Here is a 54,805-nt window from a genome sequence, read left to right on the forward strand (position 1 = left end):
CCCAGGCCCAGGCCGCGTTGCAAGCCGAACAACAACGCGCCGCCGACGAGCAGCAGGCGCTGACCGCCTTGCGCGCCAGGCTGGAAGCCGAGCAGGGCGCGCAGGAAGCCGCGCGCGAGCGCACGACCGCCGAACAGCAGCAGGCCGCCGCATTGCAGGAACAGCAGGCCGCCGAACAGCGGCTGGCGGCAGCTGCGGAGGCCGAAGCGCAAGCCGCACGCCAGATGGCCGCGCAAGTGGCGCTGGAAGCCGACCAGAAAGCAGTAGCTGCCCGCGCGCTGGAAGCGCAGGCGCACCTGGCCGTGGAACTGGGCGTGGCGCACGCCGAGCGCGCCCGGGTGGAACAGGAAAAAGCGGCCGCCGCCCAGGCCTTGCTGGCAGCGGAGCAGGACTTCGTGGCGGCGGAGCGCGCATCGCTGGCGCTGATCAACCAGAAACTTACGCAGCAGCGTCTCACCACGGCAGCGGAAGCGAAGGCCGCGCAAGCGATTGCTGGCCGCCTGGAAGCGGAGCAGGGCGTGGCTGAAGCTGCGCGCCAGCGTGCCGATGCCGAGGAGAATCAACTCGCTGTCGTGCGCGAGCGCGAGCAGCAGGAACTGGCCGCGCTGGCGGCCGTGGCGGAAAAGCTCGCGGCGCAGCAGGCCTTGCTGCAAGCGGCCAAGGCCCACGCCGAGATGCAGCGCAAGGTAGCCGACACCACGGCCGCCATGACGGCAGCCAAACAGCAGATGGTGGAACTGGAAACGCGGCGCTATGGCGCCGCGCAGAAGGTGCTGGCCAAATTGACCGTGACCGAAGGTGGGGTAGTGGAAACGCTGGATGCTGCCCGCGCCCGGAAAGAGGCGCGGATGGTGCAGCCGGTGTGGCGGTCGCGGTAAACGTTGCCGCTCAGCTGGCGTTCTATGGATCCCCGCGTTCGCGGGGAGGACGGATTTCAGGTCAGTGAACGCAAGGATGTCCGTGAGCCGGCAAACGTGATGCCGTCATCCCCGCGCAGGCGGGGATCCATGGACCGGTCGAGCAGAGCAACCGCTTACTGCTGTACCGTCACCTTGGTCACAAAATACTCACTCTCGCCAAAACACTGGGTCGGCACGCCGCGATGCTGCGCGTAACCGAGCACCACGCGCTTGCCGATCGCCGCCGACAGCTCCTTGGCCACCGCCTCTTCACGCGTGCTGAAGAAGAACTTCTCGGGGATCGCACCCGGCATCGACGTCAGCAGAATTTCACCTTCCCAAGTCTTGCAGAACCACCCCACGCGCGAGAACTTTTGCAGGTAGCCGGCCCGTTCGCCGTCCGAGTAGGACACGTTGAGCATGGTCCAGGTATAGGCGGCAAAAGCCAGCATGGCGACAACCACCAGGCCGATAAAGTACAGCAACACGCGTTTAGATTTCATGGATGGGCAGTCAAGTTATGCAAGATCGGGAATCTTATCACGCAGCGTGCCGCCGTTTATAACGGATTGAGGACCACAGCGAGATCAGGATGAACGCCACGCCCGACAAACCGGTAAACCACTCGGGAATATGGTATTTCACGCTGGTGAGCATGATCAGCGCCAGGATGCCGATCGCGTAGTGGGCGCCGTGCTCCAGGTACACGTATTCGTCCAACGTGCCCTTGTGCACCAAAAACACGGTCAGCGAACGCACGAACATGGCGCCGATGGCCAGGCCCAGCATGATGATGACCACGTCCTTGGTGATGGCAAAGGCGCCGATTACGCCGTCGAAACTGAACGAGGCGTCCAGTACTTCCAGGTACAAAAAACCGCCGATACTGCCGCGCGCAACGGTAGCAACCACGGCGCCTGCGCCACTCTTGCTGCCAACACCGGACTCGGTGGTGTCACCATCCTCGACATCTGCCGGTGGATCCTGCTCAAGCAGGTCGGACAGCCACGACACCGCCAGGTACACCACCACGCCGACCACGCCGGCAGTCAGCACGCTCAGCTTGTCTTTCTCGGGCACCATCGTCATGCAGCCGAACACGGCCGACAGGGTGAGCAGCACGGCCAGGCCGCCACTGCCGATCGAACCGAGTTTTTCCTCGATCCAGCCCAGCCAGTGATGTTCCTTGTCCTCGTCGAACAGGAAGTTGAGGAACACCAGCAGCAGGAAGGCGCCGCCGAAAGCGGCAACTTGCGCGTGGGCCTCGGTCAGGTGGCGCGAGTATTCGTCGGGCGTGGTGGTGGCCATGGTCCAGACATCGAACAGGCCCAGGCCGGTGGCGACCGAGACGATCAGCAGCGGAAACACCAGCCGCATGCCGAACACGGCCACCAGGATGCCGACCGTGAGGAACAGCTTGCGCCAGAACTCGTTCCAGTGGCGCAGGACGGACGCGTTGACCACCGCGTTATCGAACGACAGCGAGACTTCCATCACGCCCAGCACGGCGCAAATCCACAGCGCCGAGAGCATGCCGGCGCTGCCGCCGTGATTGAAACCCCACCAGCCGGCCAGGCCCATGAGGATGAAGGTGACTGCAAAGGAAACACCAAAGTGCCGCATATTGTTCTTCTTGGAAGTTTAAGGATGAAGCAATTTTAGCCCAGTTGTAGATGGTTAGGCATCATCGCTGGGCCGCCGTGCGCGGTTCTGCGATAATTGCGCCACAAAATTTGCGCCACAAAAAACTCAAGGATTATCGGATGGACATCGCATATCTCGTCACACCACTTATTACATGGATCACCGTTGGCCCGATCAAGTTCCTGATCAACAGCGCCAAGGCGCGAAAATGGGCGTTCAACCTGGTCGGTAACGGCGGTTTCCCCAGCAACCATAGCGCGGTGGTCTCCAGCATGGCCACCCTGATCGCGCTGCGCGAGGGCATCGGCCACCCGGCTTTCGGCGTGGCGGTCACGCTGTGTTTCATCGTCATCATCGACGCCAACAGCCTGCGCCAGCACGTGGGCAAGCAGGCGGCGGCCATCAACCGGCTCGCCGGCAAGGATGACGGCCACCAGTGGCTGCGCGAGCGCATGGGCCACACCTTGGTGGAAATTGCCGGCGGCCTGTGCACCGGCATCGCCATCGCCCACTTCATCAACCACTTCTTCGGCCGCTGATTCGCAGTTGCGCCACCGATAGCCGGTTTCCTCCGGCTATCTCCCCGAACTACCGTTCATCCCCCGATTTCGCAATTCAGCCACAGATTCTGCCGTTTGTCGCAGGCGCATTGACCACTTTCGGTCACTCGTGGATACTCTGCGCGCTGTAGTCTGGCTAAAATTCTAATTAAATCTAATTACTGCTTGTCCATCATCCGGAGATTCACTATGTTGCGCAAAACCCTGCTCGCTATCGCCGTCGCTACAGCCTTGGCGGGGTGTAACAAATCAGACGAGGAGGCCAAGAAAAAGGAAGCGGCCGCCAAGGCCGCCAATATTACTTTGCAAGTTGCAAGCGAAGACACGCTGGTGGTGCAATCGACCGGACTGGCGTCCGGCCCGGTCATCACCGGTTCGATCCAGCCCGAGCGCCGCGCCGACCTGCGCGCCGAAGTGAGCGCCATCGTGCTGCAAGTGCTCAAGGAAAATGGCGAACCGGTCAAAAAAGGTGACGTGATCCTGCGCCTCGATGAAACCTCGATCCGCGACAACGTCAATTCGGCCGAGGAGGCTGCGCGCGCGTCGCAGCAATCGCTGGACCAGACCCAGCGCATGCTCGAGCGCCAGACCACCTTGCGCTCGTCGGGCATGGTGTCGTCGCAGGCGCTCGAAGACATGGAGCTGCGCCGCAACACCGCCCAGAGCGAGCTGGCTGCCGCCAAGTCGCGCCTGGTGACCGCGCGCCAGCAACTGGGCCGCACCGTGGTGCGCGCGCCGTTCGACGGCATCGTCAGCGAACGCAAGGTCTCCAGCGGCGACACCGCCCAGGTGGGCAAGGAACTGGTCAAGGTGATCGATCCGGCCAGCATGCGCTTCGAAGGCACGGTGTCGGCCGACAAGATCGGCGTGGTCAAGGTGGGCCAGCCGGTGCTGTTCCGCGTCAACGGCTACCCGGGCCAGAATTTTGCCGGCACCGTCAAGCGCGTCGATCCGGCCGCCAATGCGGTCACCCGCCAAGTGGAGGTGCTGGTGTCGTTTGCCGGGCCATCGCAGCCGCGCGTGGCCGGCCTGTACGCGGAAGGGCGGGTCGAATCGCAAACTAGTGCCGCGCTGACGGTGCCGCAGTCGTCGCTGGTGCAGGCTGGCGACATCAATTATGTGTGGCGCGTAAAAAACGGCGTGATGAGCAAGGCGATGCTGGGCATCGGCACCCGCGACGAGCGCACCGGCAACTGGCAGGTGCTGTCGGGCCTGGCTGCCGGCGACACCATCATGCGCGTGCCCGGCTCGAACTTCAAGGATGGCCTGAAGGTGGCGTTCATTGCCCCGAAAGTGGTCAAACCGGCCCAGGCCGTCGCTTCGGCGCCAGCTGCCACCGTGGCAGACAAGAAGGAATAAACAGCCATGTTCTTATCGAATTTCAGTGTCAAGAAGCCGGTCGCCACGATCGTGCTGATCGTGGCCATGATGTGCCTGGGCCTGATGGCCCTGAGCAAATTGCGGGTCAACCAGAACCCGGACGTGGAAATCCCGTTCATCATCGTCAGCATTCCGTACCCGGGCGCCTCGCCCGAGACGGTCGAGCGCGAGATCATCAACCGCCTGGAAAAATCGTTCCAGTCGATTACCGGCGTGACCGAAACCAACTCGACCGCGTCGGAAGGCACGGCGCGCATCCAGGTCAAGTTTGGTTTCAGCAAGAACCTGATCGAGGCGTCGGACGAGATCCGCAACGCCATCGCCTCGGTGCGCTACAAGCTGCCGATCGAGATGCGCGAACCGATCCTGCAACGGATCGACACGTCGGCCCAGCCGGTGATGCAGCTGGCGCTGTCATCGACCGCGCAAACCCATTCGGCCATTTCGCGCCTGGCCGAAGACAAGCTGGCCGACCGCTTCCGCGGCATCGACGGCGTGTCGTCGGTAAATATCGACGGTTCGCTCAAGCGCGAGCTCTCCGTGCTGCTCAAGGCTGAAAAGCTGCGCGAATACAATGTGTCGGTCGGCGACGTGGTCAACGCGCTGCGCAACCAGAACACCAATGCGCCGGTCGGCAAGGTGCGCGGCGAGCTCGACGAAAAGAGCATCCGCCTGGTGGGGCGCATCGAGCGTCCCGAAGACTTCCAGCAGGTGGTGATCAAGCGTAATGGCGACGACCTGGTGCGCCTGTCGCAGGTGGCCACCATCGAAGACGGCTTTGCCGAAATGAGCTCGCTCAGCGTGCGCTCGGGCAAACCCAACGTCGGCATCTCGATTTCGCGTTCGCGCGATGCGTCCACCGTCTCGGTGGCGCACGCGGTGCGCAAGCTCACCGCCGAAATCAACAAGGAACTGCCCACGGGCACCGCACTGGAAATTACCCAGGACGGCGGCGAAGACGCCGAATCGAGCCTGAACAACGTGATCGAGGCGCTGGTGTTCGGCGCCGGACTGACCATTTTCGTGGTGTACGCGTTCCTCAATTCGTGGCGCTCCACCCTGATCACGGCGCTGTCGCTGCCCACCTCGGTGCTGGCCGCGTTTATCGGCGTGTGGCTGTGCGGTTTCACGCTCAACTTCATGACCTTGCTGGGACTGTCGCTGGCGATCGGCGTGCTGATCGATGACGCCATCGTGGTGCGTGAAAACATCGTGCGCCACATGCAGATGGGCGCGGACCGTCGCACGGCTGCGCTCAAGGGCACGGCGGAAATCGGCATGGCGGTCGCTGCCACCACGTTCTCGATCATGGCCGTGTTCATCCCGGTTGCCTTCATGCCCGGCATTACCGGCGAGTGGTTTCGGCCGTTCGCGCTGACGGTGACCTGCTCGGTGGCCGTATCGCTGCTGATCTCGTTTACGCTCGACCCGATGCTGTCGGCCTTCTGGGGCGACCCGCCGGACCACCATACCAAGCCGCGCACCGGCATCAGCCGCGTGCTGGAACGCTTCAATATCTGGTTCGACCACCAGGCCGACCGTTATGGACGCGTGATCGCCTGGGCGCTGCGCCACCGTACCGCCATGGGCCTGATCGCCGTGGCCTCGTTTGTCGGCGCCCTGGCCCTGCAGCACTTCAAGGGTGGTTCGAGCTTCCTGCCGGCCTCCGACTTCGGCACCATCGCGGTCGATGTGCGCACGCCGTCGTCGTCCAGCCTCGAGTATGCACGCCTGAAACTGCAGAACGCTGCCGACATCGCCTTCACCATCAAGGAAGTCAAGCAGACCAATGCTTACGTGAATGTGGCTGGCGGCAAGATTTACGTGGACCTGGGCAAGAAGCATGAACGCAACCGTTCCTCGGCCGAGGTGGCCAAGGAGCTGCGCGCCAAGCTGGCCGGCCTGGTCGGCGCCGAATACACGGTGCAGGACGACCTGGCCAACGGCGGCGGCAAGCCGGTGCAGATCCAGTTCACCGGCGCCGATTCGCGCAAGCTGATGGAAATTACCACCGATTACATGGAGCGCCTGCGCAAGGTGCCGGGCGCAGTGGACGTCACGCTGTCCGAGCAGGATCCGAAGGACGAGCTGCAAATCGTGCTCAACCGTGGCCTGGCCAACTCGATGGGCATCGCCGCCGGCGACGCCGCGCAAGCGCTGCGGGTAGCCTTTGCCGGCATCGAAGTGGGCGACTGGGTGGATCCGACCGGTGAATCGCGCGACGTGGCGGTACGCCTGGCGCCGGAAGACCGCGCCAGCGCGGAAAACATCGAGCGCCTGCCGATTTCCGTGGTGGGTACCAACCAGATGGTGCCGCTCGACCAGATCGCCGCCGTCACCATGGGCAAGGGCCCGTCGACCATCAAGCACAAGGACGGCAAGCGCGTGATCACCGTCACCGCCAACGCCCAGGGCCGCTCGGACGGCGAAGTGACCAATGCCGCCAAGGCGCTGGCCGAGTCGATCGACTTCCCGCCCGGCTACGGCCTGTCGCTGGGTGGCGCCGGCAAGGACATGCAGGAAGTGTTCGGCGCCATGGGCATTGCGCTGCTGTCCGGCGTGGGCCTGATGTATTTGATCCTGGTGATGCAGTTCGGTTCCTTCATGGCGCCGATCGGCGTGATGTTGTCGCTGCCGCTGTCCTTGATCGGCGTGGTGCTGGGCCTCCTGATTACCGGCGGCACCCTCAACCTGATGAGCCTGATCGGCGTGATCATGCTGATGGGACTGGTGGCCAAGAACGCCATCCTGCTGCTGGAAGCGGCCCGCACCCGCGAGGAAGAAGGCCACAGCCGTGAAGAAGCGCTGATGTACGCCGGCCGCATGCGCCTGCGGCCGATCCTGATGACCACGTTCGCGCTGATTGCGGGCATGTTGCCGGTGGCGCTGGCGCTGGGCGAGGGCGGCGAGTTCTACCGTCCGATGGCGGTGGCCATCATCGGCGGCACCATCACTTCGACCGTGCTGACCTTGCTGATGGTGCCGACCTTCTACGACAGCATCGAGATCAAGCGGGAAAACCTGGCCAGCAAGTTCCAACGCCGCATGGCGTACTGGGGCGCGCGGGCCGGCAACTTCGGCCTGCCACTGGCGGTGATCATCACTGCCATCGAGATCTTGCTGTTCCTGATCCTGGTGCGCTTCGTCTACCGCATCGTGATGCTGGCGGTGCGCTTCTTGATCGATGGCACCCGCAAGGGACCGCCCGCTGACCACGTCGATCTCGACAAGAAAGTGGCGTAAATCCAGGCCGGCATCGGATAAGTGCTTGTTTCAAAAGGGACCGATGGTCCCTTTTGTTTATCTTCAGTGCAGAGCAAGCGCTCGGTTTCAAGCGGAAAATTAGGGGCTTTCCTCTAGTAACTTGACTTTCGTGCGCAGACTTCCATCAGGTAAGCTGCTGGCCTTCCAGCACCTTGTCGCCCAGTCCGGTTGACACGGCGCCGGAACATGACAACCCTACAAAAAAGAGACGACACCATGCAACGTAAGATTCTTCCCCTGGTCATTGCCGCCGCCGTCGGCGCGCTTTCGTTCAACGCCCACGCTTCTGGCTATCGCTTCGGTTCGCAGAGCGTGTCGGCGCAAGGCACGGCCGACGCCAGCGGCGCCGAAGCCAACGACCCGTCGACCATCTTCTACAATCCGGCCGGCCTGTCGCGCCTGGAAGGCACGCAAATCAGCGCCGGCGCCACCTTCGTGGTGCCGCATTCGACCTACAACGACACCGGCTCGACCCGCTTCGGGGGCAGCCCGACCGGCGGCGGCAACCCGTCCGATTACGTGCCGTCGGTAAAAACCGCGCCGTCGATCTACGCCAGCACGAAAATCAACGACCAGTGGACCGCCGGTATCGGCCTGTTCGTGCCGTACGGCTCCAAGCTCGACTACGGCGATACCTGGGCCGGCCGCTACGCGCTGACCGACGTAATGCTCAAGTCGGTCACCCTGAACCCGTCGCTGTCGTTCAAGGTCAACGAACGCCATGCATTCGGCTTCGGCATCTCGGCCGAATTCATGAAGGCCGAACTGGGCCAGGGCGTCGACGTGCGCGGCACCATCGGCCAACTGCAATCGCCTGCCAACGCGGCGCAGCGCCAGGCACTGCTGGCAGGCATCGTTGCCGCCGGCGGCAACCCGGCCTTGCTGGCCAACGCCGGTGACGGCCATGGCTCGAACAGCGTCAAGGACTGGGGCTACGGCTTCAACCTCGGCTACATGTTCACGGTCGATGAAAGCACCCGCTTCGGCCTGTCGTACCGTTCGTCGATTGCCCACAAGATGAAGGGCAGCACGGTGTGGGACTTCTCGAACTCGACCACCGATCCGGTCGTCAACGCCGCGCTCAAGACCGCGTCGCACCGTGTCAATTCGGCCGCGCTGGTCAAGCTGCGCACGCCGGAAACCATTTCCGGCAATATCTTCCACCAGTTCGATTCGAAATGGGCCGGCATGGCTGATATCACCTGGTCGCGCCACAATCGCCTGGGCGACCTGCTGATCGAATTCCCGGGCACGCCGGAAGGCGCCGAAGTGATCCGCCAGCAATGGAAGAACACCATGCGCCTGTCGCTCGGTACCAGCTACGCTTACAGCGACAGCCTGACCCTGCGCGCCGGTATCGCCCACGACGAATCGCCGGTGGTCAGCGCCGAGCTGCGCCACCCGGCACTGCCGGACAGCGACCGCATCCAGTACTCGTTCGGTGCCAAGTGGAAGCTGAACGACCGTTCGTCGATCGACATGGCGTACAGCTACCTCGACTTCAAGGATGCGCCGCTGAACTACACCAACCTGTGCAACACCTTGTCGCGTACTTGCACCGGCAACGGCGAAACCACCCGTGGCGTAGCGCAGACCCACATCTCGTTGCTGGGCCTGTCGTACAACTACAAGTTCTAAGCCGTTCCCGACGGTGTAGCACCAGAGGGCCCTGCGGGGCCCTTTTGGCGTTATTGGCCGCTGGTGGGAGGTGTGCCAGAAGTGCCTGAGCCCGTGGTACCGCTGCCGCTGCCGCCGCTGCTGGTACCCGCTGCTCCGGACCCGGACCCGGATCCGCTGCTGGTACCGCCGCCGGCCGCGCCGCTACCGGTGCCGGAAGTGCCCGAGCCCGAACCGGCATTGCCCGAGCCGCTGGTATCGGCGCCGCTGGTGCCCGAGCCGCTACTGCTGCCGCTACCCGGCGTGGTGCCGGAACTGCCTGTGCCTGTGCCGCCAGTGCCGGTGCCGCCACTGCCCGAGCCGGTGGCGCCAGGCGTGGTGCTGCCGGGGGAGGAGGGGGTGGGAGTGGCCGATTCGGGCGAAGCCGAGGGGCTGGCTGGCTGGTCGGCCGGGCGGCGATCGCAGCCGGCGAGGAAGGCTGCGCCCAGTGCCACGCCGAGCGCAATTTTGCCCAAGGTATGCAGGGAAGTCATGATTTTTTCCTTTCAAAAAAAGCAAGAGGAAAATTTAGACCAGCGCCACGCGGGCGCGTTCCCTGTTTTTTCGATCAGGCGCGCTTGCTGTTGTCCTTGTCACTGCTGTCGCTGTCGATCGACAGGTCGGCATCGCTGTTGAAGACGGCCATATCGGTCTCGCCCATCACCCGGCTGGTCAGCGTGCCGGCCGTGATCGAGCCGCTGACGTTGAGCGCGGTGCGGCCCATGTCGATCAGCGGCTCGATCGAGATCAGCAGGCCCGCCAGCGCCACTGGCAAGTTCATCGACGACAGCACGATCAGCGCCGCAAAGGTGGCACCGCCACCGACGCCGGCCACGCCCACCGAACCGATGGTGATAATGGCCAGCAGCGGCGCGATGAAGTTGAACGTGAACGGATCGATACCGACAGTCGGCGCGATCATGATCGCCAGCATGGCCGGGTAGATGCCGGCGCAGCCGTTCTGGCCAATGGTGGCGCCGATCGAGGCGGCAAAGTTGGCGATACCCTCGGACGTGCCCAGGCGCTGAGTCTGGGTGGCCACGCTCATCGGAATCGAACCGGCGCTGCTGCGCGAAGTAAACGCAAAGGTCAGCACCGGCAGGATTTTCTTCACGAAGCGCAGCGGGTTCAGGCCGGCGCCGGTGACGATCAGCAAATGCACCATGAACATTAGCAGCAAGGCACTGTACGAGGCCAGCACGAAGTCGATCAGGTGCAGGATGTCGGTCGGGCTCGAGGTGGATACCATGCCCGCCATCAGCGCGAACACGCCGTACGGCGTCAGGCGCAGCACCAGCGTGACGATGCGCATCACGATCGCGTGGGCAACCTTGACGAAATGGTCGAACGAGCTGAACAGCTCGGGCTTCTTGTCATGGATGCCGGTCGCCGCCACGCCGATGAAGACGGCAAAGATCACCACCGCGATGGTGGAGGTCTTGCGCGCGCCGGTCAGGTCCAGAAACGGGTTGGCCGGAAGGAACGACAGCAGCATATTGGGCAGCGAAATCGCCTGCGCCGTGCCGACTTTGCCTTCCAGGTACACGCCGCGCGCGACGTCGGCGGCCGAGGCGGTCAGGCCCACGGCAGTCAGGCTGAACGCCTTGGCCATCAGGATGCCGATCACGGCCGCCACCAGCGTGGTGAGCATCAGCGTGCCGATGGTCAGCGCGCTGATCTTGCCCAGCGAATCGATGCCCTTGAGCTTGAGGATGGCCGAGACGATCGACACCATAATGAGCGGCATGATGATCATCTGCAGCAGCTTGATGTAGCCGGAGCCGACGATGTCGAGGTACTCGTTGGTGGTGGCCAGTTCCGGTGCGGTCACACCGTAGATGGCCTGCAGCACCGCGCCCAGCGCCACGCCGAGCCCCATGCCGGTGAATACGCGCACCGAAAAGGACGCGTTGCGACGTTGCAGAATGTAGAGCACGCCCAGCAGCACGGCAGCCGCCACCAGGTTCAGTATCACGTTGATCGCCATATTGTTCTTCTTTCACTGCAATTAAATAAAGCCCGCCCATACGCTGCAGGTCCAGCCATTTTATAGGGGTTGATCATGCTGCGCGAGACGGAAAGGTTTCAAGGAACGAATAATTGCTTATATGCTCAGCATATTCCTTTATAAAGGTTTCGTGGTCAAATCGCCACGACACATAAAACTCCTTTTATTTTATTGCATTGAAGTAATCGCTTGCCAGTTAGAATCATCTTTCATCGGTATTTCGGAGAGTGAGCATGGCAATCAAACATATGAAGGTTGGAACCAAGCTGGGCTTGGGTTTCGGCCTGGTGCTGGTGTTGTTGTTGGCGATTTCGGCACTGGGCGTGTTCAACATGAGCACGATCCATGCCAAGCTCGACCGTGTGGTCAATGAAAACGCCGTCAAGAGCGACCTCGTGGGGCAGATGTCGGAGTCGGTGCACATCGTGGCGCGCGTATCGCGCACGGTCGTGCTGCTCGAGAACGATGCCGCCATCGTCAATGAAATGAACAAGGTCACCGCCGCCCGCAACGCCTACAACGAGGCGCGCGACAAATTGGCGGCCATGCCGGCCACGGCCGCCGGGATGGCCATCCGTGAACGCATCGCCGGCCTGCAAAACCAGGCGCGCGAGCTGAACAACAAGGTGTTCGAGCTGGCCCGCAGTCACCAGGACGTGGCCGCCACCGACTTGCTGATGAAGCAGGCCGGTCCGGTGACCCAGAAGTGGCAGGACGCCATGGATGAATACGCCGCCCTGCAACGCGCCACCAACCAGGCCGATGCGCAAGCTGCAGGCATCGCGCACGCGCGGGCGCGCACCATGATGCTGGCGCTGAGCGCGCTGGCGATCGCCATCGGCGTGGTGGCCGCAGTGATGATCGCCCGCAACCTGCTGCGCCAGCTCGGCGGCGAGCCCGGTTATGCGGCCGATATCGCCGGCCGCATTGCCGCCGGCGACCTGACGGTGGTGGTCGATACGCGCCGCGACGACAACCACAGCATGCTGCACGCGATGAAGATGATGCGCGATGCGCTGTCGGCCATCGTCACCGAAGTGCGCACTGGTACCCAGACCATCGCCACTGCATCGACCCAGATCGCCGCAGGCAACCAGGACCTGTCGTCGCGCACCGAGCAGCAGGCCAGCGCGCTCGAGGAAACCGCCTCGTCGATGGAAGAGCTCACCAGCGCGGTGCGCCAGAATACCGACAACGCCCGCCAGGCCAATGCGCTGGCCGACACCGCCACCACGGTGGCGCGCCAGGGCGGCTCGGTGGTGGCGCAGGTGGTCGATACCATGGGCGCCATCAACGAGTCCTCGCGCAAGATCGTCGACATCATTGCCGTCATCGACGGCATCGCGTTCCAGACCAATATCCTGGCGCTCAATGCAGCCGTGGAAGCGGCGCGCGCCGGCGAGCAGGGCCGAGGCTTCGCGGTGGTTGCCACCGAAGTGCGCAACCTGGCGCAGCGCTCGGCCTCCGCCGCGCGCGAGATCAAGGAGCTGATCGGCAATTCGGTCGAGAAGGTGGAAGTGGGCAGCCAGCTGGTGGCACAGGCGGGCCAGACCATGGAGGACGTGGTGGCCAGCGTGCAGCGCGTCAACGACATCATGGTGGAAATTTCCAGCGCCGGCAGCGAGCAGAGCGCCGGCATCGAGCAGATCAACAAGGCCATCACCGAGATGGATACCGTGACCCAGCAAAATGCCGCCCTGGTGGAAGAAGCTGCCGCAGCGGCGGAAGCCTTGCAGGAGCAGGCGGCCAACCTGGAGCGGATCGTCAGCGTGTTCCGCGTCGATGGCTTGCCGACTGCGCCGGTGGCGGCGAAATTGGCGGCGCCGCGCAAGGCGGTGGCGCGCCTGGCTGCGCAGTGACATTGGATTCCCGCCTGCGCGGGAATGCCGGATTTACCTTGCCTGGCCCGTGAATCGTTCTCCCGGTGCCGTTAAACTGCCTGCGCCATCATCTCGAACTGGGTGCGGCCGTCGCCGGTGGCGGCCAGCCGGTACTGAAAACCATGGCGGCCCATCACCTCGCGCACGAATAGCAGGCCGATGCCCTGGCCACCTTTCTTGGTGGTGAAGAACGGCGTAAACAGCTGCTCGGCCGGCACGCCGCCGAGCAGGTTGCCGGTATCGAACACCGACAGCCGCACCGCGCCGTCGTCGCACACCAGCACGAATTCGATGCACTGCGCGATCGATGGCCGGGCGCCGCGGGCCTGCTCCACCGCTTCCATCGCATTCTTGACCACGTTGAGCAGCGCCTGCTCCAGCAGTTGCCGGTCCAGCGGCAACAATGGCGCGTCGTCGCAGCGGCCCCAGCCGATCTGGATGCCGCGGCTGCGGCACGGTTCGCGGTACAGGTACAGGATGTCGTCCATGATGTCGCGCAGCGCGCACGGCCGCAGCTCGGGCGCCGGCATTTTCACCACGCGGGTAAATCGTTCGATGAATTCGCCCAGGCGCACGTTGCGCTGCTTGACGGCAGCGATCGCGGTGCCGAAGTCTTCGCCGTCGCGGTCGGCCAGCTGGCCGCGATAATAGAGCAGCGAATCGAGCACCGAGCCGGTGGCCGCCACCGTGTTGTTGACCTCGTGCGCCAGTACGCGGATCAGCTTGTCGTAGGTGGATTTTTCCGAGCTTTCCAGTTCCTCGGTCAGTTCCTCGACCAGCAAAAAATGGCGCGGAAAGCCGCGATCGTGGAATTGCCCGCGCTGGCAGCGGTAGCGGCGGCCATCGAGGGCGCTGATCATGCGGCTCTCGCCCAGCGGCACCGCGTCGAGCTGGTCCATCAGCGCGCCGCCGTTGTCCAGCAGCGCCTGGGCGCTGGCGTTGAGCAGGCTGATGTTGCCGTCGAAATCGAACACGATTACCGCGCTCGGGGTGGCCTCCAGCAGCCGGTCGAGGAAACCCTGCTGCTCGCCCAGTTGCAGGCGCTCGCGGTACAGCCGCTCGAGCATGCTGTTGAACAGCGCCACCAGTTCGCCCAGCTCGCCGTCGCTGCTGCCTTGCAGCCGCGCCGCGTAGTGCTGGTCCTGCAGCAGGTCGTGGAAGTGACGCGTGTAGCCAAGCGGTTCGAGCGCGCGGCGGATCAGGCGCAAGCCCAGGAACAGGCTCACCAGCAGCGCCGCCTCCAGCAGCAGCATGGTCTGCGGCGTCTCGCGCAGCAGCACCACCACGGCCACGATGACCAGCACGTGCATCGCCACCAGGTACGCGTACAGCTTGTGGCGCAACGTCATGCGCACCTCATGACTGATTTTCGAACTCTGCCGTGCCCAGGCCATGCCGCTCCAGGCGCCGGTACAGTGCGGTTCGACTGAGCCCCAGCGCCTTGGCCACGCGCGAGATATTGCCCTGGTGCTGGTCGAGTGCGTGGGCGATCATGTGGCGCTCCACCTGCTCGAGGGTCATGCCGTCCACGCCCAGGCGGCGGTTGGCCGACGCGGTGCCGCCGTGTTCATGCTGGCCGGCGGCGATGAAGTCGGCCTGTTTCAGTTCGGTCTTGCCAACCAGGAGCAGGGTGCGTTCCAGCGTCTGCTTGAGCTGGCGGATATTGCCGGGCCACGGCTGGGCCGTCAGCCATTCCAGCGCCTGCGGCGCCAGCGTGGCCGGCCCCAGGCCGTAACTGCGGGCGACGTCGGTGAGGATGTGGCGCGCCAGCAGCGCAATGTCGCTGCGCCGCTCGCGCAGTGCCGGCAGGCGGATGGTGATCAGGTTGAGGCGATAGAACAGGTCTTCGCGGAAGTCGCCGGCCGCCACCAGTTCGGCCAGCTCGCGGTTGGTGGCCGACACCACGCGGATGTCGGCGCGCTCGGTGCGGCTGGCGCCCACCGCCTGGTAGGTCTGGTCTTGCAGCACGCGCAGCAGTTTTACCTGGTCGGAGCGATTGAGTTCGCCGATCTCGTCGAGGAACAGCGTGCCCTGGTGGGCGCTGGCCACGTGGCCCTTGCGGTCGGTGCGCGCATCGGTAAACGCGCCGCGCACGTGGCCGAACATTTCGCTCTCGAACAGCGTGGGCGTAATCGCGCCCATGTTGATCTTGACGATGGCCTGCTGCGCGCGCGGGCTGTTGCGGTGGATGGCGTCGGCCACCAGCTCCTTGCCGCTGCCGCTCTCGCCGAGGATCAGCACCGGCGCCCGGGTGGCGGCCACCTGGCCGATGGTGGCCAGCACCTGGAGCAGGCGCGGGTGCTCGCCGACGATGCCGGTAAAATCGAAGCGGGCGTCGAGCGCGCGGCGCTCAGCGGTGTGCGACGCCGCAGGCGACGGTGCTGCTGACGTCGCCAGCGGGGCTGGCGGCGTCAGCGTATCGAGCGTCGCCCGTACCAGCTCGGCCAGCTGCGTGTTGTCCCACGGCTTGGTGAAAAAGTTGGCGGCGCCGGCCTGCATGCCGCGCACCGCCAGGCCGATCGACCCCCACGCCGTCATCAGCAGCACCGGCAGCGCGGGGTGGGCCTGCTTGATCGCGGCCAGCAATTGCAAGCCTTCGTCGCCGCTGGTGTGCAGCGAAAAATTCATGTCCTGCAACACCAGGTCGATGGGCTGGCGCGCCAGTGCCGCCAGGGCCTGGGCCGGGTCGTCGCTGCACACGGTGGCGTAGCCGGCCTGCTTGAGCAGCAGCGCCAGCGAGACCTGGACCGCGCTGTCGTCATCGACTATCAGGATGCAGTGCTTGCGGGGTGATTCCATGGATGCGACAGCCTTATTCGTGGTGCAGCGCCTGCACCGGACTCAGTTGCGCGGCGCGCCAGCCCGGGTACAGCGAAGACAGCAAGGATAGCAGATAGATCACAGCGGCCGATAGCGCCACCGCCGCCCAGAACACCGGCCAGTTCAGCGTTTCGCTCATCACGCCGGTGAGCGGCAGCTGCACCAGCAACAGCAGGCCCACCAGCATGGCGCCCGAGCTGAGCAGGAATTGTTCGGCGATGATCTGGCGGTAGATGCTGCCTGACGCGGCGCCCAGCGCGCGGCGCAGGCCGATTTCCGGCGTGCGCTGCATGGTGTTTTGCCACAGCACCCCGAACAGCCCGAACGCCACCATCACCAGCAGGAAGGCGGCAATCACGGCGCCGATCTTGAGCGGCACCAATTGCAGGCTCAGCATGGATGCGCGCGCTTCGGTCAGCGGCGTGATCACCAGCGACCATTGCGGCTGCAATTGCTTGATGCGGGTGCTGAGCGCGCTCTCGAACGCGCGCGGCGTGCCGGGCCGCAGCTTGAGCATGACGATCGTCATCGCCTCCTTGCCCACGCCGGGTCGAAAACGCGGCAGCATGAACGGCACCGGGTCCATCAACTCGCCCTGCGAGCGGAATGCGTCAACCACGCCCACCACGCGGTAGCGGGTAGGATTGTTCTCATCGCTGGGGTCGGAAAACAGTTTGCCCACGGCTGCTTTGACCGCACCGGGAAACAGGCGCTCGGCCGCCAGCTGGTTGATCACGACCGGCGTGGTGTCGGCGCCGTCGTCGGCGCTGGAAAACCAGCGCCCGCTGGCAACGCGCATGTCCATGGTCGGACCGTACTGGTCACTCGCGTCCTGGACGTCGAGGCGGATCGGTCCGGTACCGTCGGCGCGTTCGTATGTGCCAGAGCGGCGCGACATTTGGTACACGGGCAGGGCGGCAAACGCCACCTGCTCCACCTCGGGCAGGGCCAGCAGGTTGCGCTGCACCTGGTCGTAGACGGCAGCGTCGTTGACCAGCGGTTTTTCAGTGCGGATCTGCACCATCCACTGGTTGCGGTATGAAAAGCCGGTGGGCAGCTGTTGCAGCTGGACGTAGCGCGCGGCAAACGCCGCCACCGCGAACACCAGCACGAAGGCGAGCAAAATTTCCAGGCTCAGCAGCAGGTTGCGCGACTTGCGCCGCCAGATCAGTTTCAACAGTTGGCGCAGCATCATGCGGTTCCTTTCAGGGCTTGTACGGGCGCCAGGCGCGACATTTTCCAGGCCGGGATCACGCCCGACAGCACGCCGAACACCAGCGTGACCAGCAAGCCGTAACCGAACACCGCCAGGTTGAGTTGTACCCGCAGGTACGGTATCAGGCCGGAGTTTTCCAGCCACCACAGCACGCCGGCGGCCGCCGCCAGGCCGATCACGCCGCCCGCCAGGCACAGCAGCACGTTTTCCAGCACCAGCTGCGCCACCAGGTGGGCGCTGGTGGCGCCAAAGGCCTTGCGCACGCCGATCTCGCTGCTGCGCTCCAGGATGCGGCCCATGTTGAGGTTGACCAGGTTGAGCGCGGGCAGGGCCATGAACAGCAGCATCAGCACCACGATGGCGGTGAGCAGCTTGCCCACGCCGGCATCCTCGGCACGACTGGACGTGAGCGTGCGGGCAAACACCTCGAGCTTGGTATCGCCCCAGAAACGGTTGCGATCCATCTTGTTCGGATCGACCGGCGGCACGGTGCGGGCCACGCTGATCAGTTGCTGCTTGATGGCGGGCAGGTCGGCGGCCGTGCGGCCCAGCACCATCACGGTAAACATGCCGTATGTTTCGCCCTTGTATTCGGTGGAGGGCAGGGTGGTGATCGGGGTCCAGATATCGGCGTAGGCATTCAGGTGCAGCGCATCTTCGACCACGCCGATCACGGTAAACAGCTGGCCGCCGACGCTGACCTTCTGGTCCAGGTAGGGCAGTCCGGGAAACAGCCGGCGCGCGGTGGACGCGTTGAGCACGGCCACCATGCGGCCCTGGGCGTCATCGTCTTGCGTGGGCAGGCGGCCTGCCAGCAAGTTGAAATCGAGGATCTTCCAGTACTCGGCATCGACGCGGCGCATCATCACCTCGCTCACGCGGCCTTCCTGGTACACCGAGACCGACTGTGGAAACAGCGTGGCCGACACCGCCTCCACGCCGCCCTTGCCTTGCAGCGGTTTGAGGTACTGCTCGATCACCTTGTAGCCGAACAGGCCATTGCGGCGGTTGTCCTTGGTGGAATGGCTCGACTCCATCAAGATCATTTGCACGAAGCGCCCGCTCTTGCCTTCCACCCCGGTGGGAAAGAAGGTGTTTTGCAGCAGCGCCGTGACCACCATCAGCACCACCAGCGTGAGCACGATGCACAGCAGGTTAATCGCGGTAAACAGTTTGCGGCGCATGAACACTTTCCACGCCGTCAGCAGGTAATTCCTGAACATGGCGCCCCCTTACGCGACCAGCTGGCCGTCGAACACGCGCACGATGCGCGAAGCCAGGCGGGCGTCGTGTTCGTTGTGGGTGACCATCACCACGGTGGTGCCCTCGCGGTGCAGTTGCAGCAGGATGTCCATCACTTCGCGGCCCATCTGGCTGTCGAGGTTGCCGGTTGGCTCGTCGGCCAGCAAGACCTGCGGCTGGCCGACGATGGCGCGGGCGATCGCCACCCGCTGCTGCTGGCCGCCCGACAGCTGGTTCGGGTAATGGTCCATGCGCGCGCCCAGGCCCACTTTTTCCAGCGCCTCGCGCGCCATGCGGGTGCGCCGCTTGGCGGGCAGGTCGCGGTACAGCAGCGGCAGTTCGACGTTGTCGATCACGCGCAAGTCATTAATCAGGTGAAAGCTCTGGAAGATGAAGCCGAACGTGCTGTTGCGCAGCTGCGCCACGTGCTTGTCCTGGTACGACGCCACCGGTTGGCCGCCGACCGCGATGGTGCCGCTGCCCGGTACGTCGAGCAGGCCGATCAGGTTGAGCAGGGTGCTTTTGCCGCAGCCGCTGGGGCCCATGATGCTGACGAACTCTGCCTTGGCGATATGCAGGTCGATGTCTTTCAGGGCCAGGGTTTCCACCTTGTCGGTGCGGTAGGTTTTGCTCACTTGGTGCAGGCGTATCATATTGGTCCTCTTAGTTGTCGATGCGAACGCTGTCGCGATCCTTGTAGCGGCTGGTATCCGATGTGATCAGGCGGTCGCCCGCGCGGGCGCCTGTTAAAATTTCCACCGCCTTGCCGTCGCCGGCGCCGATGTCGAGCACGGTCTTGCGCGCCACGCCATCGCGGACCACGAACACGTCTTGCGGACCACGGCCGTTGAAGGCGGGCCCGGCGTCCACCAGCAGGGTGTGGTTCTTTTGCGCGGTAATGATGTTGACCTCCACTCGCAGCTTGTTGCGCAGCATGGCGTGGTGCGGTTCGTCGAGCACGACCAGCAGCTTGACGGTGCCGTTCTGGATCTCGGGCAGGATGGTCTGCACCACGCCTCGCAGTTTGACGTTGCCTTGCTCCACCAGCACGGCCTGGCCCGGATCGAGCGCGCGCGCATGGAAGTCCGACAGCGACGCCTCGACCTTGTAGTTGTTGGGTTCGGACACGCGCGCCAGCATCTGGCCGATCGCCACGCTGGCGCCTTCATCAGCCAGCAGCGCACTGAGCATGCCAGTGAACGGCGCCCGCACGGCGGTCTGCGCCAGCAACTGCTGCTGCTCCTGCAACTGCTTGTTGAGGATGTTCTTTTGCAGCCGGGCGCCGTCGATATTGGTGGACGTGGCGCGGCGGCTGTCCTCGATCAGTTCCTGCTGCTGGCGCAGGGAAATCTCGTTGCGCTGAACGTTCAGTTCGGCCGTCAGCAAATCCTCGGCCGACACGCCGCCCGCCTTTCGCAAGGTCTGGTAGCGGCCCAGTTTCACGCGCGTGTCTTGCAAGTCCAGCTGCAGCAGTTCGATGGCGCTGGCCAGTTGCTTGCGTTTCTGGTCGAGCTCCTGGGTCAGCGCGACGATGCGGTTTTCCTGCAGCGCCAGTTGTTCGCGGATGTTGTCGATCGCCAGCACCACGCTGCGATTGTCGAGCTCGAGCAGCAGGTCGCCGGTCTGCACTTGCTGGCCGAGCCGCGCATGGACCTTGCCCACCCGGCTCTGGATCGGGCTGGCCACCTGCTCCTCGTGCACCGGGATGACGATGCCGGACGCGTTGATGGTGTTGGCGATGCCGCCCGCGCGCACGGTGGCGATGGTGACGCTGTCGGCCGCAACGCTGGCGCCTACCGCGCGGTTCAGGCCCCACGCCGCCAGGCACACGCTGGCCAGCACGGCCGTAACCACCAGCGCGATGGTGGTGCGGCGGCGGGCGGTGAAGCGCGGATTGATCGGTTGGTCCATAAGTGTTCCGGCAAGTAAGTATGGCGGGAACTGGAGCAACCACCGTGCCAGCGGCTGTCATCATAAAAATACCTGTCGAATCAAAGTGTTAGATGGCGGCCAACATTGCAGTGCAGGCGCCCGTATGCCCGCCGCCGGGCACCACCGTCCGGATCCGGACACCTGGCTGCGTGTGGAAATTTACCAACCGTGGATTCAAAACAATGTGATACCGTGGGGACACAAAATCAACAATGCGAGGCGAGAAATGACTATCAAAAACTTCGCGACTGTGCCCGGCCTGCTGAGCGTGCTCACTGCGCTGATGCTGCCCATGCTGCCCGGATCGGCCATCGCCGGCGAGGACGACGACGCCATCGTCACTGACCGTCCCGACTTCGTCGAGTCGAGCGACGTGGTGGGCAAGGGGCGCTTCCAGATCGAAACCAGCGTTGCCGTCGAGCGCGACAAATCCAACGGTTTTAAATTGCGCACCGTCTCCACCCCCACCTTGCTGCGCCTTGGCATTGCCGAGGACTGGGAGTTGCGCGTGGAAACCGATGGTCGCATGCGCGCCACCGCCGACAACCAGGCCAGCGGCCAGCGCCTGCGCGAGAGCGGCTACGCCGACACCGCCGTCGGCGTGAAATGGCATGCGCTGGACGAGGAGGGTGCGCGGCCATCCGTGGGCGTGCTGGCGCACTGGGACCTCGATACCGGCTCGGCGCCGTTCCGCGCGCCCGGCAAGGGCGGCTCCCTGCGCGTGGTGGCCGAGTGGGAGCTGCCCGCCGACATGAGCCTGGGTGTGATGCCGGGCGTGGTGCGCCAGCGCAACGACGACGGCCAGCGTTTTACCAGCGGCATCTTTGCCGTGGTACTGGGCAAGGAGTGGAACGACCGCCTGCGCACATTCGTTGAATATTCCGCGCAGCAAGTCGCCCATGCGCGCGACGGCGGTTCGATCAATACGGTTGACGTGGGCGCCGCCTGGCTGCTGAGCAAATCGGTGCAGGTCGATACTGCTGTCGCGCGGGCCCTCAATAAAAACGCCCCCGACTGGAGCTGGACGGTCGGCTTGTCGCTCAAATTCTAGGAGTTCTGCATGAGCTGGACCATCAAGCGGCGGTTGCTGCTCTCTAACCTGGTGACGCTGGTGTTCGTGGGGCTGGTCGGCCTGGTCGGCTACCAGGCCGTGGCCGTAATGAGCGGGGCCATGGATGCCATCACCGTCAACGGTTCGGCCATGAAGGATCAATTGCAAGCTGACATGATGCACGACGCGCTGCGCGCCGACGTGCTGGCCGCGCGGCTGGCGGCGGACCGCAACGACGCTGCCGAAATCAAGGGCGTGCGCGAGGACACCGCCGAGCATATCGCGCTGTTTCGCAAACTCATCGACGACATGGGCGCGGCCACCACCGACGCCGAAATCCAGCAAGCCATGCGGCAAGTGCGCCCCGACGTTGACCGCTATCTGACCAGCGCCCAGCAGATGGTGACGTTGGCGCTGTCCGACAAGGACGCCGCCCAGGCACAGTTCGGCGCGTTCATGGAAAGCTTCCGCGTGCTCGAGAAAAGCATGTCGGGGCTGAGCGACGTCATCGAGAAGAACTCCGAGGCCACCAAGGCGGTGGGCGACGCGGCCGTCACCCGTTCGCGCTACCAGATCATCGGCTTCGCCGCGCTGGCGGCGCTGGTGTCGCTGGTGATGGGCCGCGCCCTGGCGCGCTCGATCCTGACGCCGCTGAACCAGGCGGTGGGCTTTGCCGCACGCGTGGCCCAGGGCGACCTGTCCGAGCGGATCGAGGTGGGCGACGACGACGTCTCCGAAACCGGTGTGCTCAAGCGCGCGCTGCGCGACATGAACACCAGCCTGCACCGCATCGTGAGCCAGGTGCGCGGCGGCACCGACGCCATCGCGCTCGCCTCGGGCGAGATCGCGGCCGGCAATATGGACCTGTCGGCGCGCACCGAATCGCAAGCGAGTTCGCTTGAAGAAACGGCCTCGTCGATGGAAGAGATGACCACGATGGTCCATCACAACACCCGCCACGCCAACGAAGCCAATACCCTGGCGGCATCGGCCACCGACGTGGCCGTGCGTGGCGGCGCCGTGATGACCGAAGTGGTGGCCACCATGGCGAAAATTAACGCGTCGTCGCAGCGCATCGTCGACATCATCGGCGTGATCGAGGGCATCGCCTTCCAGACCAATATCCTGGCGCTGAACGCTGCCGTGGAAGCTGCGCGCGCCGGCGAACAGGGCCGGGGCTTCGCGGTGGTGGCGTCCGAAGTGCGCGGACTGGCGCAGCGGTCGGACGCGGCTGCCAAGGAAATCAAGCTGCTGATCGACGCCTCCGCCGGCCAGGTGGAAGCGGGCAGCGCGCTGGTGGGCCAGGCCGGCGGCACCATGGACGAAGTGGTGGCCAGCATCGGCCGCGTCAACGCCATCGTGCGCGACATCGCCAGCTCCAGCCGCGAGCAGGAACTGGGCATCGACCAGGTCAACCAGGCCATTGTCAGCATCGACAGCGCCACCCAGCAAAACGCCGCGCTGGTGGAGCAGGCTGCCGCTGCCGCCGGCGCGCTGCAGGAACAGGCTGATCAACTGGCGGGCGTGGTGCAGGTATTCCGGCTGGCGTGACGGCAACATTTCTTGGTGTCATCGTAAGATGAGACCATGCTATGATTTGAGCAACCTCAACACGCGATCTGGAGCGCTCGATATGGAAGCCGGGACGGGGAAAAGGCTGGCGGGCCTGCAGTTGCTGCTGGTAGAGGACAATTTTCTCAATCAGCAAATCGCCTGTGAATTGCTGCAAGCCGAGGGCGCGGTGGTCACCGTGGCCAATGACGGCGCCGAAGGCCTGGCCTGCGTCGCCGGTTGCGGCCCCGGCGGGTTCAATGCGATATTGATGGACATGCAAATGCCGGTGATGGACGGCTACGAGGCCACGCGCCGCCTGCGCGCCCAAGGCTACACCAGCCTGCCGATCCTGGCGCTGACCGCCCACGTGCTCGACGCCGAGCGCGAGGTATGCCGCGCAGCCGGCATCGACGATTTCATCGCCAAACCGATCGACTTCGATGAACTGATCGGCACCGTGGCGCGCCACTGCGGTTGCGCGTGAGGTAGTTTAGATATCGCAAGAAATCGTTTTCATATAAGCTTGGCATTTTTGCCAAGGATACGCCGACCATGAACGCGCCTTCTTCCCGCCTGGACCTGCTCGACGCCCTGCGCGGCTTCGCCATCGTCTCGATCATGCTGCTGCATAATATCGAGCATTTCGATCTCTATTTCACGCCGCAGGGCGCGCCAGCCTGGTTGGCAGCGGTCGATAAAGTGGTGTGGGACAGCATGTTCTTCCTGTTCGGCGGCAAATCGTACGCGATCTTTGCGCTGCTGTTCGGCGTCACTTTCTATATCCAGTTCCAGCATCGCGCCCAACGCGGCGAAGATTTCCGGCCGCGCTATGCGTGGCGCATGGTGCTGTTGCTGGGCTTTGGCCTGTTCAATTCCATGGTGTATCACGGCGATATCCTGAGCCTGTACGCGGTGCTCGGTTTGGCGCTGATTCCCGTCGCACGACTGCGCAGTGCATTGGTTCTGGTCATTGCCGTGATATTGCTGCTGCAGCCGTATGCGTGGCTGGAGTGGTATATGGCTTTATCGGCGCCGAATGAAAAACTGGCCGATCCGGCATCGTGGGCTTATTTTGGCCGCGCCAACGACTATATGAAACACGGATCGATTGCCGACGTGTGGATCGGTAATCTCACCAACGGCAAGACCGGTGTGATTTTATGGAGCTGGGAGAATGGCCGTCTGTTCCAGATTCCCGCGCTGTTCATGCTGGGAATGCTGGCCGGCAGGGCAGGCTGGTTTGCGTTGTCGGAAGAAAATAAACGGCGCTGGTGGCGCGTGCTGTTTCTGGCGGTGGTGGCGTTTATTCCCTTGTATTTGATCAAGTCGTCGTCCGGCAACTGGAATGTCGGTCCGGCTTTGGAACGGCCGTTGCTGATCATTATTACCTCGTGGTCAAACCTGGCCTTCATGGCGATATTGGTCGCCTGTTTTAGCCTGGTATTTTATGCCCGTCCCGCGCTGGCATTTTTCTCGCCCCTGGGCCGCATGAGCTTGACCAGTTATGTCGTGCAATCGGTGGTCGGCACCGCGCTGTATTACGGCTATGGGCTGGGACTGTACCAGCACACGGGAGCCACCCTGGCGCTGGCGGTCGGCATCGTGCTGGCGCTGGCCCAGCGCCAGTTCAGCGTGTGGTGGCTGCGTTCCCATGCGCAGGGACCACTTGAAGCGTTGTGGCATCGCGCGACCTGGGCAGGACAGACGCGCCGGAAATTGGCGTGAACGGACTGCTTTTGAGCGTGCCTGGAGCCGCTGGCAGCACTGCCGGTCTGCCGGGTTTACTCGTCGTCGGGAGCCATCCAGCTAATGCGACCGTGGCCTGATTCGTTCAGGCGCGCTATCAGCGCTTGAGCACCGGTATCGGCCATGCTGAATTCGAAACGGACATCGTTGCCATGGGCGACATTCTCCAGCACGGCGGCGCTTGACTCCAGTTCGCGCCGTATCATGCCTTCCAGCGCATACGGCGCGGTGCAGATTAAAAAGCGTTGCTTGATAATGGCGATTTTCTCGGCTTTTAATAAGGCCTGGGCCACGCTGTCGGTATAAGCGCGCACCAGGCCGCCGGCGCCGAGTTTCACGCCGCCAAAATAGCGCACCACTGTTGCCAATACGCCTTCGAGATCCTGGTGTCTTAATACATCGAGCATGGGCCGGCCGGCGGTACCACTCGGTTCCCCATCATCGACTGCCGCCGATTGGCCACCGGCCAATAATGCCCAGCACACGTGCGCCGCTTGCGGATGCTGCGCCCATAACTGCGCGACGATCTTTTGCGCAGCGGCGCGATCGGTCATGGGCTGTACGCAGGCAATAAAGCGGCTTTTCTTGATCAGCAATTCGTGCTGGACGGGATTGATAATTGTTTGGGGCATATTCGGCACAGCAACGGTAAACCGGGCCATGGTGCCAGAAACGGCCGGGAAAGACAAAAAACGCGGCAGTGGCGGCGCGATATAATAATGTTTCCAGAAACCGGAAGCGACCATGAGCGAATTAGCAGACCAGGAACACGACGACCAATTGATGCGCGAGCTTGGCCTGGCCGACCTCGGCTTCTCGCTGATGCGCCTCGAAGGCCGGGTGTTCCTGCGCCTGACCGGCGTGGTGCATTACGGCGGCCGCAGCTACCCGTACGACCTGGTGCCTGCGCAAGGCGTGCTGGCCAAGCCGTCGAAGTGGCGCAAGCTCGACGCCGACGCCCGCGCCGCCGTCCTGCGCGAACGCGCCAGCCCGGCGGTGGTCGAGGAACTGCACGGCCACGTGCAGGCATTCGTACAGGAAATTGCCGACGCCAGCGACGATTGCGACCTCGATCCGCAACCGTTCCTGCAAGGCCTGGCCGATATGCAGATCTCGGAGCCGGCCGGCATGGTGTTCGACCGTATCCGCCAGCGCCTCGAGCACGCGGTCGAGCGCGACATGGAAGAGCAGCATGCCGAGCGCACCCGCCAGAGCATCAACCTGGCCGAGTATCCGGCGTCGTTCGAGGTGGCACGCCGCCTCAAGCGCAAGTTCATCGCGCTGCTGGGCCCGACCAACTCCGGCAAGACCCACCAGGCCATCGAAGCGCTGGCCAAGGCGCCCAGCGGCGTGTACCTGGCGCCGCTGCGCCTGCTGGCGCTGGAAAACTACGAACGCCTGCAAGCGATGCAGCAGCACGGCCGGCCGCTGGCCGTCAGCCTGGTCACGGGCGAAGAACGGCGGCTGGAACCGGGCGCCACCCACGTCGCCAGCACGGTCGAAATGCTCGACACCCGCACCCCGGTGGACGTGGCCGTGATCGATGAAATCCAGATGCTGGCCGACCGCGACCGCGGCGCCGCCTGGACCGCCGCCGTCTGCGGCGCGCCGGCCCACACCGTGTACCTGGTGGGCGCGCCGGAAGCGCGGCGCGCCATCGAAGTGCTGGCCGCGCGGCTGGACTGCGAGCTGGAAGTGCATGTACTCAAGCGCAAGGGGCCGCTGTCGATGGAAGAGAGCCCGGTGCGCAAGCTCACCGGGCTGCGCCGCGGCGACGCCATCATCTGCTTCTCGCGCCGCGAAGTGCTGATGTGGCGCGACAACGTCACCGAAGCGGGCCTGTCGGTCGCTACCGTGTACGGCAACCTGTCGCCGGAAGTGCGGCGCGCCCAGGCCCAGCGCTTTCGCGACGGCGCCGCCGACGTGGTGGTGGGCACCGACGCGATCGCCATGGGCCTGAACATGCCGATCGCGCGCATCGTCATGACCACCAGCGTCAAGTACAACGGTGTCGAAGAGGAAGAAATTCCGGCCGCGCTGGCGCGCCAGATCGCCGGCCGGGCAGGGCGCTTCGGCGTCCATGAAGAAGGCCTGGTGGCCGGCTTCGACGCCGAGACCCATAACGTGATGCGCTCGCTGCTGCGCGAAAAGCCGGTGCCACTGAAGACCACCGGCTTTGCGGTCGCGCCCACGCTCGAACATTTGCACCGCATCTCGGCCGTGACCAACGAGCACGGCCTGGCCAAGCTGCTCAAGCGTTTTGTCCACAACATCGACGTGCCCGATGGGTTTTTCTACCCGCGCATCACCGAGGACCAGTTCGAGCGCGCGGCCTGGCTCGACATGCTGCAACTGTCGGTGGCGGAAAAGTTCGCGCTGTCGCTGGTGCCGATCTCGGCCAAGGTGCACAGCCTGCAACATGCCTGGGAAAGCTGGGCAACGGCGCTGGCGCACAAGAAAATCACCCACCTCAAGCCGGAAAACAACCCGCTGCACTACATGAACTTGCAGGAAGCGGAAGACGCCTGCCGCCTGTACTCGGCTTACGCCTGGCTGGCCTACCGCCAACCCGAATATTTCCCCGACACGGTGCTGGCGCTGCGACTGTCACGCGAAGCGTCGGAGCGTGTCGATGCGATTTTGCAGGATCAGAATTCGGCGGCGCGCAAGCGGCAGCCGAAGAAGTTCAGGCGTCGTTAGGATAGAGTGGGGCGCATGAAGCCATTTGCCGTGCGCGGAGCACGAGGGCGTCGATCAATTGTCGGGCGAGATGATCGCCGGGGCCGGGCGCCGTGATACCACGAGCCTGATCAATATGCCTGGGCGGCAAGGAAGAACTGCTTGGTCATCGTCCGCCTTCTTTCGTGAGTACACCGATTGTGCACTCACGCGAACGATATTTGCTACGGTTATTCGTGTTGCTGGTACGACTTACAGCGGCTGGTAAGGACCGTGGCTGTACGGCTCGGCCCACAATTCGAAGATGCGGCGAACGATGGCTTTCCACGAACGGCGTGGGGCTTTGGGGGCAGCGGCGATGGTGTTGATGTTGGCGGTAGCGGTGGTCATGATGGGCTCCTGTGAACTGCATTCAATGTGTCGATGAATGAATCTTACCGAAGTCGCAGATATAAAGATAATTTCAATTTGCGATAAATGACATTCTTAAATTGAATTTCTTGGATGGAAGAGATGTGTCTTCTGGTGATATCTGTTATGCCAGGGGCATGGACAAAAAAAAACGCCAACCGGACTGCCGGCTGGCGTTTTGACGATGTCTTGGTAGGCCGTGCGGGATTCGAACCTGCGACCAACGGATTAAAAGTCCGCTGCTCTACCAGCTGAGCTAACGACCCAAGGGCGCGAATTTTACAGGCGGCGGGCGAAAAATTCAACCCTGCGGCAAAGATTTTGCGACCCGATGCTGGCGTGGCCGGATCGTCCGTGCGCCCCCGATTCCCCGACCTCCGCTATGATAGCGACCTTGTTGGCAAGCTTGTCAGCGTATCAACGACAAGTAGGACAAGGAATCACATGACTTCTGCTGTATTAAAAAAACAATATGCGCCATTGCAGTTCGGCTATATCAACCTGCTCAAGGTCGCAGCCGCGCAACTGATCGTGCTGCACCACCTGGCGTTCTACGGGCCGATGGCCGACTACGTGCGCCCGGTATTTCCCGACCTGATCGGCTTCCTGGGCGACAGCGCCCGCATCGCGGTGCAAGTGTTCCTGGTGATTGGCGGGTTCCTGGCGGCCAAGTCCTTGTCGCCTGCCGGTCTGCCGTCGCACGCCCACCCACTCGGCGCGATCTGGCACCGCTACGCCAAGCTGGCGCCGCCGTTCATCGCCGCCACCCTGGTGGCCGCTGTCGCCTCGGCCCTGGCCAGCCGCTGGATGGTGCATGACTCGATCTCGGAACCTGCCACGCTGGCGCAACTGGCCGCCCACGCGGCGCTGCTGCATGGCGTGCTTGACTATCCGTCGCTGTCTGCCGGCGCCTGGTATGTCGCCATCGACTTCCAGCTGTATGCGGCGCTGGTGTTGCTGCTGTGGAGCGCTGGCGTGCTGGTCGGCAAGCACGCGGTGCGCTGGCTGATGCCGCTGCTGGTCGCCGTCGGCATCATCGTGTCGCTGCTGCATTTCAATCTCGATCCCGCGTGGGATTCCTGGGCGCCCTATTTCTTCGGCAGTTATGGCCTGGGCCTGATGGCGTGGTGGGGCAGCGATCCCGAGCGTAAGCCTGGCGCCGCCACCCTGATCATGCTGGCGGCGCTGTTGCCGGCGCTGGGCGCGCTGGTGCTGGAATTTCGCAGCCGGATTGCGCTGGCGCTGGTGGTCGCAAGCGTGCTGTTCGTTTGCGGCCGCATCAAGACTGCCTCAAACGGCCATGGCTGGGCGGCCATCAACCAGCTCGGCAAAATTTCTTACGCGGTTTTCCTGATTCACTTCCCGGTGTGCCTGCTGGTCAATGCGGCATTCACCCGCTTCGTCGAGCCCGAACCGGAATTGCAAATGCTGGGCATGCTGGTTGCGTGGAGTGGCAGCCTGCTGGCCGGCGCAGCCTTCCATCGCTGGGTGGAACTGCCGCTGGGCCGTGCCGTACAGCTGGTCAGCGACAAGATCGACACACGCGACTGGTTCAAGCCGGACAGCAGCCGCACTGGCGTGGTGACGCTGCGATAAGGACATCGATTGTAGATTTTCAGCAAAACGCCGGCCTCGCGCCGGCGTTTTTCATGGTGTTACTTATATGATTTTGGAATATCAGAACACAAATAAATGATAGCTTGCCATTCCGGTCACAGGCGTAGTATTTCCGTCGTGCAGTCACAATAATTACACAAGCCACTGCGCCGGAACTGCCTGTCACAACAATATCAACAGGCAGTCATCCATGTCATTTCTAAAAATACAAAGATGGAGACTAAATGGCAATGCAACACTCGACCCTGCGCAAGACCCTCCTGGCCGCGCTGATCGCCGACATCCTGTTGGCGGCCGGCGCTCAAGCCCAGACGCCCGATCAACCCGCCGTCGATGCCTCCGCCCAGGTGGTGGTGAGCGGCATCCGGGCATCGCTGTCGTCGTCGCTCAACACCAAGCGCATGCAAGATGGCGTGGTGGACGCGGTGTCGGCCGAAGACGCCGGCAAGTTCCCCGACACCAATATCGCCGAATCGCTGCAACGCGTGACCGGCGTGCAAATCCAGCGCAACGGTGGCGAAGGGCGCTACATTTCCGTACGCGGCCTGGGGCCCGAATTCAACAACGTGCTGGTCAACGGCCGCACCATGACCAGCGATACCGGCGGGCGCGAGTTCTCGTTCGACCTGCTGTCGTCCGACCTGATCTCGAAGGCGCTGGTGTACAAGACCTCGCAGCCGTTCCTGCCCGAGGGCGGCATCGGTTCCACGGTCGATATCCAGACCGCGCGGCCGCTGTCGGGCAAGATTGGCCACAGTTCGGTGGTCAATGTCTCGAGCTCGTGGGATTCCAATTCGAAGAAATACACGCCCAACGCCAGCGGCATGTATTCGTTCGCCAACGCCGATCGCACCTTTGGCGTGACCGGCTCGCTGTCGTACACCGACCGCGCGTCCAAGCAGAACAAGGCCATCAACGATGCCTGGAATTACCGCGACGTCTCGATGATCAATGGCGACCTCAACTCGCGCGGCCTGACCATGGCCGATGTCACCACCCGCAAGCTGTATATGCCGCAAAGCTACGGCTTCCAGCAGGAAGACGAAAGCCGCAAGCGCGTGGTCGGCAATCTGACCGTGCAGTACAACCCGTCGCCGACCTGGAAGATGACTGCCGACGGCCTGTACTCGCGCCTCGACCAGAACAACAAGATCATCGCCTTCAGCGACTGGAACAACCCTGCCCAGCTGGCCGTGAAGTATGACCAGAACGACCAGGTGACCAGCTTCCTGCGCCCCGGTTCCACCTTCTACGCCAACAACCCGGCCTTGGCCGGTCCCGGCACGCTGCTGGGCGAGGCCAATTCCAACGACATGATCGCCAAGGGCGGCGACCGGCTCTCGATCACCAAGGCCTTCGGCCTGAACTCGAAGTGGAAAGTGGGCGACGAGTGGCGCATCGAAGCCGATATCTCCACCTCGCGCACCACGTCGGACTCCAACGACATGTGGGTGGTGGCCGGCATGATCCCGAAGAACGGCGACACGCTCACCTACGGCAGCACGCCCACCATCACCTTTGGCGACAACATCGCCGATCCGAACAACGTCAGCGCCCACGCCGTCTCCAACGGCGACATCCGCAATACCGACAAGCTGCACGAGGGCCGCCTGAGCGCCGCCTGGGAACACGAGATCGGCTACTTCAAGGGCATCGACACCGGCGTGGCCCACTCGCAGCGCAAGGTCGATCGCACCAAGTGGGGCAACGATGCCTGGAACGCGTTCAGTGGGTACCACGTGAAATTGCCGTCATCGCTGTTTACGGTAAAGCAGATGGACGACTTCATGAACACCGGCGGCAACATCCCGAGCCAGTACCTGAGCTTCGACCCGTATGCGTACATGAACTACCTGAACCAGCCGTCGCTGCTGCCGCAGTCGAACGATCCGGCCTACTACTCCGACCTGACGCGCTTCCCCAACGGCCCGATGGCGATCGACTACACCAAGCCGTCGATGTGGGCGGTGAAGGAAAAAGTGACCAGCATGTACCTCGACTCGAAGTGGGAGGGCAGCGGCTGGTCGGCCAACGCGGGCGTGCGCCTGGTGCGCGTGAAATCGTCGTCCACCGGTATCAGCCGCGAACTGCTGTCGGCCGTGAAAAGCCCGAACGACACCACCTTCATCCAGGTATGGGGCCCCAACCAGGTCACCACGGTGGACAACAGCTATAACAGCGTGCTGCCCTCGGCGAACATCAAGTTCGACCTGCGTTCCGACATGCTGCTGCGCCTGGGCGCCTCCAAGACCGAAACCCGTCCCACGCTGAACCAGCTGGGCGTGGACAACTGGTACGGCGGCCGTTTCGGCGACGTGCAGACCGGTGGCGGCAACCCGTACCTCAAGCCGATGCAGTCGAAGAACTTCGATGTCTCGTACGAGTGGTACCTGTCCAAGACCAACTACGTGAGCGCGGCCGTGTTCATGAAAAAGGTGTCGGACTTCCTCGAGACCACCATCGTCGACATGCGCATCCCGCAGTTCAACGAGATCGTCCACGACTCGCGCGTGCGCAACGGCCAGAAGGGCAAGATCAAGGGCGTGGAGATCGCCGGCCAGTACGCGTTCGACACGTCGGTCGGCTGGCTGCAGGGCTTTGGCGTATCGGCCAACTACACCTACGTGGACGCCAGCGCCCAGCGCGAGACCGACAACGTCGCCACGCCGTCGTGCGGCTATCCGGGCTTGTCGCCGCAGTCGTATAACGGCTCGGTGTTCTACGAGCGCGGCGACTTCCAGGCGCGCGTGAGCTACAACTGGCGCAACCACTTCTCGGTCGATTGCGGCGGCGGCAGCACCCAGGCCCGCAACCGCTCGGCCTATGGCCAGACCGACGCCAGCCTGCGCTACAACCTCACGCCCAACCTGGCGATCTACGCCGACGCAATCAACATCGCCAACTCGCGCACCCACGAGTACGCGGTCAACGAAAGCCAGTTCCTGACGCTGGAGGATGTGGGGCGGCGCGTGAGTGTGGGCTTGCGGGCGGCGTTTTAAGTGTGGCGGGCGGGAGCGTCACCAATGTGGTGGCGCTTCCGTTTCCGGTAGCGGCTGGACGCCGAGGCGAAACCTGCAGGTCCACTTGAACGGGCGCCGGATGAAGGCTGGATCGGAGAAGAAAGGTAGTGCGAACGATGGCTTCGGCAACAAGGTCAATGTGTGGGCCAGACCGCCGAAAAAGCGGAAACGCACCGTGTTCGCCCCCGCCGCATCGAGATCCGAGAATATACCAGTGCAGTACATCGCCCCGAGCCACGCCGTGTCCTGCGTGTTGAGATCCTTGTCCAGCATGTAGATGTGCAGGATCTCTTCGTACGGAACATCATCGGTGACGAACAGCAGCAGGTATGGCCCCCACGTCAGCGCAGCCTCCAGGATGACGCCGTCGAGTACCTTGCCCGTCGGCGCACCGGCCATCATCAGTTCGCTGTACGCTGTCTGGTCCGACGTTGGCGGCTGTATGGTGCGCAGCGTGTAGTTGCAAGATGGGGTGGCGTTCATTCGGGGGAACTGGAGGGTTGGCGCAAGGTTGAAGTGATTGCCAGGAATTATAAGGGAACAGCGCTATTCACCGCATTGGGGTTGGCGATCCGTCCCGATGCGATTACCATGTGCAACCCTGAGGTTCCCTGTATCAATCGCATCAACAAGAGAGGACGGTCGCATGACCTACGAAGAATACCTGGATGAGGTCACCACGCTGATCTTCGAAAAATTTGGCGTGCCGGAAGCGGCTGCCGTGAAACTGGTGGTATCGGCGCAGGACAAGGAGTTTTTTGTCCGGCACGACGAGAACGAAAGCCTGCGCACGGTCGAGCAGGCGCACCAGGATGCCAAGGCGATTTACGAAGCGTCGCAACTCGGCGTTGGCAAGAAGGTGGGCAAGCCGAGGTAGTATTGTCGGACGACGCCGAGCGCTCTCAGGTACGAAATAGCTAGCTGCGGCCACTATCCATTACTACAATCCTCAAATGAGGATTACTTTCGACGCAGCGAAACGACAGAAAACTCGCGTTGAGAGAGGCCTTGATTTCGCCCTTGCGGGGGAAGTTTTTGCGGGGTTGAACGTTACCGCGAGCGACGATCGTAAAGAATATGGTGAGCTGAGATATATAACGACCGGCTTTCTCGGTGGTCGGGTTGTAGTCTGGACGCCGCGTGGCCGGGCTAGACGAGTTATCAGTATGAGGAGAGCAAATGAACGTGAAATTGCAAAATTCTCCCGCGCTGTGGGTTGACCCCGACGATGCGCCCGAACTGTCAGACGAATTTTTCGATAAAGGAACCTGGCGGGTGGGGGAGCAGGTGGTATCCCCTCACGAAGCGTACGCACTTGTCGGTCAGCAAGTAGCGCAGCCGTCCGCAATCAGCGCCACAGTGAGTACGACGCTGCGACTCGACGTCGATGTCCTGCAAGCCTTTAAAGCGACTGGAGAGGGCTGGCAGTTACTGATGAATATCGCCTTGAAGGAATGGCTCTCGCAACGGAAGCAGTGACCTCGGTTATTTTGTAGCACGATCGTACTGATCGAGTGGTTTGCACGGCAATCTAAAGTCTACGTGATAGTGCTCGTCGTGCCTGATCCACGGCGTCGCCTTCATGAACGTGACCGACCTGCGCAGGTAGTCACCGCGCCTGGTCCGGTACAGTTGTGCCACCAGCTCCTTCTGGAAGATCACGCGGTCAATCGGCGCGCCGTGCTTCTTCGCCGCCTCAGCCAACTGGTACAGGTGTTCTGCCACGGCTTCAAAATCGATCCGTAAATCATCGAGCTTGCCGTTGGCGTCGAATTCCAGTGCGTAGCCAAACTTGTTGAGCGCATTGGACGGCAGCGGCACCGATATTCCTTTGCCATCCAGCACCGGCACCATGAAGTCGACCGAAGTGCCGTTCTGGTGGGTGCGGTGAGGCTTGAAGGGGCCGCCGGTGGACAGGCCGGTCTCGCCGTAGACGAAGCGGGTGTCGGGCATGGTGCGGTAGGTGGCGGCATACGCATCGACCACGATAGCGCGCACGGTCTGGTGCACCTGGGTTCTGCCGAGGGTAATGCCCAGGCTGGTATAGGGGTCGTAGTTGTCGCCCCCGGCGGGCAGTGGCGTGCCGCCACTTAAGCGCCCGTTTGCCGACGTGCCGTGGCAGACGCTGGCGCTGGCTGCGTCCTGTGCGGCGGTGAGCAAAAAAATCCCGGAAAGAAAAAGAGAGCGGAAGGATATATTCATCTATTCCAATCGTTTGCATTAGCGGGGTTTCTGGCGCTCGGCAAGTTTGGCATGTGATTCATCGCGAATCGCCTTCCAGTCTTCCGCAGTCAATAGGGATTCTTCGCTACGCAGGCCTTCCAGAAGCGCATCTTCCAGCTTGTCTCTTGCGGCGGATCGTGCGCTTTCGGGCTGCGGCTTGCCTTCCACTCGGAATTGCCTGAGGAACTTGAATGGTCGATGCACCCCGCTGGGATCGGAAAGACAGGGCAGGGCGAACTCCTGCTCAGTGAGCAGCACCATGCGCCAGATGATGCCTCCAAAAAAGCGAAAAGTGACGGCATTCGGCGGTTGAAGCTTCAGTTCAGCAAATGTGCCAGTAGAATACATAGCGCCTAGCGAAGCAGTATCCACGGTTTTAAGATCCGAGTCGAACATGTAAATCCGCAGCGTCTCTTCAAAAGGGATGTCATCGGTTAAAAATGCGAGGCGATAGTTGTGCCACGCCAGTGCAGCCTCCAGCACCGCTCCCGTCACGACAATACCGGTGCGCTTGCCATCGATCACAAGTTCGGAACGAGCCAATTCCGACTCGGAGTAGGGCGACGCCAACTCCGCCGCGAATTCTGAGGTTGAAAGTAATCTCACGATCTTGCTCTACCATATGTATCCGGCACCAAAAGCTGCCAAAGCACCGCCAGCGAAAGCTCCGATTGTCACACATACTGGGGCGCCCGGACCACACGCCAATCCGGCAAGCGCGCCGCCAGCTATGCCGCCACCAATTCCGGCGGAAGCCGTCAACAGTTCCCGCTTGATCGCGGTGGATTTGCTACGAGCGGTAAGGACGTTGTAAGTCGATAAGGCCAACGAAAAAAGGATGAGCCCCCGGCCCAGGCGTGACATTCGCTGCACATTGCGGGTGTAGTCTTGGTTGGATCTGCCGGCCGAACGGACAATTTCGGCGAAGACTTGATTCTGCTGCAATGGAGTGAGCTTCGCAAAGACGGCCGGCTTTCCAAAGAGCTTCACCGTTTTTTCGGCGACGAGCGCATTCAGCCCTCGGCCTTCAGCTTTTTTATGCTCGGCGAAAGCCCGAGCTACAGGTGTCGTTTGCGATCTGATGAGCTGCATGATGGCATTGCGGGTGATTTGCGCCTGCTCTGCCGCCTGCGCCCAAGTCAACTTTCCCTGCGCCACTTCCCGGCGCAAGTTATCGGACATGTTTTTTATTTCCAGCGAATACGTCCTGCGTGCAGTGGCGTCAATTTCGAAGTGCACGCCTGCGCTGGCGGCAGTTGCCTCGAGCGACCTGATGGCATTTTCGAATGCTGCTTCGTCGGATGTTTGCATAAGCGGCTCCCGTTGAGATGTCTGGGGAGCGTACAGTTCTGCTCGTTGTCATGCCTTGAAAGGGCGCAAGTTGTTGTCCTGGTGTGCGGTAGTCTGCGACTCAAAACAAAAACGCCCACAAACCGAAGCTTGTGGGCGTTTTTGATGAATCTTGGTAGGCCGTGCGGGATTCGAACCTGCGACCAACGGATTAAAAGTCCGCTGCTCTACCAGCTGAGCTAACGACCCCCGAAGAAGCGAGATTATAGGATGTTTCAGCACATCCTGTCAAATGCCTGCCGGACAATTTATTTGTCCGGCTGCCTCACAGCACCGGTTTATTTCCCGCCCAGGCGCTGCTTGGCCGTCGCGGCCGCTTGCGAGTCCGGGAACTGCTTGATCAGGTCCTGCAATGTCTTCTTGGCCGCTTTGTCTTTCAGCTCAGTCTGGCAGCTGGCAATGTTGAGCATGGCGTCCGGGGCCTTGGGGCTGTCGCCGTAGTTCTTCAGCACCACTTGCTGGGCCGCGATGGCGCTCTTGCAGTCGCGCTGGGCGTAGAACGAGTTGCCGAGCCAGTATTGCGCGTTGGGCGTGTACACGGAAGCAGGGTACTGGCGCACGAAGGCAGCCAGGGCGTCGCCGGCGGCCTTGTAGTCGCCGGCCTTGAACTGGGCCATGGCGGCGTCGTAGCTGCGCTCTTCGTTCGGATCGACCTGGGCGGTTTTGCCGTCCACGTTCACTTCGCGCGGCTCGAGCTTGCGCATGCGTGTGTCGAGGTCGGTGTACAGGTCGCGCTGGCGCTTCTGGGCCATCGAGACTTCGTTGGACAGTACTTCGATCTGGCCGCGCAGCTTGGCGATCTCCTGCAGCGTGCTGTCGTTTTGATTGATCATGTCCAGCGTGCTGGTCTTGTCGGACTTGGTTTCGAGGCGGGCATTGGTGTCAACGCGCAGGGCTTCGAGCTTGGCGCGCAGGTCCAGCAGCGCCTTGCGGGCTTCGTCGTCGTCGAACAGGCCGGCATGGGCTTGCAGCGGCAGCCAGGTCATCGCAACGAGCACGGCGGCGGAGACGCCGGATTTGGAGAGTTTCATCATGTCGGGCGCTTTCAACAAATCTAAATGGAAACGGGGCGGTGCCTGGACTTGGCAACCAAGTCCGGGTACCGCCCCGTATTATGCCTGTGACCAGGCAAAAGCGAAATTACTTGTAAACGATGTCGGCGCGGCGGTTTTCAGCGCGTGCGGCTTCGTCGGTACCGGCAGCTTTTGGCTTTTCCTTGCCCAGCGAGACCGCTTCGATCTGCGAGTCCGACACGCCCAACGTGGTCATGGCTTTACGCACGGCTTCGGCGCGCTTCAAGCCCAGGGCCAGGTTGTACTCGGAACCGCCGCGGTCATCGGTGTTACCCTGGATCAGGATCTGGCGCGACTTGTTTTTCGACAGGTAAGCCGAGTGGTTTTCCACCACTGGACGGCCATCGGCGCGCACGCTGTAGCTGTCATAGTCGAAGTACACGCTGCGGTTGGCCAGCACGCCTTTCGGATCGTCCAGCGGATCGAGCGACTTGGTTTCAACCGGGGCCACGGTGCGGGTATCCGACTGGGCCGGCGCCTGGCCGGTGGCTGGACGCTCCACCACTGGTGGTGGGGTGTTTTCCTTGATCGGGGTCGACGAGCAGGCCGACAGGATCGCTGCCGTGGTCAGGACGAGGGCTAAGCTGCTGATTTGACGCATGAGTTTCTCCTAGTAACGTTAGATTTTGATTGTTTTACTGCATGAACGGACCCCAGGTGGGCTCCTTGATGTTGCCCGCCTGAGTCGTCAAGCGTTGCTTCACACGGCCATCGACCGAGACCACGGCCAGCGATTTGCGGCTGCCTGCCGTGGTGGCGTACATGATGTACTTGCCGTTCGGGGCAAAGCTCGGCGATTCGTCGCTGGTGGTATCGGACAGGCGGGTTTCCTGGCCACTGCCCAGGTCCAGGACATACAGCTGGAAGTTGCCGTCGCGGCGCGAGATATAGGCCAGGGTCTTGCCGTCGGACGATACGCGCGGGCTGGTGTTGTAGGTGCCGGAGAAGGTCACGCGCTTGGCGTCGCCGCCGCTGGCGCTCATGCGGTAAATTTGCGGGCCGCCGCTGCGGTCGCTGGTGAAGTAGATGCTCTGGCCGTCGGCCGACCATTGTGGCTCGGTATCGATGCCGCCGTTGCTGGTCACACGGCGCAGGTTGCTGCCGTCGGCGTTGACGGTGTAGATCTCGTAGTTGCCATCCTTGGACAGCGCCACGGCCAGCTTGTTGCCGTCCGGCGCCCACGAAGGCGCCGAGTTGTTGCCTTTTTCGTTGGCGACCACGGTGCGGGCGCGGGTGACCAGGTTCTGGATGTAGACCACTGGCTTTTTCTGCTCGAACGATACGTACGCGACCTTGGTGCCGTCCGGCGACCACGATGGCGAAATGATCGGTTCGTTGGAGCGCAGCGCCAGCTGTTCGCCTTCGCCGTCGGCATCGGCAATCATCAGCGTATAGCTGCGGCCTTGCTCCTTGACGTAGGAAATGCGGGTGGAAAACGCCCCGCGCACGCCGGTCAGCTTGAAGAACACGTCGTCGGCAATCAGGTGGGCCGACAGGCGCGTGAACTGGGCGGTCACAGCCTTGTCCAGGTTGGATATCTGCGACTGCTTGACGGTGTCGTACAGTTTATAGCGCACGTCGTAGCGGCCGTCGGCCATGGCGTTGACGGTGCCCACCACCAGCGCATCGGCGCCCTTGGCTTTCCAGCCGCTGTAGTCGACGTTGTTGACATCGCTGATCACGCCGGCGTCTATGATCTTGAAGGCGCCGCTACGCTCGAGGTCGGCCTTGATGATGGCCGACACCATGTGCGGGGCCACGCCTTCGTTGGCGAAGCCGGCGACGGCGACCGGGATCTGGTTGCTGCCGGCGCCGGTAATTTCAATGCGCATCTGGGCCTGGGCGCTGCCCATGGTGGCGGCGATGGTGAGGCCAGCGTAGAGGATGACGTGTTTAAAATTGGTTTTCATTAATGCATTTCCTTCATGTTGAAGACGAGTTCGATTTCGCGCTCTACCGTACCATCTTTTTTCTTGGGTAGCGGTGACGATTTGGCAATTGCGTTCTCAATCGCACTGTCGTAAGCAGGCGAGGCGCTGCCCTTGACCTTGCGCACGCCGATAATTTCACCGGTCGGCAGCTGGGTGATCTTGTAGGTTGCCGTCAGACTGTCGTCGGTGCCGCCATAGACCAGGTTGTTCTTGACCTTGGTGCGGATGGCTGCCGCGTAGCCGCCATCGACCTTGCCGCCGGTCGATTGCGCAGCCGTGCCGGTGGAACCCTTGGCGGCCGATCCGGTAATCCGGCTCATTTCCGCTGCAAACGCCTTGTCTTTCGCTGCCTTGTCGGCCTTATCCTTGGCTACCTTTTCGGCCGCGGCCTTTTTCTTGGCCTGCTCGGCGGCGAGTTTCTTTTCTTTCTCTTGTTTCTCTTCCTGCTCTTTTTCTTCCTCTTCCCGGGCTTTTTGCTCGGCGAGTTTTTTCTGCTCAAGCTTCTTCTTGGCGTCGAGCTTGGCTTGCTTCTCGTCCGCTTCTTTCTTCAGCTGGGCTTCCTTGAGCTCTTTGGCTTCGGCGATCTTCTTCTCTTCCTCGAGCTTTTTCTTCTTTTCTTTCAGGCGCTCGAGCGCGATGTCCGGCGCCTTGGGCGCAGGGGGCACTTCCACCGGCGGTGGCGGTGGTGTTTTGACCACGGGCGGCGGCACCGGTTCCGGCTCGGGCGCCGGCTCGGGATCGGGTTCTGGTTGGGGCTCCGGCGGGGCGGCGGGGGCGGCGTCCTGCACCGTCATGTCCCAGATTTCTGCCTGGACTTCGGTCGGTTCGGTGTTCTGCCAGCTCACGCCCACCCACAGGAACAGCAACAGCACCGCGTGCACCGATACGGCAAGTATCGTTGCGCGCCAGCCGTTGTGTTGTCGCGGCACCTTGTACGGGCCGCCTGCGCTAGGGGGATTCATCTATTCAACGTTCTTATTGAGTGGCCAAACCCACGCGGGTAATGCCCATTTTCTTCGCTTCCGAGATCAGCTGGATCACGTCGTCGTATTTGCTTTCCTTGTCGCCCGAAATCAGCACCGGGTAGTCGGGATGCTCTTCGTGCAAGGTGCGCAGCTTTTTCACCAGCGCATCGCGGCTAGGCGCCGTTTCCGGCGCATCCGCATCCTTGCCCTTGACGCCGATCGACAGCGCGCCGTTGGGCTTGATGACGATCTGCACGTAGTCGCTCGGCGGCTTGGTCGATTTTTCCGCGTGCGGCAAGTCCACCACCGACGCATCGTTAGCCGATGGCATGACCATGAAAATGATCAATAGGCACAGCATCACGTCGATGTACGGCACCACGTTGATTTCGGACTTGAGCTTGCGGCCACGGCCGCCGCGCATGCTGCTGTTAAAAGAAGAACCCATGATTGCTCTGCCTTATGAAATGACCCGCGCTTAGCGCGACTGGCGTTGCAGGATGTTGGAGAACTCTTCGACAAAGCTTTCGAAGCGGATCGCCAGGCGATCAATGTCGTGCGAGAAGCGGTTGTACGCGACCACCGCAGGAATCGCGGCAAACAGGCCGATGGCGGTAGCGATCAGCGCTTCGGCAATGCCGGGCGCCACCGCTGCCAAGGTTGCCTGCTGCACATTGGCCAGGCCACGGAACGCATTCATGATGCCCCACACGGTACCGAGCAGGCCGATGTACGGCGACACCGAACCGACCGATGCCAAAAAGGCCAGGTGCGATTCCAGGACATCCATTTCGCGCTGGAAGGCGGCGCGCATGGCGCGGCGGGCACCGTCCAGGATGGCGCCGTGGTCCATGGTTTCACGGCTGGCGGCGTAGGCGGCCTTGCTCTTGATGAATTCGCCCATGCCGGCTTCGAAGATGCGGGCCAGCGGGCCGCTGCCGGCGCGGTCCTTGCCGGCGTTCTGGTGCAGCGCGTGCAGGTTGCCGCCGGCCCAGAAGGTTTTTTCGAAGTCCACGGTCTGACGTCGGGCGGAACGCACCGCGAACAATTTGCTGAAGATATACGTCCAGCTGACCAGCGAGATAATGAGCAACAACGCCATGATCAACTGCACGATCAGGTGGGCATTGGTGATGAGGGAGATGAAAGAGAGGTCTTGGGTGACGTTCATTGTTTATCAGTCTGATCAGTCGGAGATTACGTAGTGACGCATTTTTTCGGCCACGGCAGGCGGTATGGCGCGCAAGCGCATGGCCGTATCGACACAGGCGATGGTCACCTGGGCCGAGTTCAGCAATTGCTCGCCGCACCATGCTTGCTGCTGGAAAGCAACCGATGCACGGCCTAATTTTTGTATAACAAGGGTTAATTTTATTACGTCGTCAAGCTTTGCAGGCGCATGATACTCCGAGGTGACGCTTTTGACGACGAACAACACATCATGTTCCTGCTGCAATGCGCGCTGGTTCACATTGAGATGACGCAACCATTCGGTGCGGGCACGCTCGAAGAATTTCAGGTAATTGGCGTAATAGACAATCCCGCCGGCGTCGGTGTCCTCGTAGTAGACCCGGACATTCCAGTCGAACCGTGCTGGCATGTTGTATTGACCGTATATAAGATTGTGCAATATTCTACGCGAATTTATTGCACTGGTAGAAGGAAGTGCGGGCAATTCCGTCCTTCCCCCGCTAAATTCAGCGCCAATTAAGTTTGGCGCCGCCAAGGTGCACCTACAAGGTGCGCTTGATGTTGAGCGGACCATACCCCTGGCACGTGGGCATCATCTCGATGCGGTTGATATTGATATGCGCGGGCAGGGTGGCAATCCAGTACGCGGTATTGGCGATATCGTCGGCAGTGAGCGGCGTGGTGCCTTCGTACACCTTGGCTGCGGCCTCGTCGTTGCCCTTCATGCGCACGTTGGAGAACTCGGTGCCGCCGCACAGGCCCGGAGCCAGGTTGGTGGCGCGTACGCCGGTACCCACCAGGTCGGCGCGCAGGTTCAGCGTGAACTGCTCGACGAACGCCTTGGTTGCGCCATACACATTGCCGCCCGGATAAGGCGTGTCGCCCGCCACCGAGCCGATATTGATGACGGTGCCGCTGCCGCGCTTGACCATGTCGGGCAGGATGGCGCGGGTCATGGCGACCAGGCCGCTGACGTTGGTGGCGATCATGGTGTCCCAGTCTTCCAGCGACGACTCTTGGGCAGGGGTCGTGCCCAGGGCCAGTCCGGCGTTATTGATCAGCACGTCGATCTGGCGCCAGGCTTCGGGCAGACCAGCGAGCACGGAGGTGATCGAAGCGCGGTCGGTCACGTCGAGCACGACCGGCAGGGCGGCGTCGCCCAATTCGGCAGCCAGTGCCTGCAAGCGGTCGGCGCGGCGGCCGGCGATCAGCACTTGGTGGCCGTTTTGCACGAAGATGCGCGCCATGGCGGCGCCGAAGCCGGCAGAGGCGCCAGTGATGAAGACGATCATGGTGATTCCTTGGGTGAGTGGGAGGGTGGCAAAATTGTAGCTGAAATGATCAAAGTGGCTTGGTGTACAGCGAAAAAGCTGCCGCAGCCATCGAGCGGACGATCCGTCATCCTCGCGAACGCGGGGATCCATAGGCCCGTGGTACCGCCAACTCGGCATGGGTCCCCGCGTTCGCGAGGACAACGCGCCCACAAATTTGCTCAAATCTGGCGCATAAATTACAATCCCGGTTCCATTACGTCTCACGTAACTGGCGAAAAGCTGCGATCAGCCCCAAAATGGTGCGCTGTTTTAGCGGCGAAAGATGGGCATCCATCGGGAAACGTGAGATTTCAACAGCCGTTCGCCTGGGCAGCCCATCGATGGAATGCACGAAAGAGGCTGCCTGTCCGCTTTGGCTTCCCTCATTCGATCCAGCCTGCCAGCAATAACGTCACTCATTATTGGAGTTTTTCATGTTCGCAAAAGATCACACCCTCGCCAACGTTGACCCGGAACTGTTCAGCGCCATCCAGAACGAAAACACCCGCCAGCACGACCACATCGAACTGATCGCTTCCGAGAACTACACCTCGCCAGCCGTCATGGAAGCGCAGGGCTCGCAGCTGACCAATAAGTACGCCGAAGGCTATCCAGGCAAGCGCTACTACGGTGGCTGCGAATACGTGGACGTCGTCGAGCAACTGGCGATCGACCGCGTCAAGCAGCTGTTCGGCGCGGAAGCGGCCAACGTGCAGCCCAACTCCGGCTCGCAGGCGAACCAGGGCGTGTTCTTTGCCGTCCTCAAACCGGGTGACACCATCATGGGCATGTCGCTGGCCGAAGGCGGCCACCTGACCCACGGCATGCCACTCAATATGTCCGGCAAATGGTTCAACGTGGTGTCGTACGGCCTGACGGCCGAAGAGGACATCGACTACGAAGCCATGGAAGCGCTGGCCAAGGAACACAAGCCAAAGCTGATCATCGCCGGCGCCTCGGCGTTCTCGAAAAAGATCGACTTCGAGCGTTTCGCAGCCGTTGCCAAGGCAGTGGGCGCTTACTTCATGGTCGACATGGCCCACTACGCCGGCCTGATCGCCGCCGGCCTGTACCCGAACCCGGTGCCGCATGCCGACTTCGTCACCTCGACCACGCACAAATCGCTGCGCGGTCCGCGCGGCGGCATCATCCTGATGAAGGCCGAGCACGAGAAAATCATCAACTCGGCCATCTTCCCGGGCATCCAGGGTGGTCCGCTGATGCACGTGATTGCAGGCAAGGCCGTCGCCTTCAAGGAAGCGCTGACGCCTGAATTCAAGGCCTATCAGCAACAAGTGGTGATCAACGCCGACGTGCTGGCCAAGACCCTGATCAAGCGCGGCCTGCGTATCGTTTCCGGCGGTACCGAGTCGCACGTGATGCTGGTGGACCTGCGTCCGAAGAACCTGACCGGCAAGGAAGCCGAAGCGATCCTGGGCACCGCCCACATCACCACCAACAAGAACGGCATCCCGAACGACCCGCAAAAGCCGTTCGTGACGTCCGGCATTCGCCTCGGTTCGCCAGCGATGACCACCCGTGGTTTCAAGGAAGCCGAAGCGGAAGAAGTGGGCAACCTGATCGCCGACGTGCTGGACAATCCGCACGACGCCGCCACCATCGAGCGCGTCAAAGCTGCTGTTAAAGTGTTGGCCGACAAGTACCCGGTCTACGCCAAGTAATTCCCTGGCGCGCCGGCGGTTACCCCCGGCGCGCCGTTACACCATTCAGTGGCTCATATGAAATGTCCGTTTTGCCAGCATGACGATACCCAGGTTCTCGATACGCGTGTATCGGAGGAGGGGGACGCCATTCGCCGTCGCCGTCGCTGCACGAAATGTGATAAACGATTTACCACGTACGAGCGCATCGAGCTGGTGATGCCGGCCGTGGTCAAGAAGAACGGCAGCCGCACCGAATACTCGTCGGACAAGTTGCGCGGCAGCCTGTCGCTGGCCTTGCGCAAGCGCCCCGTGGCGGCGCCTGCCGTCGATGCGGCGGTCTCGTCCATCAAGGAAAAACTGCTCACCAGCGGCCTGCGCGAAGTCGACACCGGCTACATCGGCGAACTGGTCATGCAGGAATTGCAGCGCCTCGATACCGTGGCCTACATCCGCTTTGCGTCCGTCTATAAAAACTTCGAAGACCTGGCCGAGTTCCAGAATGCGATTGCCGAAGTGGGCGGGGAAAGCAAGCCGCGCAAGGACTGAGCGGACCCGGAGTCTCTCAGTCGCCGCCGCCGCCGCCGCAACCGCCGCCGCCGCAACCCCCACCGCTGTCGCTGTCACCGCTGCTGTCCCCGATGCCGTCGCTGCCGTTGCTGGCCCCGCTGGTGCCGCCAGAATCGCTGCCGCCCAGGTGGGCGCCGCAATAGGTATCGCCTCCGCCAGCACCGCCTTGCCCGCCCTTGCGCGCGACGCTGTCGCAGTCGGGCACGTACACGAAGCCGTTCGGGATCGCCAGTTTGCTGTCGAGCGCAAACAGCAGCGGCAGCCGTGATGGATTGCGTGGGTCGATATTTTCCTCGGCACACGCGAGACGCCAGCTGCGCCGGATGCCGTCGTTGCCCCGATGGCGCTGGTCGAGCGCGATGGCCGGGGTGTGGTGCAGGAGGCCGCCAAAAGCCTTGTGGCAAAACTTCTCGTAAGCGCGGGTGTACAGGATGAATTCGTGCCACAAGTCGTCAACGACCTGCGACGGCATCGAAACAAATTGCCTGCGACTTTTAAGGTGCACCAGGAAGAACTGGCGCAAGCCCTGCGCCACCAGGTGGCAATCTTTCGGAGTCAGCTGCGGATGATGCACGCGCAGCGCCTCGAACAAGCCATCGGGCAGTAAAAAGGTACGGATGTGGGCCTCGCGCCGGGTGCGTCGCTGGCGTTGCCAGACCGTGCCGGCACCACACGCAAGGAAAATGATGGCGACGATAAGGAAAAAGCTCATGCACGGCCCCCGTGAAGTGATGGCGCATGATTGCTTAAAAGTTAATCGAATGCAAGCGACTCACATGGAATTGTCGTGTCCGCCAGCTGTTGTCAACCGGCCGGCCACCAGCGCACGCTTGATCCATCGCAGATCTCAGCCATAAACCACTGCTAACGTCGAGTACTGTCCCGTTAGCGGAGGTGTGCGATGCACGCGCGCATAAAGTTGTGGTCGGTTGGTGGCTTTACCTTGCTCGAGGTGCTGATCGCCGTATTCGTGCTGGCGGTGGGCATCGTCGGTGGCGTGTCGATGCAGCTGGCGGCCATGCGCGCGCGGCACCAGAGCAGCTTGCTGGCGCAGGCGTCCATGCTGGCCACCGGCGTGGCCGAGCGCCTGCGCGCCAACCGGTCGCAGCTGCAATTGCCCGATGGCGCCAATCCCTATCTCTCCCTCGACTACGACGTGCTCGACCATCCACCGCCAGTGCCGCCGGCCATGCTGTGCTATGCCGACACCTGCGATGCAACCCAACTGGCGTGGTTCGATCTCTACGAAATCAAGATCGCGCTGCGCACGCAACTACCCAGCGGCCGGGTGGTGATCTGCCGCGATGCCGGCCTGTGGAGTGGCGGCACCTTGCTGTGGCCCTGCAGCGGCGGGAGTTCCGCCCCGCTGGTGATCAAGGTGGGCTGGCGCGGCAAGCGTGCGGACGGCACGCCGCAAGTCGATAGCGCCGGCCAGCCTGTACCCGGCGTGGCGCTGCCGGTCGGAGCACTGCCGGTCGGAGCACTGTGATGAAGCCCGTGCGCCAGCAGGGCCGGTATCGGAGCACGGTCACGAAGCCCGCGCGCCGGCAGGGCCGGTATCGGAGCACGTGCATGAGCCACATGCGCCAGCAGGGCTGGAGCCTGGTCGAGTTGCTGGTTGCTGCCGGCCTGGGCTTGATGTTGACGTTGTTGGCCGGCAGCCTGCTGCTGGCATCGGCCAGCAATTATCGCCACCACGCGGAAAGCGCCTGGCTCGACGATGGCGGCCGCTACGCGCTGGACATCATGGCGCAGGCCATTCGCCAGGGCGCCTACGTCAACTGGAACAGCACCGCTGCACCTGTCTCCCTCGCCGCCGATGCCCCGGCCGCCATCGGCGGCTGGGACGCGCACAGCCTCGGCAAGGCTAGCGTCGGCATCGCCACGCCGCTGCCCGCTGTCGCCAATGGCAGCGATGTGCTGGCCGTGCGTTTTGCCGGCCACGGCCAGGGGGCCAGCGGTGACGGGTCGAGCGTCAACTGCGGCGGTTTCGGCGTGGCCGCGCCCGTTGATGACGACGCGCTCGGCTGGAGCATTTTCTACGTGGCGCCCGGCGAGGGCGGTTACGGCGAATTGCGCTGCAAATACCTCGGCAACGGCAACTGGGGTGCGGACGCCATCGTGCGCGGGGTCGAGTCGTTCCAGGTGCTGTACGGCCTGGACACCGACCAGTCGGCCGATGGCGTACCGAACCGCTACCTGAACGCCACTGCCATCCGCGCGCTGGACGCCACGCTAGTGCCCGTGGGCGCCACGCCCGCAGCACAACAGCACGACTTGCAGCGGCGCAGCCACTGGAAGCGCGTGTGCACCGTCAAGCTGGCCCTGCTGCTGCATGGCGACGGCAATACCCGCAGCGACACGCGCGCCATGCAATTCGACCTGTTCGGGCCGGCGTATGCCGATGGTCACAGCCAGGACCAGGGCACGCGCATCATGGAAACGCAGATCCCGGAGGCGGACCGATGGCGGGCCCGGCGGCTAGTGCAGCTGACGGTCGCGCTGCGCAACAAGAGCGGGTGATGCCATGGCCACGGTCATGCGCGCGCAAAGCGGAGTAACGGTGGTGGTGTGCCTGGTCATGATGTTGCTGGTCATGCTGCTGGGCGCGTCGGCGGCACGCCTGGGTTTGCAGGGCGAGCAGGCTGTGCGCGGTGAGCGCGACCGCGAGATCGCCTTCCAGGCGGCGGAGGATGCCTTGGCAGATGCAGAGCGGGCGATCGACAACGGCAGCGCCATGGTGGCGCAGGGCAGCTGCGGCGTCGATCCGGCCTGGCAACGCGCCGACCTGGGCGGTGATGACGGCGGCGCCTGCACGGCCGAATACGGCGCGGCCACGGGCGCTGCGATGATCACCGGCATGGGCTTTTTGCCATTCAAAAAGCCGCGCTACGTGATCGAACGGCTCGAATGCCACCAACCCGGCACCGACGCCGCCGATCCGCAGAGTTGCTACCGCGTGACGGCGATCGGCTTCGGCCCCAGGCCGGGCGTGGAAGTGGTGTTGCAGAGTGTATTCATACCGAAATGAGGAGGAGATATGTGGACGCGGATGGTTGGCCTGCGCTGGTGCCTGATGGCGTGCGTGATGGCGTGCATGAGCTGGGGCGTGAGCAACGCCGCGCAGTCTGCGCCGCCGCTGTTGACGATCGCCGCCGGTCCGCTGGCATCGTCGTGTCGGTTTGATGGCACCGGGCAACTCGACGGTCCCGCGCTGGTGCGCACTCCAGCGAAGCCCGACCAGGCCAGCACCTTGTACCAGGCGGCGATGCAGTCTGCCGACTGGTCCGGCAGCTTCACCCGCTACGCCATGGCGCCCGGAGCTAACGGCTTGACGCAGGCGAAGCAGGCTGCCTGGGAAGCTGGTGGGCTGCTCACCGGCAGCGCCAGCCGCGCACCATCGCCGCTACCGGACCAGCGCGCGCTCCACACCGCCATCGTCCAGGCCGATGGCACGCTGGCCATGGTGCCGTTCGCCTGGGACGCATTGTCGCCCGAGCAGCGTGCCCAGCTCGATCCAGATGGCGACGGCAGCGGCCCGCAGCGCCTGGCGTGGTTGCGCGGAGAGCGCAGCGAGGAAGGCACGCGGTTCCGTACGCGTGGCAGCGTATTGGGCAATTCCGTCCACAGCACGCCGGTGTACGTGGGCCAGTCTGCACAATCCCAGGCACCGGCGCGGCCGGAGATGCTCTACCTGGGCGCCAACGACGGCATGCTGCACGCCTTCAACGCTGCCGATGGCGCCGAGCTGTTCGCGTACGTGCCGGCGGCGCTGTTCGGTGTTTTGCACTGGCTTGCCGACAAGGATTATGTCCACCGTGCCTATGTCGACGGTCCAGCCCAGGCGGGCGACGTGACCATTAATGGCAGCCAGCGGACGGTGCTGATCTCTGGCATGGGCGGCGGTGCGCAAGGCGTGTTTGCGCTCGACGTGACCGACCCCGCGCGCTTTGCCGAACAGGGCGGCGTGCTGTGGGAATTTACCGACCGCCACGATCCCCACATCGGCAACGTCACCAGCACGCCGCAACTGGCCAAGCTGCGCGTGGGCGTGCACGGCGGCGCGCCGGTCTATCGCTACTTTGCGGTCGTGGCCAGCGGCGTGAACAACTACGCTGCCGATGGCCACGCCAGTCCGTCCGGCGACGGCGCCTTGTTCCTGCTGGCGCTCGACAAGCCGCGCCACGCGCCCTGGCGGATCAACGACAATTACTACCGCTTGCGCACGTCGATCGCGGACGCCGCCTTGCCCAACGCCCTGCACGCGCCGGTGCTGGTCGCCGACCGCGAAGGCGCCATCCGCTACGCCTATGCCGGTGACCTGCAAGGCCATCTGTGGCGCTTCGACCTGGGCGATGGTGCGCTGTCCGGCCAATTTGACCAATCTGGGCCGCGCGCCAACAGCCCATCGCAGTCGCCATTGTTTATTGCACGCGATGCCAGCGGCCGGCGCCAGCCCATTGCGCAGCAGCCGCAGGTGGCTTACGCCAACGGTGGGGGCTACCTGCTGCTGTTCGGCACCGGCCAACTGATCGAGCAAGCCGACCGCGATGCCACCCGGTTCGCGCCGCAAAGCTATTACGCCATTCGCGACAGCCTGCGCACGCCGCTCGAAGCCGTTGCCGGCCGGCGCCAGCTGACGCGGCGCACGTTGACCGGCGACCCGCGCGCCGTCCGCCTGGATATCGAAGGCGAAGCGATGACGCCCGACAGCATGGGCTGGTACGTGGACTTGCTGGCCTCGTCCACCACGGGCGAGCGCAGCCTCGACAGCGGTGTCCTGGTGAACGGTGTGCTGGCCTTCAATACCATGCTGCCGGCCCCAGGGGTCTTGCAACCCGCTCAGCCGGGCCAGCCGGGCCAACCATCCACGCCGACGGCACCGGGCAATCCGGTCACGCCGCCCAGTCCCGGCGCAGCCTGCGCGCCTGCCCACGGCCGCACCTATGTGCTCAACGCTCTGACCGGCCTGGCAGCAGGCCAGAGCGTTACCGCCAGGCTGCCGCCAACGCCGGAAGCGCCGCGTCCCATCGTGGCCGAACGCACGACGCGCTACGTGCCCCGGCCGCTGTTGCTGCCGATAGCATCGATCACCCCCACCGCGCCGGCAGAGCCGACCGGCCGTATCAACCTGGCGCAGGACTTCGCCATTGGCATACCGGGACCGCAGGGCGAACCGGCCCTGGGCACGGTTCACACCAGCAAGCGCGCCGGTCGCCTCAGCTGGCGCGAGGTCGCCAACTGGCGCCAGTTGCACCAGTTGTACCAGTTGCACCACGCGCAGCGGGCGCAGCAGGCGAAACCGCCGCAACTGGAATCGCAATGAACGCGCCGCGCGGATTTTCCGTGATCGAACTGCTGGTCGTGTGCATGATTGCCATGGTACTGGCGGCGGTTGCCGCGCCGGCGTGGAACGACCACCTGGTGCGCACCCGCCGCTACGAGGCGCAAGCGACCATGCAGCGCCTGATGTTGCAGCAGGAGCGGTATTTCACCCAGCACGGCAGCTATCTCGCTTTTGGCGCCGAGGCCAAGGGCGACGATGCCGAGCAACGCCAGTTCCAGTGGTGGAGCGGCGCCACGGCGCCGGCCAGCGGCTACGAGATCGAGGGCAAGGCGTGCGACGGCTACACACTCGATATTTGTGTGCAACTGGTCGCCACGCCCGGTACGCGGCGCGTGGATGCGCGCTTCCGCGACGCTGACTGCGGCCAGCTGGTCTTGAGCAGCAGCGGACTGCGCCAGGCTGCAGGCCCGCAAGAAAATTGCTGGCGTTAGTTGCCAGGGAAACGACCAGGAAAACGACCAGGAAAACCATGGACACGACCCCTGCCGCTCACACGCTGCGCACCGAGCGAATCAGGCATACCAAGGGGACGCCGCGCCAATCCGGCGCCAAGCCGCCCAGGTCTGCAGCTACCGGCGTCACACTGGTCGAACTGCTGGTCGGGCTGGCCCTGGCCGGCATCCTGCTCGGTACGGCCGCGCCCGCTTACCAGCAGATGTTACAGCGCCAGCGGCTGCGCGCCGCCGTCACCGACCTGGTGGCCGCCATCGACCTCACGCGCTCGCAGGCCATCGCGCGCGGAAGAATCGTCATGCTGGCGCCGCTCGACCCTGGCGGCGTCGACTGGCGCGGCGGCTGGATCGTGTTTGTCGATGCCAATGGCAATCGCCGGCCCGACCTCGAAGAGACCACCGTCTTCCAGCGCGGCCCGCTGCCCGCCGGGTTACGAGTAAGCGTTTCCTTCTCTTCCAAAGCGCCGCCGAGCTTCGTTGCTTATAATGGCGCAGGACGCAGTTGCAGCGCGAGTAACAGCCTGGCCGCCCGCTGGGGCACGCTGTCGCTGGCGCTGGGCGATAACGCCCGCAATATCAAGATCAATATGCTGGGTCGGCTGCGCGTGTGCGATCCGGCCGTAGAGACTGCCTGCACGGGCACGTCAGATTAAGGACAGAGTGAGAATCCATAACGATACCGAGGGCATGACCCTGGCCCTGGCCTGGGCCGAGCGCGGCATGTACACCACGTCGCCCAATCCGCACATCGGCTGCGTGATCGTGCGCGATGGCGCCGTGATCGGCGCCGGTGTCACCCAGCAGGTGGGCGGCGACCACGCGGAAATCCAGGCATTGAAAGACGCCCAAGCGCGCGGCCATGACGTGCGCGGCGCCACGGCGTATGTCACGCTCGAGCCGTGCAGCCACCACGGCCGCACGCCGCCCTGTGCCGATGCACTGGTGCGCGCCGGCGTCGGCCGCGTGGTGGCCGCCATGGAAGACCCCAATCCCCTGGTGGCCGGGCAGGGCATGGCCAGGCTGGCCGCAGCGGGCATCGCCGTGAGCAGCGGCTTGCTGGCCGAGCAGGCTTATGAATTGAATATCGGCTTTTTCTCGCGCATGACGCGCGGCCTGCCGTGGGTGCGCATGAAAACCGCCGCCAGCCTGGACGGCATGACCGCGCTGCACAACGGCGCCAGCCAGTGGATTACCGGCGAACGCGCCCGCGCCGACGGCCATGCGTGGCGCGCGCGCGCGTGTGCCATCCTCACCGGCATCGGCACCGTCAAGGCCGACGACCCGCAACTGAACGTGCGCGGCATCGACACGCCGCCCCAGCCGATCCGCATCGTCATCGACAGCCGCCTTGAAATCGACCCGTCCGCCAAGATATTGCAGGGAGGCGGTACCTGGATCGTTGCCGCCGTGCGCGATGCGGAAAAAGGCGCCGCCTTGCGCGCGCTGGGCAACGAAGTGATCCTGCTGCCCAATGCCTCGGGCAAGGTCGATTTGCCCGAGCTGATGCGCGAACTGGGCCGGCGCCAGATCAATGAATTGCATGTCGAAGCCGGCAGCAAGCTCAATGGCTCGCTGATCCGCGAAGGTTGCGTCGACGAGTTGCTGGTGTACCTGGCGCCGCTGTTGCTGGGCGATGCGCAAGGCATGTTTGCGCTGCCGGCGCTCACGCACCTGTCGCAAAAAAAGTCGTTGAAATTCCACGAAGTAAAGCAGATCGGCGCCGATGTACGGCTGCTGGCCCGCTTTATTCACTCCTCCACTCCTACCTGAGAACCACTATGTTTACTGGAATCGTTGCCGCAGTCGGCAAAATCGCCTCGGTCACCCCGCTCGAAGGCGGCTCGTTTGCAGGCGTGCGCCTGGACATCCACGCTGGCGGCCTGCCGCTGGCCGACGTTGCGCTGGGCGACTCGATCGCCATCAACGGCGCCTGCATGACCGTGGTGGAAAAGGACGAGTCCAGCTTCCGCGTCGATGTCTCGCGCGAAAGCCTCAATTGCACCGTTGGCCTCGACACGCTGACCGAAGTCAACCTGGAAAAGGCGCTGACCCTGAGCGAGCGCCTGGGCGGCCACCTGGTATCTGGTCACGTCGATGGCCTGGGCGTGGTGCGCAAGTTCGAACCGGTGGGCGAGTCGTGGGAACTGGTGATCGAAGCGCCGCATGACCTGGCCAAGTTCCTGGCTTTCAAGGGCTCGATCGTGGTCAACGGCGTCTCGCTGACCGTCAACCGCGTCACTGATATCGGCGCCGGCGCCGACCTGGTGTGCCAGTTCTCGATCAACCTGATCCCGCACACCATAGCCATGACCACCCTCAAGCACCTGGTGGTGGGCGTGCAGGTCAACCTGGAGATTGACCTGATTGCGCGCTACGTGGAGCGCATGGTGTCGGTAGGCGCTGCCGGCAAGCTGTAAGCAGACATGCCAGACGCTGCCCAAGCCTGCTTGACGGGCCTGTTCGCGCAGTTGTGGCCAGATCAGCGTGAGCGCTTCCTTGACGACGGCCGGGTCGGCGCCGTAGTGCCAGCGCTCAAAGCGGTTGACGCCGTGCGTATCGACATGGTTGAAGTCGTGGGCGCCGATCACTTTCCAGATGTGCTTGTCCACATGCTGGAGCGGGGAACAAACTGCATGTTCAGGGATTGTTCCGGTAAGCCCATTTCATCACCAGCACGGAGCACGCCAACACTAGTGTGATGCCGTTGTTGATGGCGATGGGCCAAGCCTCGATGATCACGCCGTAGATCAGCCACAGCAGTACGCCGAAGCAGAACACGCAGTACATGCCGGTGGAAACCCCGGCAGCAGACTTGCGACGCCAGATCAGCAATACCTGGGGGATAAAGGCGACTGTGGTGCAGAAAGCGGCGATCAGGCCGAGCAGGGTGGCATCGAAGCGCATGGGGTTGTCCTTGTTGATTGATAAGTCAACTTGATTTATTAAATAAAAGGAAACTATACTACACATTTCCCCACCACCTAGTTCGCTATCCCATGTCATCGTTTTTACGCGCGTTAAGTCCCAACGAGCGCCTCATGCTGCACCATGTTCGCCGCCGGGGCAGTATGGCCAAGGCCGACCTGGCGCGTGCGACCGAATTGAGCACGCAGAGCGCGTCGGTCATCATCAACCGCCTGCTGGACGAGCAGCTGGTGCGCAAGCTAGGTGCGGTGCGTGGCAGGGTGGGGCAGCCATCGCAGCCGATCGCGCTCAACCCCGATGGGGCCTATGCAATCGGCGTCCATATCGGCCGCCGCAGCCTGGAAATAATGCTGCTCGACTTGACCGGCCAGCCGCGTTTCCGCGTGGAGGTGGCCTATCCGCATCCGGTAGTGGACGCCGTGTTCGCCGCCATCGGCGAACAAATCGGCGCCATTGTCGCCCGGCTTGGCGCGGATGGCGCAGCGCGTCTGTGCGGCATCGGGGTGGCCGCGCCGCTGGCGCTGGGCACCTGGCACCGATTGCTGGGCCAAGCGCCAGAGCAGGCGCGGCAGTGGGCCGAGATCGAACTTCGCACCCGCTTGCAGGCAATGACTACGCTGCCGGTTACCTTTGCCAAGGATACTGCGGCCGCTTGCGTGGCGGAGTTGCTGGCCGGGCGCGGGCGGGGCGTGCCCGATTACCTGTACGTGTATCTCGATGCACTGGCCGGTGGCAGTCTCGTGCTGGGCGGCCGACCGCACCGTGGCGCCAACGGCAACGCCGGCGCGCTTGGTTCCATGCCGCTGCCGCCAGCGATGGGCGTACCACCTGAACCAAGCGCATCAGGCCGGTCACACGAGCACGGCGCACACGTTGAGAACGCCGAGCAGCGTGGACCCGGCGCGCCGCCGGCGCAGTTGCTTAGCGTGGCTTCGCTGGCGATGCTCGAACAGCGTTATGCCGAGGCTGGCCTGGAAGCGGCAGCCGCGCGCGACGCGCGCGCACTCGATGCCCCTTGGCGCGACCTCACGCACGTTTGGGCCGGGCAGGCGGCCGATGCGCTGGCGTACGCGATCTGCAGCGCCGCCTGCGTGGTCGACCTGGACGCGGTGATTGTCGATGGCAAGATCGGGCGCGGCTTGCTGGCGCTGCTGCTTTCTCGCGTGGAAATAGCGCTGACGCGCTACGACTGGTCCGGCGCCAACCGCCCGCCAGCGCTGGCGTG

Annotated in this window: 52 protein-coding genes, 2 tRNA genes, 1 pseudogene and 1 riboswitch; of the genes and pseudogenes, 27 read left to right on the forward strand and 28 right to left on the reverse strand. The window is 63.2% G+C overall.

Annotation, left to right across the window (positions count from 1 at the left end; all coding sequences use genetic code 11):
• Positions 1 to 878 (forward strand): annotated as a pseudogene (locus DUPY_RS20385) (hypothetical protein); the annotation flags it as partial.
• A gap of 155 nt (positions 879 to 1,033) precedes the next feature.
• On the opposite strand, the gene DUPY_RS20390 reads toward DUPY_RS20385, so the two are convergent.
• The gene (locus DUPY_RS20390; protein ID WP_070250583.1) at positions 1,034 to 1,402 is read right to left on the reverse strand and encodes a DUF8785 domain-containing protein; all 369 of its coding nucleotides are present in this window, start codon (positions 1,400 to 1,402) and stop codon (positions 1,034 to 1,036) included.
• 37 nt (positions 1,403 to 1,439) lie between these two features.
• Entirely contained in the window at positions 1,440 to 2,522 is a 1,083-nt protein-coding gene (locus tag DUPY_RS20395) for a DUF475 domain-containing protein (RefSeq protein WP_070250585.1), read from the reverse strand.
• 140 nt (positions 2,523 to 2,662) lie between these two features.
• On the opposite strand from DUPY_RS20395, the gene DUPY_RS20400 reads away from it, so the two are divergent.
• The 4 genes from DUPY_RS20400 (at position 2,663) to DUPY_RS20415 (ending at position 9,385) form a co-directional block, all read left to right on the forward strand.
• On the forward strand, positions 2,663 to 3,082 hold the full coding sequence (locus DUPY_RS20400) for a divergent PAP2 family protein (protein WP_070250587.1): 420 nt from the start codon (positions 2,663 to 2,665) through the stop codon (positions 3,080 to 3,082).
• A 210-nt stretch (positions 3,083 to 3,292) separates the two neighbouring features.
• Positions 3,293 to 4,462: an efflux RND transporter periplasmic adaptor subunit gene (locus tag DUPY_RS20405; RefSeq protein ID WP_070250589.1), complete on the forward strand. Its 1,170-nt coding sequence runs from the start codon at positions 3,293 to 3,295 to the stop codon at positions 4,460 to 4,462.
• A gap of 6 nt (positions 4,463 to 4,468) precedes the next feature.
• The gene (locus DUPY_RS20410) at positions 4,469 to 7,726 is read left to right on the forward strand and encodes an efflux RND transporter permease subunit (RefSeq protein ID WP_070250591.1); all 3,258 of its coding nucleotides are present in this window, start codon (positions 4,469 to 4,471) and stop codon (positions 7,724 to 7,726) included.
• Positions 7,727 to 7,963: 237 nt separating this feature from the next.
• Positions 7,964 to 9,385 carry an OmpP1/FadL family transporter gene (locus DUPY_RS20415; protein WP_070250592.1) on the forward strand — a complete coding sequence of 474 codons (1,422 nt, stop codon included), beginning with the start codon at positions 7,964 to 7,966 and terminating at the stop codon, positions 9,383 to 9,385.
• 50 nt (positions 9,386 to 9,435) lie between these two features.
• Here the strand turns inward: DUPY_RS20415 and DUPY_RS20420 are convergent, their stop codons facing one another.
• Complete coding sequence (locus DUPY_RS20420; protein ID WP_070250593.1) at positions 9,436 to 9,897, reverse strand: hypothetical protein; 462 nt, start codon at positions 9,895 to 9,897, stop codon at positions 9,436 to 9,438.
• A 74-nt stretch (positions 9,898 to 9,971) separates the two neighbouring features.
• Positions 9,972 to 11,390: an L-cystine transporter gene (locus tag DUPY_RS20425; protein WP_070250600.1), complete on the reverse strand. Its 1,419-nt coding sequence runs from the start codon at positions 11,388 to 11,390 to the stop codon at positions 9,972 to 9,974.
• A gap of 254 nt (positions 11,391 to 11,644) precedes the next feature.
• Here DUPY_RS20425 and DUPY_RS20430 point away from each other — a divergent pair, with 254 nt between their 5' ends.
• Positions 11,645 to 13,270, forward strand: coding sequence for a methyl-accepting chemotaxis protein (locus DUPY_RS20430; protein WP_070250602.1), 1,626 nt, complete (start codon positions 11,645 to 11,647; stop codon positions 13,268 to 13,270).
• 71 nt (positions 13,271 to 13,341) lie between these two features.
• Here the strand turns inward: DUPY_RS20430 and DUPY_RS20435 are convergent, their stop codons facing one another.
• From DUPY_RS20435 to DUPY_RS20460, 6 genes are read right to left on the reverse strand one after another with little or no spacing between them, the layout of a single operon-like run.
• Positions 13,342 to 14,640, reverse strand: a complete 1,299-nt coding sequence (locus tag DUPY_RS20435; protein ID WP_070250604.1) for a sensor histidine kinase — start codon at positions 14,638 to 14,640, stop codon at positions 13,342 to 13,344.
• Positions 14,641 to 14,647: 7 nt separating this feature from the next.
• Complete coding sequence (locus DUPY_RS20440) at positions 14,648 to 16,090, reverse strand: sigma-54-dependent transcriptional regulator (RefSeq protein ID WP_070250605.1); 1,443 nt, start codon at positions 16,088 to 16,090, stop codon at positions 14,648 to 14,650.
• Positions 16,091 to 16,103: 13 nt separating this feature from the next.
• Positions 16,104 to 17,306: an ABC transporter permease gene (locus tag DUPY_RS20445; protein WP_229255444.1), complete on the reverse strand. Its 1,203-nt coding sequence runs from the start codon at positions 17,304 to 17,306 to the stop codon at positions 16,104 to 16,106.
• The gene (locus DUPY_RS20450; protein WP_070250607.1) at positions 17,303 to 18,550 is read right to left on the reverse strand and encodes an ABC transporter permease; all 1,248 of its coding nucleotides are present in this window, start codon (positions 18,548 to 18,550) and stop codon (positions 17,303 to 17,305) included. The genes DUPY_RS20445 and DUPY_RS20450 overlap by 4 nt, the downstream gene beginning before the upstream one ends.
• A 9-nt stretch (positions 18,551 to 18,559) precedes the next feature.
• A complete protein-coding gene (locus DUPY_RS20455; RefSeq protein WP_070250609.1) occupies positions 18,560 to 19,222 on the reverse strand; it encodes an ABC transporter ATP-binding protein in 663 nt (220 codons plus the stop codon).
• A gap of 10 nt (positions 19,223 to 19,232) precedes the next feature.
• Complete coding sequence (locus DUPY_RS20460; protein ID WP_070250611.1) at positions 19,233 to 20,480, reverse strand: efflux RND transporter periplasmic adaptor subunit; 1,248 nt, start codon at positions 20,478 to 20,480, stop codon at positions 19,233 to 19,235.
• Positions 20,481 to 20,727: 247 nt separating this feature from the next.
• Between DUPY_RS20460 and DUPY_RS20465 the strand changes: the two genes are divergently transcribed.
• The 4 genes from DUPY_RS20465 to DUPY_RS20480 all read left to right on the forward strand — a co-directional run bounded on the left by DUPY_RS20465 (position 20,728) and on the right by DUPY_RS20480 (position 24,831).
• Entirely contained in the window at positions 20,728 to 21,552 is an 825-nt protein-coding gene (locus tag DUPY_RS20465; RefSeq protein ID WP_084640819.1) for a transporter, read from the forward strand.
• Between the two features lie 9 nt (positions 21,553 to 21,561).
• Positions 21,562 to 23,103, forward strand: a complete 1,542-nt coding sequence (locus DUPY_RS29120; RefSeq protein WP_070250613.1) for a methyl-accepting chemotaxis protein — start codon at positions 21,562 to 21,564, stop codon at positions 23,101 to 23,103.
• Between the two features lie 82 nt (positions 23,104 to 23,185).
• Positions 23,186 to 23,590, forward strand: a complete 405-nt coding sequence (locus tag DUPY_RS20475; protein WP_070250615.1) for a response regulator — start codon at positions 23,186 to 23,188, stop codon at positions 23,588 to 23,590.
• Between the two features lie 68 nt (positions 23,591 to 23,658).
• Positions 23,659 to 24,831: a DUF418 domain-containing protein gene (locus DUPY_RS20480; RefSeq protein WP_070250617.1), complete on the forward strand. Its 1,173-nt coding sequence runs from the start codon at positions 23,659 to 23,661 to the stop codon at positions 24,829 to 24,831.
• Between the two features lie 56 nt (positions 24,832 to 24,887).
• On the opposite strand, the gene DUPY_RS20485 is transcribed toward DUPY_RS20480, so the two are convergent.
• Positions 24,888 to 25,484: an IMPACT family protein gene (locus DUPY_RS20485; RefSeq protein ID WP_070250693.1), complete on the reverse strand. Its 597-nt coding sequence runs from the start codon at positions 25,482 to 25,484 to the stop codon at positions 24,888 to 24,890.
• A gap of 112 nt (positions 25,485 to 25,596) precedes the next feature.
• On the opposite strand from DUPY_RS20485, the gene DUPY_RS20490 reads away from it, so the two are divergent.
• On the forward strand, positions 25,597 to 27,552 hold the full coding sequence (locus tag DUPY_RS20490) for a helicase-related protein (RefSeq protein WP_070250619.1): 1,956 nt from the start codon (positions 25,597 to 25,599) through the stop codon (positions 27,550 to 27,552).
• 231 nt (positions 27,553 to 27,783) lie between these two features.
• Here DUPY_RS20490 and DUPY_RS28465 read toward each other — a convergent pair whose 3' ends face one another.
• Complete coding sequence (locus tag DUPY_RS28465) at positions 27,784 to 27,921, reverse strand: hypothetical protein (protein ID WP_019924896.1); 138 nt, start codon at positions 27,919 to 27,921, stop codon at positions 27,784 to 27,786.
• Positions 27,922 to 28,132: 211 nt separating this feature from the next.
• Positions 28,133 to 28,208 (reverse strand) — tRNA-Lys (locus DUPY_RS20495).
• Positions 28,209 to 28,386: 178 nt separating this feature from the next.
• Between DUPY_RS20495 and DUPY_RS20500 the strand changes: the two genes are divergently transcribed.
• Both DUPY_RS20500 and DUPY_RS20505 read left to right on the forward strand, forming a co-directional pair.
• Positions 28,387 to 29,538, forward strand: a complete 1,152-nt coding sequence (locus DUPY_RS20500) for an acyltransferase family protein (RefSeq protein ID WP_070250621.1) — start codon at positions 28,387 to 28,389, stop codon at positions 29,536 to 29,538.
• 245 nt (positions 29,539 to 29,783) lie between these two features.
• The gene (locus DUPY_RS20505) at positions 29,784 to 32,558 is read left to right on the forward strand and encodes a TonB-dependent receptor (RefSeq protein WP_070250623.1); all 2,775 of its coding nucleotides are present in this window, start codon (positions 29,784 to 29,786) and stop codon (positions 32,556 to 32,558) included.
• Between the two features lie 18 nt (positions 32,559 to 32,576).
• Here the strand turns inward: DUPY_RS20505 and DUPY_RS20510 are convergent, their stop codons facing one another.
• Positions 32,577 to 33,062 (reverse strand): hypothetical protein, encoded by a 486-nt coding sequence (locus DUPY_RS20510; RefSeq protein WP_070250625.1) that lies wholly within the window; start codon positions 33,060 to 33,062, stop codon positions 32,577 to 32,579.
• A 163-nt stretch (positions 33,063 to 33,225) separates the two neighbouring features.
• On the opposite strand from DUPY_RS20510, the gene DUPY_RS20515 reads away from it, so the two are divergent.
• The 3 genes from DUPY_RS20515 (at position 33,226) to DUPY_RS20520 (ending at position 34,058) form a co-directional block, all read left to right on the forward strand.
• Positions 33,226 to 33,456, forward strand: coding sequence for a hypothetical protein (locus DUPY_RS20515; protein ID WP_070250627.1), 231 nt, complete (start codon positions 33,226 to 33,228; stop codon positions 33,454 to 33,456).
• A 76-nt stretch (positions 33,457 to 33,532) separates the two neighbouring features.
• Complete coding sequence (locus DUPY_RS27325; RefSeq protein ID WP_071651677.1) at positions 33,533 to 33,799, forward strand: BrnT family toxin; 267 nt, start codon at positions 33,533 to 33,535, stop codon at positions 33,797 to 33,799.
• Positions 33,759 to 34,058 carry a BrnA antitoxin family protein gene (locus DUPY_RS20520; protein ID WP_070250630.1) on the forward strand — a complete coding sequence of 100 codons (300 nt, stop codon included), beginning with the start codon at positions 33,759 to 33,761 and terminating at the stop codon, positions 34,056 to 34,058. Before DUPY_RS27325 ends, DUPY_RS20520 begins: the two co-directional genes overlap by 41 nt.
• A gap of 6 nt (positions 34,059 to 34,064) precedes the next feature.
• On the opposite strand, the gene DUPY_RS20525 is transcribed toward DUPY_RS20520, so the two are convergent.
• From DUPY_RS20525 to DUPY_RS20580, 12 genes are all read right to left on the reverse strand, one after another.
• Positions 34,065 to 34,781, reverse strand: a complete 717-nt coding sequence (locus DUPY_RS20525) for a penicillin-insensitive murein endopeptidase (RefSeq protein ID WP_070250632.1) — start codon at positions 34,779 to 34,781, stop codon at positions 34,065 to 34,067.
• 18 nt (positions 34,782 to 34,799) lie between these two features.
• Positions 34,800 to 35,408 (reverse strand): hypothetical protein, encoded by a 609-nt coding sequence (locus DUPY_RS20530; protein WP_141749616.1) that lies wholly within the window; start codon positions 35,406 to 35,408, stop codon positions 34,800 to 34,802.
• 9 nt (positions 35,409 to 35,417) lie between these two features.
• Positions 35,418 to 36,113, reverse strand: a complete 696-nt coding sequence (locus tag DUPY_RS20535) for a hypothetical protein (protein ID WP_070250636.1) — start codon at positions 36,111 to 36,113, stop codon at positions 35,418 to 35,420.
• A 152-nt stretch (positions 36,114 to 36,265) separates the two neighbouring features.
• Positions 36,266 to 36,341 (reverse strand) — tRNA-Lys (locus tag DUPY_RS20540).
• An 89-nt stretch (positions 36,342 to 36,430) separates the two neighbouring features.
• Positions 36,431 to 37,186 carry a tol-pal system protein YbgF gene (gene ybgF / locus DUPY_RS20545; protein WP_070250638.1) on the reverse strand — a complete coding sequence of 252 codons (756 nt, stop codon included), beginning with the start codon at positions 37,184 to 37,186 and terminating at the stop codon, positions 36,431 to 36,433.
• A 106-nt stretch (positions 37,187 to 37,292) separates the two neighbouring features.
• On the reverse strand, positions 37,293 to 37,826 hold the full coding sequence (pal, locus tag DUPY_RS20550) for a peptidoglycan-associated lipoprotein Pal (protein ID WP_070250640.1): 534 nt from the start codon (positions 37,824 to 37,826) through the stop codon (positions 37,293 to 37,295).
• 34 nt (positions 37,827 to 37,860) lie between these two features.
• Positions 37,861 to 39,135, reverse strand: coding sequence for a Tol-Pal system beta propeller repeat protein TolB (tolB, locus tag DUPY_RS20555; protein WP_070250642.1), 1,275 nt, complete (start codon positions 39,133 to 39,135; stop codon positions 37,861 to 37,863).
• Positions 39,135 to 40,118 (reverse strand): cell envelope integrity protein TolA, encoded by a 984-nt coding sequence (gene tolA, locus DUPY_RS20560; protein ID WP_070250644.1) that lies wholly within the window; start codon positions 40,116 to 40,118, stop codon positions 39,135 to 39,137. The genes tolB and tolA overlap by 1 nt, the downstream gene beginning before the upstream one ends.
• Before the next feature lie 13 nt (positions 40,119 to 40,131).
• Positions 40,132 to 40,569: an ExbD/TolR family protein gene (locus DUPY_RS20565; protein ID WP_070250646.1), complete on the reverse strand. Its 438-nt coding sequence runs from the start codon at positions 40,567 to 40,569 to the stop codon at positions 40,132 to 40,134.
• A 30-nt stretch (positions 40,570 to 40,599) separates the two neighbouring features.
• Positions 40,600 to 41,292: a protein TolQ gene (gene tolQ, locus DUPY_RS20570; protein WP_070250648.1), complete on the reverse strand. Its 693-nt coding sequence runs from the start codon at positions 41,290 to 41,292 to the stop codon at positions 40,600 to 40,602.
• Between the two features lie 15 nt (positions 41,293 to 41,307).
• Positions 41,308 to 41,721, reverse strand: coding sequence for a tol-pal system-associated acyl-CoA thioesterase (gene ybgC / locus DUPY_RS20575; protein WP_070250650.1), 414 nt, complete (start codon positions 41,719 to 41,721; stop codon positions 41,308 to 41,310).
• 133 nt (positions 41,722 to 41,854) lie between these two features.
• A complete protein-coding gene (locus tag DUPY_RS20580) occupies positions 41,855 to 42,604 on the reverse strand; it encodes an SDR family oxidoreductase (RefSeq protein ID WP_070250651.1) in 750 nt (249 codons plus the stop codon).
• Between the two features lie 236 nt (positions 42,605 to 42,840).
• A riboswitch (ZMP/ZTP riboswitch) is annotated at positions 42,841 to 42,964 on the forward strand.
• A gap of 95 nt (positions 42,965 to 43,059) precedes the next feature.
• Between DUPY_RS20580 and glyA the strand changes: the two genes are divergently transcribed.
• Together glyA and nrdR are read left to right on the forward strand one after the other, a co-directional pair.
• Complete coding sequence (gene glyA / locus DUPY_RS20585) at positions 43,060 to 44,307, forward strand: serine hydroxymethyltransferase (RefSeq protein WP_070250652.1); 1,248 nt, start codon at positions 43,060 to 43,062, stop codon at positions 44,305 to 44,307.
• 57 nt (positions 44,308 to 44,364) lie between these two features.
• Complete coding sequence (gene nrdR / locus DUPY_RS20590; RefSeq protein WP_070250655.1) at positions 44,365 to 44,835, forward strand: transcriptional regulator NrdR; 471 nt, start codon at positions 44,365 to 44,367, stop codon at positions 44,833 to 44,835.
• Between the two features lie 16 nt (positions 44,836 to 44,851).
• Here the strand turns inward: nrdR and DUPY_RS20595 are convergent, their stop codons facing one another.
• On the reverse strand, positions 44,852 to 45,568 hold the full coding sequence (locus tag DUPY_RS20595; RefSeq protein WP_070250657.1) for a glycine-rich domain-containing protein: 717 nt from the start codon (positions 45,566 to 45,568) through the stop codon (positions 44,852 to 44,854).
• 189 nt (positions 45,569 to 45,757) lie between these two features.
• On the opposite strand from DUPY_RS20595, the gene pilV reads away from it, so the two are divergent.
• The 8 genes from pilV (at position 45,758) to DUPY_RS20635 (ending at position 53,072) form a co-directional block, all read left to right on the forward strand.
• Positions 45,758 to 46,345: a type IV pilus modification protein PilV gene (pilV, locus tag DUPY_RS20600; RefSeq protein ID WP_070250667.1), complete on the forward strand. Its 588-nt coding sequence runs from the start codon at positions 45,758 to 45,760 to the stop codon at positions 46,343 to 46,345.
• Positions 46,346 to 46,428: 83 nt separating this feature from the next.
• Positions 46,429 to 47,379: a PilW family protein gene (locus DUPY_RS20605; protein ID WP_229255445.1), complete on the forward strand. Its 951-nt coding sequence runs from the start codon at positions 46,429 to 46,431 to the stop codon at positions 47,377 to 47,379.
• A 4-nt stretch (positions 47,380 to 47,383) separates the two neighbouring features.
• Complete coding sequence (locus DUPY_RS20610; RefSeq protein ID WP_229255446.1) at positions 47,384 to 47,887, forward strand: pilus assembly PilX family protein; 504 nt, start codon at positions 47,384 to 47,386, stop codon at positions 47,885 to 47,887.
• A 9-nt stretch (positions 47,888 to 47,896) separates the two neighbouring features.
• A complete protein-coding gene (locus DUPY_RS20615; RefSeq protein WP_229255447.1) occupies positions 47,897 to 50,182 on the forward strand; it encodes a pilus assembly protein in 2,286 nt (761 codons plus the stop codon).
• On the forward strand, positions 50,179 to 50,634 hold the full coding sequence (locus tag DUPY_RS20620) for a type IV pilin protein (protein WP_070250678.1): 456 nt from the start codon (positions 50,179 to 50,181) through the stop codon (positions 50,632 to 50,634). The genes DUPY_RS20615 and DUPY_RS20620 overlap by 4 nt, the downstream gene beginning before the upstream one ends.
• Before the next feature lie 38 nt (positions 50,635 to 50,672).
• On the forward strand, positions 50,673 to 51,308 hold the full coding sequence (locus DUPY_RS20625) for a GspH/FimT family pseudopilin (RefSeq protein WP_307188202.1): 636 nt from the start codon (positions 50,673 to 50,675) through the stop codon (positions 51,306 to 51,308).
• 7 nt (positions 51,309 to 51,315) lie between these two features.
• Complete coding sequence (gene ribD / locus DUPY_RS20630; protein WP_070250681.1) at positions 51,316 to 52,425, forward strand: bifunctional diaminohydroxyphosphoribosylaminopyrimidine deaminase/5-amino-6-(5-phosphoribosylamino)uracil reductase RibD; 1,110 nt, start codon at positions 51,316 to 51,318, stop codon at positions 52,423 to 52,425.
• A gap of 8 nt (positions 52,426 to 52,433) precedes the next feature.
• Entirely contained in the window at positions 52,434 to 53,072 is a 639-nt protein-coding gene (locus DUPY_RS20635) for a riboflavin synthase (protein WP_070250683.1), read from the forward strand.
• Positions 53,073 to 53,292: 220 nt separating this feature from the next.
• Here DUPY_RS20635 and DUPY_RS20640 read toward each other — a convergent pair whose 3' ends face one another.
• Positions 53,293 to 53,559 (reverse strand): SemiSWEET transporter, encoded by a 267-nt coding sequence (locus DUPY_RS20640; RefSeq protein ID WP_070250686.1) that lies wholly within the window; start codon positions 53,557 to 53,559, stop codon positions 53,293 to 53,295.
• 134 nt (positions 53,560 to 53,693) lie between these two features.
• On the opposite strand from DUPY_RS20640, the gene DUPY_RS20645 reads away from it, so the two are divergent.
• Positions 53,694 to 54,805 (forward strand): ROK family transcriptional regulator (locus DUPY_RS20645; RefSeq protein WP_229255448.1); only part of this gene is annotated, 1,112 nt, incomplete at its 3' end.

Source organism: Duganella phyllosphaerae, from assembly GCF_001758785.1.
Classification (GTDB): domain Bacteria; phylum Pseudomonadota; class Gammaproteobacteria; order Burkholderiales; family Burkholderiaceae_D; genus Rugamonas; species Rugamonas phyllosphaerae.

Bases quoted from the DNA above. Each gene is read 5' to 3' on its own strand.
- DUPY_RS20390 (WP_070250583.1), bottom strand. From the start codon at position 1,402: ATGAAATCTAAACGCGTGTTGCTGTACTTTATCGGCCTGGTGGTTGTC.
- DUPY_RS20395 (WP_070250585.1), bottom strand. From the start codon at position 2,522: ATGCGGCACTTTGGTGTTTCCTTTGCAGTCACCTTCATCCTCATGGGC.
- DUPY_RS20400 (WP_070250587.1), top strand. From the start codon at position 2,663: ATGGACATCGCATATCTCGTCACACCACTTATTACATGGATCACCGTT.
- DUPY_RS20405 (WP_070250589.1), top strand. From the start codon at position 3,293: ATGTTGCGCAAAACCCTGCTCGCTATCGCCGTCGCTACAGCCTTGGCG.
- DUPY_RS20410 (WP_070250591.1), top strand. From the start codon at position 4,469: ATGTTCTTATCGAATTTCAGTGTCAAGAAGCCGGTCGCCACGATCGTG.
- DUPY_RS20415 (WP_070250592.1), top strand. From the start codon at position 7,964: ATGCAACGTAAGATTCTTCCCCTGGTCATTGCCGCCGCCGTCGGCGCG.
- DUPY_RS20420 (WP_070250593.1), bottom strand. From the start codon at position 9,897: ATGACTTCCCTGCATACCTTGGGCAAAATTGCGCTCGGCGTGGCACTG.
- DUPY_RS20425 (WP_070250600.1), bottom strand. From the start codon at position 11,390: ATGGCGATCAACGTGATACTGAACCTGGTGGCGGCTGCCGTGCTGCTG.
- DUPY_RS20430 (WP_070250602.1), top strand. From the start codon at position 11,645: ATGGCAATCAAACATATGAAGGTTGGAACCAAGCTGGGCTTGGGTTTC.
- DUPY_RS20435 (WP_070250604.1), bottom strand. From the start codon at position 14,640: ATGACGTTGCGCCACAAGCTGTACGCGTACCTGGTGGCGATGCACGTG.
- DUPY_RS20440 (WP_070250605.1), bottom strand. From the start codon at position 16,090: ATGGAATCACCCCGCAAGCACTGCATCCTGATAGTCGATGACGACAGC.
- DUPY_RS20445 (WP_229255444.1), bottom strand. From the start codon at position 17,306: ATGATGCTGCGCCAACTGTTGAAACTGATCTGGCGGCGCAAGTCGCGC.
- DUPY_RS20450 (WP_070250607.1), bottom strand. From the start codon at position 18,550: ATGTTCAGGAATTACCTGCTGACGGCGTGGAAAGTGTTCATGCGCCGC.
- DUPY_RS20455 (WP_070250609.1), bottom strand. From the start codon at position 19,222: ATGATACGCCTGCACCAAGTGAGCAAAACCTACCGCACCGACAAGGTG.
- DUPY_RS20460 (WP_070250611.1), bottom strand. From the start codon at position 20,480: ATGGACCAACCGATCAATCCGCGCTTCACCGCCCGCCGCCGCACCACC.
- DUPY_RS20465 (WP_084640819.1), top strand. From the start codon at position 20,728: ATGACTATCAAAAACTTCGCGACTGTGCCCGGCCTGCTGAGCGTGCTC.
- DUPY_RS29120 (WP_070250613.1), top strand. From the start codon at position 21,562: ATGAGCTGGACCATCAAGCGGCGGTTGCTGCTCTCTAACCTGGTGACG.
- DUPY_RS20475 (WP_070250615.1), top strand. From the start codon at position 23,186: ATGGAAGCCGGGACGGGGAAAAGGCTGGCGGGCCTGCAGTTGCTGCTG.
- DUPY_RS20480 (WP_070250617.1), top strand. From the start codon at position 23,659: ATGAACGCGCCTTCTTCCCGCCTGGACCTGCTCGACGCCCTGCGCGGC.
- DUPY_RS20485 (WP_070250693.1), bottom strand. From the start codon at position 25,484: ATGCCCCAAACAATTATCAATCCCGTCCAGCACGAATTGCTGATCAAG.
- DUPY_RS20490 (WP_070250619.1), top strand. From the start codon at position 25,597: ATGAGCGAATTAGCAGACCAGGAACACGACGACCAATTGATGCGCGAG.
- DUPY_RS28465 (WP_019924896.1), bottom strand. From the start codon at position 27,921: ATGACCACCGCTACCGCCAACATCAACACCATCGCCGCTGCCCCCAAA.
- DUPY_RS20500 (WP_070250621.1), top strand. From the start codon at position 28,387: ATGACTTCTGCTGTATTAAAAAAACAATATGCGCCATTGCAGTTCGGC.
- DUPY_RS20505 (WP_070250623.1), top strand. From the start codon at position 29,784: ATGGCAATGCAACACTCGACCCTGCGCAAGACCCTCCTGGCCGCGCTG.
- DUPY_RS20510 (WP_070250625.1), bottom strand. From the start codon at position 33,062: ATGAACGCCACCCCATCTTGCAACTACACGCTGCGCACCATACAGCCG.
- DUPY_RS20515 (WP_070250627.1), top strand. From the start codon at position 33,226: ATGACCTACGAAGAATACCTGGATGAGGTCACCACGCTGATCTTCGAA.
- DUPY_RS27325 (WP_071651677.1), top strand. From the start codon at position 33,533: ATGAGGATTACTTTCGACGCAGCGAAACGACAGAAAACTCGCGTTGAG.
- DUPY_RS20520 (WP_070250630.1), top strand. From the start codon at position 33,759: ATGAACGTGAAATTGCAAAATTCTCCCGCGCTGTGGGTTGACCCCGAC.
- DUPY_RS20525 (WP_070250632.1), bottom strand. From the start codon at position 34,781: ATGAATATATCCTTCCGCTCTCTTTTTCTTTCCGGGATTTTTTTGCTC.
- DUPY_RS20535 (WP_070250636.1), bottom strand. From the start codon at position 36,113: ATGCAAACATCCGACGAAGCAGCATTCGAAAATGCCATCAGGTCGCTC.
- ybgF (WP_070250638.1), bottom strand. From the start codon at position 37,186: ATGATGAAACTCTCCAAATCCGGCGTCTCCGCCGCCGTGCTCGTTGCG.
- pal (WP_070250640.1), bottom strand. From the start codon at position 37,826: ATGCGTCAAATCAGCAGCTTAGCCCTCGTCCTGACCACGGCAGCGATC.
- tolB (WP_070250642.1), bottom strand. From the start codon at position 39,135: ATGAAAACCAATTTTAAACACGTCATCCTCTACGCTGGCCTCACCATC.
- tolA (WP_070250644.1), bottom strand. From the start codon at position 40,118: ATGAATCCCCCTAGCGCAGGCGGCCCGTACAAGGTGCCGCGACAACAC.
- DUPY_RS20565 (WP_070250646.1), bottom strand. From the start codon at position 40,569: ATGGGTTCTTCTTTTAACAGCAGCATGCGCGGCGGCCGTGGCCGCAAG.
- tolQ (WP_070250648.1), bottom strand. From the start codon at position 41,292: ATGAACGTCACCCAAGACCTCTCTTTCATCTCCCTCATCACCAATGCC.
- ybgC (WP_070250650.1), bottom strand. From the start codon at position 41,721: ATGCCAGCACGGTTCGACTGGAATGTCCGGGTCTACTACGAGGACACC.
- DUPY_RS20580 (WP_070250651.1), bottom strand. From the start codon at position 42,604: ATGATCGTCTTCATCACTGGCGCCTCTGCCGGCTTCGGCGCCGCCATG.
- glyA (WP_070250652.1), top strand. From the start codon at position 43,060: ATGTTCGCAAAAGATCACACCCTCGCCAACGTTGACCCGGAACTGTTC.
- nrdR (WP_070250655.1), top strand. From the start codon at position 44,365: ATGAAATGTCCGTTTTGCCAGCATGACGATACCCAGGTTCTCGATACG.
- DUPY_RS20595 (WP_070250657.1), bottom strand. From the start codon at position 45,568: ATGAGCTTTTTCCTTATCGTCGCCATCATTTTCCTTGCGTGTGGTGCC.
- pilV (WP_070250667.1), top strand. From the start codon at position 45,758: ATGCACGCGCGCATAAAGTTGTGGTCGGTTGGTGGCTTTACCTTGCTC.
- DUPY_RS20605 (WP_229255445.1), top strand. From the start codon at position 46,429: ATGAGCCACATGCGCCAGCAGGGCTGGAGCCTGGTCGAGTTGCTGGTT.
- DUPY_RS20610 (WP_229255446.1), top strand. From the start codon at position 47,384: ATGGCCACGGTCATGCGCGCGCAAAGCGGAGTAACGGTGGTGGTGTGC.
- DUPY_RS20615 (WP_229255447.1), top strand. From the start codon at position 47,897: ATGTGGACGCGGATGGTTGGCCTGCGCTGGTGCCTGATGGCGTGCGTG.
- DUPY_RS20620 (WP_070250678.1), top strand. From the start codon at position 50,179: ATGAACGCGCCGCGCGGATTTTCCGTGATCGAACTGCTGGTCGTGTGC.
- DUPY_RS20625 (WP_307188202.1), top strand. From the start codon at position 50,673: ATGGACACGACCCCTGCCGCTCACACGCTGCGCACCGAGCGAATCAGG.
- DUPY_RS20635 (WP_070250683.1), top strand. From the start codon at position 52,434: ATGTTTACTGGAATCGTTGCCGCAGTCGGCAAAATCGCCTCGGTCACC.
- DUPY_RS20640 (WP_070250686.1), bottom strand. From the start codon at position 53,559: ATGCGCTTCGATGCCACCCTGCTCGGCCTGATCGCCGCTTTCTGCACC.